This window comes from Mycobacterium sp. Panama NTM2 (assembly GCF_054355555.1).
The window spans coordinates 1,822,338-1,879,094 of the sequence record NZ_CM135953.1; the positions used below are offsets into that span (position 1 = coordinate 1,822,338).

General features: G+C 68.5%; 54 protein-coding genes and 2 tRNA genes (2 of these 56 running past the window's edge). 35 read left to right on the forward strand and 21 right to left on the reverse strand.

Translation table 11 applies throughout. The annotated features are described in order from the left end of the window. The 3 genes from ACXYX3_RS08625 to ACXYX3_RS08635 all read left to right on the forward strand — a co-directional run. Nucleotides 1-776 carry the 3' portion of a cysteine desulfurase family protein gene (locus tag ACXYX3_RS08625; RefSeq protein ID WP_458612016.1) on the forward strand. 373 nt of this gene lie to the left of the window's left edge, so only the last 776 of its 1,149 coding nucleotides appear in the window; its start codon lies beyond the left edge, outside the window; it ends in the stop codon at nt 774-776. Between the two features lie 2 nt (nt 777-778). After that, nucleotides 779-1,852, forward strand: coding sequence for a tRNA 2-thiouridine(34) synthase MnmA (gene mnmA / locus ACXYX3_RS08630; RefSeq protein WP_458611406.1), 1,074 nt, complete (start codon nt 779-781; stop codon nt 1,850-1,852). Nucleotides 1,853-1,933: 81 nt separating this feature from the next. Continuing rightward, complete coding sequence (locus tag ACXYX3_RS08635; RefSeq protein WP_458611407.1) at nt 1,934-3,514, forward strand: Na+/H+ antiporter; 1,581 nt, start codon at nt 1,934-1,936, stop codon at nt 3,512-3,514. Between the two features lie 3 nt (nt 3,515-3,517). On the opposite strand, the gene ACXYX3_RS08640 is transcribed toward ACXYX3_RS08635, so the two are convergent. After that, nucleotides 3,518-4,237 carry an SDR family NAD(P)-dependent oxidoreductase gene (locus tag ACXYX3_RS08640; protein ID WP_458612017.1) on the reverse strand — a complete coding sequence of 240 codons (720 nt, stop codon included), beginning with the start codon at nt 4,235-4,237 and terminating at the stop codon, nt 3,518-3,520. A gap of 94 nt (nt 4,238-4,331) precedes the next feature. On the opposite strand from ACXYX3_RS08640, the gene ACXYX3_RS08645 reads away from it, so the two are divergent. Next, nucleotides 4,332-4,934 (forward strand): TetR/AcrR family transcriptional regulator, encoded by a 603-nt coding sequence (locus tag ACXYX3_RS08645; RefSeq protein ID WP_458611408.1) that lies wholly within the window; start codon nt 4,332-4,334, stop codon nt 4,932-4,934. Nucleotides 4,935-4,941: 7 nt separating this feature from the next. Here ACXYX3_RS08645 and ACXYX3_RS08650 read toward each other — a convergent pair whose 3' ends face one another. Further along, entirely contained in the window at nt 4,942-5,595 is a 654-nt protein-coding gene (locus ACXYX3_RS08650) for a sensor domain-containing protein (RefSeq protein ID WP_458611409.1), read from the reverse strand. Nucleotides 5,596-5,630: 35 nt separating this feature from the next. On the opposite strand from ACXYX3_RS08650, the gene ACXYX3_RS08655 reads away from it, so the two are divergent. Then, nucleotides 5,631-6,641: a uroporphyrinogen decarboxylase/cobalamine-independent methonine synthase family protein gene (locus tag ACXYX3_RS08655; protein WP_458611410.1), complete on the forward strand. Its 1,011-nt coding sequence runs from the start codon at nt 5,631-5,633 to the stop codon at nt 6,639-6,641. An 18-nt stretch (nt 6,642-6,659) separates the two neighbouring features. Here the strand turns inward: ACXYX3_RS08655 and ACXYX3_RS08660 are convergent, their stop codons facing one another. Further along, a complete protein-coding gene (locus ACXYX3_RS08660; RefSeq protein ID WP_458611411.1) occupies nt 6,660-8,276 on the reverse strand; it encodes a 4-coumarate--CoA ligase family protein in 1,617 nt (538 codons plus the stop codon). 172 nt (nt 8,277-8,448) lie between these two features. On the opposite strand from ACXYX3_RS08660, the gene ligA reads away from it, so the two are divergent. After that, a complete protein-coding gene (ligA, locus tag ACXYX3_RS08665; RefSeq protein ID WP_458612018.1) occupies nt 8,449-10,557 on the forward strand; it encodes an NAD-dependent DNA ligase LigA in 2,109 nt (702 codons plus the stop codon). On the opposite strand, the gene ACXYX3_RS08670 is transcribed toward ligA, so the two are convergent. Continuing rightward, nucleotides 10,554-11,213 carry an ACT domain-containing protein gene (locus tag ACXYX3_RS08670; protein ID WP_458611412.1) on the reverse strand — a complete coding sequence of 220 codons (660 nt, stop codon included), beginning with the start codon at nt 11,211-11,213 and terminating at the stop codon, nt 10,554-10,556. The two genes, ligA and ACXYX3_RS08670, sit on opposite strands and share 4 nt — an antisense overlap. 82 nt (nt 11,214-11,295) lie before the next feature. On the opposite strand from ACXYX3_RS08670, the gene gatC reads away from it, so the two are divergent. The 5 genes from gatC (at nt 11,296) to ACXYX3_RS08695 (ending at nt 17,116) form a co-directional block, all read left to right on the forward strand. Continuing rightward, on the forward strand, nt 11,296-11,595 hold the full coding sequence (gatC, locus tag ACXYX3_RS08675; protein ID WP_458611413.1) for an Asp-tRNA(Asn)/Glu-tRNA(Gln) amidotransferase subunit GatC: 300 nt from the start codon (nt 11,296-11,298) through the stop codon (nt 11,593-11,595). Continuing rightward, on the forward strand, nt 11,592-13,082 hold the full coding sequence (gene gatA, locus ACXYX3_RS08680) for an Asp-tRNA(Asn)/Glu-tRNA(Gln) amidotransferase subunit GatA (protein ID WP_458611414.1): 1,491 nt from the start codon (nt 11,592-11,594) through the stop codon (nt 13,080-13,082). The genes gatC and gatA overlap by 4 nt, the downstream gene beginning before the upstream one ends. An 18-nt stretch (nt 13,083-13,100) precedes the next feature. Then, a complete protein-coding gene (locus tag ACXYX3_RS08685) occupies nt 13,101-14,132 on the forward strand; it encodes an ATP-dependent 6-phosphofructokinase (protein WP_241204041.1) in 1,032 nt (343 codons plus the stop codon). Between the two features lie 102 nt (nt 14,133-14,234). Next, nucleotides 14,235-15,737 carry an Asp-tRNA(Asn)/Glu-tRNA(Gln) amidotransferase subunit GatB gene (gatB, locus tag ACXYX3_RS08690; RefSeq protein ID WP_458611415.1) on the forward strand — a complete coding sequence of 501 codons (1,503 nt, stop codon included), beginning with the start codon at nt 14,235-14,237 and terminating at the stop codon, nt 15,735-15,737. An 8-nt stretch (nt 15,738-15,745) separates the two neighbouring features. After that, entirely contained in the window at nt 15,746-17,116 is a 1,371-nt protein-coding gene (locus tag ACXYX3_RS08695; RefSeq protein ID WP_458611416.1) for a sensor histidine kinase, read from the forward strand. A gap of 6 nt (nt 17,117-17,122) precedes the next feature. Here the strand turns inward: ACXYX3_RS08695 and ACXYX3_RS08700 are convergent, their stop codons facing one another. Then, the gene (locus ACXYX3_RS08700; RefSeq protein ID WP_458611417.1) at nt 17,123-18,244 is read right to left on the reverse strand and encodes a PQQ-dependent sugar dehydrogenase; all 1,122 of its coding nucleotides are present in this window, start codon (nt 18,242-18,244) and stop codon (nt 17,123-17,125) included. A gap of 149 nt (nt 18,245-18,393) precedes the next feature. On the opposite strand from ACXYX3_RS08700, the gene ACXYX3_RS08705 reads away from it, so the two are divergent. Beyond that, nucleotides 18,394-19,227, forward strand: coding sequence for a DoxX family protein (locus ACXYX3_RS08705; RefSeq protein ID WP_458611418.1), 834 nt, complete (start codon nt 18,394-18,396; stop codon nt 19,225-19,227). Between the two features lie 4 nt (nt 19,228-19,231). Here the strand turns inward: ACXYX3_RS08705 and ACXYX3_RS08710 are convergent, their stop codons facing one another. Further along, nucleotides 19,232-19,621, reverse strand: coding sequence for a PH domain-containing protein (locus ACXYX3_RS08710; RefSeq protein WP_458611419.1), 390 nt, complete (start codon nt 19,619-19,621; stop codon nt 19,232-19,234). Nucleotides 19,622-19,890: 269 nt separating this feature from the next. Between ACXYX3_RS08710 and ACXYX3_RS08715 the strand changes: the two genes are divergently transcribed. The 3 genes from ACXYX3_RS08715 to ilvC are packed head-to-tail and all read left to right on the forward strand — an operon-like array spanning nt 19,891 to nt 23,293. Next, on the forward strand, nt 19,891-21,741 hold the full coding sequence (locus tag ACXYX3_RS08715) for an acetolactate synthase large subunit (protein ID WP_458611420.1): 1,851 nt from the start codon (nt 19,891-19,893) through the stop codon (nt 21,739-21,741). Continuing rightward, a complete protein-coding gene (gene ilvN, locus ACXYX3_RS08720; RefSeq protein WP_241204209.1) occupies nt 21,738-22,241 on the forward strand; it encodes an acetolactate synthase small subunit in 504 nt (167 codons plus the stop codon). Before ACXYX3_RS08715 ends, ilvN begins: the two co-directional genes overlap by 4 nt. 50 nt (nt 22,242-22,291) lie before the next feature. Continuing rightward, on the forward strand, nt 22,292-23,293 hold the full coding sequence (gene ilvC / locus ACXYX3_RS08725; RefSeq protein ID WP_458612019.1) for a ketol-acid reductoisomerase: 1,002 nt from the start codon (nt 22,292-22,294) through the stop codon (nt 23,291-23,293). A gap of 55 nt (nt 23,294-23,348) precedes the next feature. Here the strand turns inward: ilvC and wrbA are convergent, their stop codons facing one another. Together wrbA and ACXYX3_RS08735 are read right to left on the reverse strand one after the other, a co-directional pair. Then, complete coding sequence (gene wrbA / locus ACXYX3_RS08730) at nt 23,349-23,945, reverse strand: NAD(P)H:quinone oxidoreductase (RefSeq protein ID WP_458611421.1); 597 nt, start codon at nt 23,943-23,945, stop codon at nt 23,349-23,351. Between the two features lie 42 nt (nt 23,946-23,987). Then, complete coding sequence (locus ACXYX3_RS08735) at nt 23,988-25,436, reverse strand: phytoene desaturase family protein (RefSeq protein WP_458612020.1); 1,449 nt, start codon at nt 25,434-25,436, stop codon at nt 23,988-23,990. A gap of 35 nt (nt 25,437-25,471) precedes the next feature. On the opposite strand from ACXYX3_RS08735, the gene serA reads away from it, so the two are divergent. From serA to ACXYX3_RS08750, 3 genes are read left to right on the forward strand one after another with little or no spacing between them, the layout of a single operon-like run. Continuing rightward, nucleotides 25,472-27,058 (forward strand): phosphoglycerate dehydrogenase, encoded by a 1,587-nt coding sequence (serA, locus tag ACXYX3_RS08740; protein ID WP_458611422.1) that lies wholly within the window; start codon nt 25,472-25,474, stop codon nt 27,056-27,058. A gap of 8 nt (nt 27,059-27,066) precedes the next feature. After that, nucleotides 27,067-28,077 carry a 3-isopropylmalate dehydrogenase gene (locus ACXYX3_RS08745; RefSeq protein ID WP_458612021.1) on the forward strand — a complete coding sequence of 337 codons (1,011 nt, stop codon included), beginning with the start codon at nt 27,067-27,069 and terminating at the stop codon, nt 28,075-28,077. Nucleotides 28,078-28,136: 59 nt separating this feature from the next. Beyond that, complete coding sequence (locus tag ACXYX3_RS08750) at nt 28,137-28,673, forward strand: hypothetical protein (RefSeq protein WP_458612022.1); 537 nt, start codon at nt 28,137-28,139, stop codon at nt 28,671-28,673. On the opposite strand, the gene ACXYX3_RS08755 is transcribed toward ACXYX3_RS08750, so the two are convergent. Further along, nucleotides 28,652-29,875, reverse strand: coding sequence for an MFS transporter (locus tag ACXYX3_RS08755; RefSeq protein WP_458611423.1), 1,224 nt, complete (start codon nt 29,873-29,875; stop codon nt 28,652-28,654). The two genes, ACXYX3_RS08750 and ACXYX3_RS08755, sit on opposite strands and share 22 nt — an antisense overlap. A 119-nt stretch (nt 29,876-29,994) precedes the next feature. On the opposite strand from ACXYX3_RS08755, the gene ACXYX3_RS08760 reads away from it, so the two are divergent. The 4 genes from ACXYX3_RS08760 (at nt 29,995) to ACXYX3_RS08775 (ending at nt 32,602) form a co-directional block, all read left to right on the forward strand. Further along, the gene (locus ACXYX3_RS08760) at nt 29,995-30,795 is read left to right on the forward strand and encodes a fumarylacetoacetate hydrolase family protein (protein WP_241204052.1); all 801 of its coding nucleotides are present in this window, start codon (nt 29,995-29,997) and stop codon (nt 30,793-30,795) included. Beyond that, entirely contained in the window at nt 30,792-32,264 is a 1,473-nt protein-coding gene (gltX, locus tag ACXYX3_RS08765) for a glutamate--tRNA ligase (RefSeq protein WP_458611424.1), read from the forward strand. Before ACXYX3_RS08760 ends, gltX begins: the two co-directional genes overlap by 4 nt. Before the next feature lie 129 nt (nt 32,265-32,393). Beyond that, nucleotides 32,394-32,468: transfer RNA gene (locus ACXYX3_RS08770), tRNA-Gln, on the forward strand. 61 nt (nt 32,469-32,529) lie between these two features. Then, nucleotides 32,530-32,602, forward strand: a tRNA-Glu gene (locus tag ACXYX3_RS08775). A gap of 58 nt (nt 32,603-32,660) precedes the next feature. Here the strand turns inward: ACXYX3_RS08775 and ACXYX3_RS08780 are convergent. Beyond that, nucleotides 32,661-33,362, reverse strand: a complete 702-nt coding sequence (locus ACXYX3_RS08780; protein WP_241204054.1) for an IclR family transcriptional regulator — start codon at nt 33,360-33,362, stop codon at nt 32,661-32,663. A gap of 36 nt (nt 33,363-33,398) precedes the next feature. Here ACXYX3_RS08780 and leuC point away from each other — a divergent pair, with 36 nt between their 5' ends. From leuC to ACXYX3_RS08795, 3 genes are all read left to right on the forward strand, one after another. Then, a complete protein-coding gene (gene leuC, locus ACXYX3_RS08785) occupies nt 33,399-34,844 on the forward strand; it encodes a 3-isopropylmalate dehydratase large subunit (protein ID WP_458611425.1) in 1,446 nt (481 codons plus the stop codon). A 17-nt stretch (nt 34,845-34,861) separates the two neighbouring features. Beyond that, nucleotides 34,862-35,455, forward strand: coding sequence for a 3-isopropylmalate dehydratase small subunit (gene leuD, locus ACXYX3_RS08790; protein WP_241204056.1), 594 nt, complete (start codon nt 34,862-34,864; stop codon nt 35,453-35,455). 201 nt (nt 35,456-35,656) lie between these two features. Continuing rightward, complete coding sequence (locus tag ACXYX3_RS08795) at nt 35,657-36,322, forward strand: HU family DNA-binding protein (RefSeq protein WP_241204057.1); 666 nt, start codon at nt 35,657-35,659, stop codon at nt 36,320-36,322. An 86-nt stretch (nt 36,323-36,408) separates the two neighbouring features. On the opposite strand, the gene mutT1 is transcribed toward ACXYX3_RS08795, so the two are convergent. From mutT1 to cofC, 3 genes are read right to left on the reverse strand one after another with little or no spacing between them, the layout of a single operon-like run. Further along, the gene (mutT1, locus tag ACXYX3_RS08800) at nt 36,409-37,305 is read right to left on the reverse strand and encodes an 8-oxo-(d)GTP phosphatase MutT1 (RefSeq protein ID WP_458611426.1); all 897 of its coding nucleotides are present in this window, start codon (nt 37,303-37,305) and stop codon (nt 36,409-36,411) included. A 30-nt stretch (nt 37,306-37,335) separates the two neighbouring features. Next, the gene (locus ACXYX3_RS08805) at nt 37,336-39,507 is read right to left on the reverse strand and encodes an RNA degradosome polyphosphate kinase (protein WP_241204059.1); all 2,172 of its coding nucleotides are present in this window, start codon (nt 39,505-39,507) and stop codon (nt 37,336-37,338) included. A gap of 53 nt (nt 39,508-39,560) precedes the next feature. After that, nucleotides 39,561-40,226, reverse strand: a complete 666-nt coding sequence (gene cofC, locus ACXYX3_RS08810; RefSeq protein WP_458611427.1) for a 2-phospho-L-lactate guanylyltransferase — start codon at nt 40,224-40,226, stop codon at nt 39,561-39,563. A gap of 71 nt (nt 40,227-40,297) precedes the next feature. Here cofC and ACXYX3_RS08815 point away from each other — a divergent pair, with 71 nt between their 5' ends. Genes ACXYX3_RS08815 through ACXYX3_RS08825 form a run of 3 tightly spaced genes read left to right on the forward strand, consistent with a single transcriptional unit; the run spans nt 40,298 to nt 43,526 of the window. Beyond that, entirely contained in the window at nt 40,298-41,275 is a 978-nt protein-coding gene (locus ACXYX3_RS08815; protein ID WP_458612023.1) for an NAD(P)H-dependent glycerol-3-phosphate dehydrogenase, read from the forward strand. 4 nt (nt 41,276-41,279) lie between these two features. Further along, nucleotides 41,280-42,410 carry a cystathionine gamma-lyase gene (locus ACXYX3_RS08820; protein ID WP_458611428.1) on the forward strand — a complete coding sequence of 377 codons (1,131 nt, stop codon included), beginning with the start codon at nt 41,280-41,282 and terminating at the stop codon, nt 42,408-42,410. A gap of 12 nt (nt 42,411-42,422) precedes the next feature. Then, nucleotides 42,423-43,526: a D-alanine--D-alanine ligase family protein gene (locus tag ACXYX3_RS08825; RefSeq protein WP_458611429.1), complete on the forward strand. Its 1,104-nt coding sequence runs from the start codon at nt 42,423-42,425 to the stop codon at nt 43,524-43,526. A 3-nt stretch (nt 43,527-43,529) separates the two neighbouring features. Here ACXYX3_RS08825 and ACXYX3_RS08830 read toward each other — a convergent pair whose 3' ends face one another. Together ACXYX3_RS08830 and ACXYX3_RS08835 are read right to left on the reverse strand one after the other, a co-directional pair. Next, entirely contained in the window at nt 43,530-44,087 is a 558-nt protein-coding gene (locus ACXYX3_RS08830; RefSeq protein ID WP_458611430.1) for a DUF3515 domain-containing protein, read from the reverse strand. Between the two features lie 9 nt (nt 44,088-44,096). Continuing rightward, nucleotides 44,097-44,351, reverse strand: coding sequence for an Lrp/AsnC ligand binding domain-containing protein (locus ACXYX3_RS08835; RefSeq protein WP_458611431.1), 255 nt, complete (start codon nt 44,349-44,351; stop codon nt 44,097-44,099). 142 nt (nt 44,352-44,493) lie between these two features. Here ACXYX3_RS08835 and ACXYX3_RS08840 point away from each other — a divergent pair, with 142 nt between their 5' ends. Both ACXYX3_RS08840 and ACXYX3_RS08845 read left to right on the forward strand, forming a co-directional pair. Beyond that, complete coding sequence (locus tag ACXYX3_RS08840) at nt 44,494-45,456, forward strand: thiamine-phosphate kinase (RefSeq protein WP_458611432.1); 963 nt, start codon at nt 44,494-44,496, stop codon at nt 45,454-45,456. A 48-nt stretch (nt 45,457-45,504) separates the two neighbouring features. After that, nucleotides 45,505-46,182: a uracil-DNA glycosylase gene (locus ACXYX3_RS08845; protein ID WP_241204067.1), complete on the forward strand. Its 678-nt coding sequence runs from the start codon at nt 45,505-45,507 to the stop codon at nt 46,180-46,182. 15 nt (nt 46,183-46,197) lie between these two features. Here the strand turns inward: ACXYX3_RS08845 and ACXYX3_RS08850 are convergent, their stop codons facing one another. Continuing rightward, nucleotides 46,198-46,443, reverse strand: a complete 246-nt coding sequence (locus ACXYX3_RS08850; protein ID WP_241204068.1) for a hypothetical protein — start codon at nt 46,441-46,443, stop codon at nt 46,198-46,200. A gap of 95 nt (nt 46,444-46,538) precedes the next feature. After that, nucleotides 46,539-46,733 (reverse strand): 50S ribosomal protein L28, encoded by a 195-nt coding sequence (gene rpmB / locus ACXYX3_RS08855; protein ID WP_014815134.1) that lies wholly within the window; start codon nt 46,731-46,733, stop codon nt 46,539-46,541. 232 nt (nt 46,734-46,965) lie between these two features. Between rpmB and ACXYX3_RS08860 the strand changes: the two genes are divergently transcribed. The 4 genes from ACXYX3_RS08860 to ACXYX3_RS08875 are packed head-to-tail and all read left to right on the forward strand — an operon-like array spanning nt 46,966 to nt 51,905. Next, on the forward strand, nt 46,966-48,618 hold the full coding sequence (locus tag ACXYX3_RS08860) for a DAK2 domain-containing protein (protein ID WP_458611433.1): 1,653 nt from the start codon (nt 46,966-46,968) through the stop codon (nt 48,616-48,618). A gap of 1 nt (nt 48,619) precedes the next feature. Beyond that, on the forward strand, nt 48,620-50,863 hold the full coding sequence (recG, locus tag ACXYX3_RS08865) for an ATP-dependent DNA helicase RecG (RefSeq protein ID WP_458611434.1): 2,244 nt from the start codon (nt 48,620-48,622) through the stop codon (nt 50,861-50,863). After that, nucleotides 50,860-51,198 carry a hypothetical protein gene (locus ACXYX3_RS08870; RefSeq protein ID WP_458611435.1) on the forward strand — a complete coding sequence of 113 codons (339 nt, stop codon included), beginning with the start codon at nt 50,860-50,862 and terminating at the stop codon, nt 51,196-51,198. Before recG ends, ACXYX3_RS08870 begins: the two co-directional genes overlap by 4 nt. After that, nucleotides 51,195-51,905, forward strand: a complete 711-nt coding sequence (locus tag ACXYX3_RS08875; protein WP_458611436.1) for an HNH endonuclease family protein — start codon at nt 51,195-51,197, stop codon at nt 51,903-51,905. The genes ACXYX3_RS08870 and ACXYX3_RS08875 overlap by 4 nt, the downstream gene beginning before the upstream one ends. A 279-nt stretch (nt 51,906-52,184) precedes the next feature. Here the strand turns inward: ACXYX3_RS08875 and frc are convergent, their stop codons facing one another. The 4 genes from frc to ACXYX3_RS08895 all read right to left on the reverse strand — a co-directional run bounded on the left by frc (nt 52,185) and on the right by ACXYX3_RS08895 (nt 56,634). Next, nucleotides 52,185-53,462 (reverse strand): formyl-CoA transferase, encoded by a 1,278-nt coding sequence (gene frc / locus ACXYX3_RS08880; protein WP_458611437.1) that lies wholly within the window; start codon nt 53,460-53,462, stop codon nt 52,185-52,187. Nucleotides 53,463-53,499: 37 nt separating this feature from the next. Beyond that, entirely contained in the window at nt 53,500-55,218 is a 1,719-nt protein-coding gene (gene oxc / locus ACXYX3_RS08885; protein ID WP_458611438.1) for an oxalyl-CoA decarboxylase, read from the reverse strand. 86 nt (nt 55,219-55,304) lie between these two features. After that, entirely contained in the window at nt 55,305-55,712 is a 408-nt protein-coding gene (locus ACXYX3_RS08890) for a tautomerase family protein (protein WP_458611439.1), read from the reverse strand. A gap of 1 nt (nt 55,713) precedes the next feature. Then, on the reverse strand, nt 55,714-56,634 hold the full coding sequence (locus ACXYX3_RS08895) for a LysR family transcriptional regulator (RefSeq protein WP_458611440.1): 921 nt from the start codon (nt 56,632-56,634) through the stop codon (nt 55,714-55,716). A 71-nt stretch (nt 56,635-56,705) separates the two neighbouring features. Here ACXYX3_RS08895 and ACXYX3_RS08900 point away from each other — a divergent pair, with 71 nt between their 5' ends. Continuing rightward, on the forward strand, nt 56,706-56,757 hold the 5' portion of the coding sequence (locus ACXYX3_RS08900; protein ID WP_458611441.1) for a DMT family transporter. It continues 941 nt past the right edge of the window; only the first 52 of its 993 coding nucleotides appear in the window; the start codon lies at nt 56,706-56,708; its stop codon lies off the right edge, out of view.

Here is a 56,757-nt window from a genome sequence, read left to right on the forward strand (position 1 = left end):
CCGCGATCGGCGATCCCGCCGACGTCGCCCTGGTGTCGGTGATGTGGGCCAACAACGAAGTCGGCACGATCATGCCGATCGCCGAACTGGCCGCCGTGTGCGCGGCCGCCGCTGTCCCGATGCACAGTGACGCGGTGCAGGCCGTCGGTCAGATCCCCGTCGACTTCGCCGCATCCGGTCTGTCGGCGATGAGCCTCACCGCCCACAAGTTCGGCGGCCCCACCGGTGTGGGTGCGCTTCTGCTGCGGCGGGACACCGCCTGCGTTTCTCAGTTGCACGGCGGTGGCCAGGAACGCGACGTGCGATCCGGCACCCAGGACGTCGCCGGGGTGGCCGGTATGGCGGCCGCTGCCCGCGACGCCGTCGAGACGATGGACGCCACGGCCGCCCGGGTGCGTGCCCTGCGGGACCGGATGATCGACCGCGTACTCGCGACCATCGACGACGTCGACCTCAACGGCCCGGCGGGTGCCGGCCGGTTGCCCGGGAACACCCACTTCACATTCCGCGGGTGTGAGGGTGACTCACTGCTGATGCTGTTGGACGCCAAGGGGATCGAGTGCTCCACCGGGTCGGCGTGCACAGCCGGGGTGGCGCAACCCTCGCATGTGCTGACCGCGATGGGGGCCGATCCCGCCAGCGCACGCGGTTCGCTGCGGTTCTCCCTGGGGCACACCAGCACCGACGACGACATCGATGCGGTGCTGGCCGTGCTCCCGGCCGCTGTGGAGCGCGCGCGCCAGGCGGCCCTGGCGAGTGCGGCGGGACGGGCGTAGCCATGCGGGTTCTGGTCGCGATGAGCGGTGGCGTCGACTCCTCGGTGGCGGCGGCGCGGATGGTCGACGCCGGACACGACGTGACGGGCGTGCACCTGGCGCTCTCGTCCGCGCCCGGCACACTGCGCACCGGCTCGCGCGGATGTTGTTCGAAGGAAGACGCCGGTGACGCCCGCCGGGTCGCCGACATGCTCGACATCCCGTTCTATGTCTGGGATTTCGCCGACCGCTTCAAAGAAGACGTCATCGACGACTTCGTCGAGTCCTATGCGCGGGGCGAGACGCCCAACCCGTGCGTACGCTGCAACGAGCGAATCAAGTTCTCCGCGTTGGCTTCTCGCGCTCTGGCATTGGGTTTCGACGCGCTGGCCACCGGCCACTATGCGCGGCTGTCCGACGGTCGGCTGCGCCGGGCGGTCGATCACGACAAGGACCAGTCCTACGTGCTGGCGGTGCTGACCGCCGAGCAGCTGCGGCACGCGGTGTTCCCGATCGGGGACACCCCCAAGGCGCAGATCCGCGAGGAGGCCGCGCGCCGGGGACTGTCGGTCGCCGACAAGGCCGACAGCCACGACATCTGCTTCATCCCGTCCGGAGACACGCGGGCATTCCTGGGCGCTCGAATCGGCGTGCGCCGGGGCGCGGTGGTCGACACCACCGGTGCTGTGCTGGCCGAACACGACGGTGTGCACGGCTTCACGATCGGTCAGCGCAAGGGCCTCGGCATCCCCGGTCCCGGTCCGGACGGCCGACCGCGTTACGTGACGGGTATCGACGCGGACACCGGCACCGTCTACGTCGGTGACGCCGCCGACCTCGAGGTGCACTCGCTGCTCGGTGAGCGGCCGGTGTTCACCTCGGGAGCCGCCCCCGACGGTCCGGTGGAGTGCACCGTGCAGGTGCGCGCCCACGGCGGCACGGCCGACGCCGTGGCTCACGTCCGTGACGGCGCCGTCGTCGTGGCGCTGCGCAGCCCGCTGCGTGGGGTGGCGCCGGGACAAACGCTGGTGCTCTATCGGCCGGACCCCGAGGGGGACGAGGTGCTGGGTAGCGCCACGATCGCCGAGGCGCGCTGACCGACCGCTGCCAGTGCATCGCGACGTGTACTGCAGCTGACACCGATTGACAGGTGTGCGCCGTGGCGTGAGGGTGTCGACGTGGACCATGCCGAGGTGCTGATCACCGCACTGTTGATGGCCGTCGCGGCCCTGGGTGCGCTCGCATGCCGGCTGTCGGTGCCCTATCCGATACCGCTGGTGCTCGGCGGCGCCCTGGCCGGGTTCATTCCCGGCCTGCCGGACATCAGCCTGGAACCGGATCTGGTGTTGGCGCTGTTTCTGCCCCCGCTGCTCTACAAGTCGGCGATCTACGCCAACTTCGGTGATTTCCGCACGGGGCTGCGCAGTCTCACCCTCAGCGCGGTGGCTCTCGTCGTCGTCACGATGGTCATCGTGGCCTGCGCGGCCCACGCCGTGATTCCCGGAATGCCGTGGGAGGCCGCGTTCGTGCTCGGTGCGATCGTGTCGCCCACCGACCCCGTCGCCGCGGCCACGATCATGCGTCGACTCGGTGCGCCCCGCCGGTTGATCAGCAGCATCGAGGGGGAGGGACTGTTCAACGACGCGACCGCACTCGTGGCGTTCCGGGTGGCGATCGCCGCGACGGTCGCGGGTGGGTTCTCGCTGGCCGACGCGGGCCTGAGCTTCGTGGCCGGTGCGCTCGGTGGCATCGCGATCGGTTTCGTGGTGGGCTGGCTGTCGGGCTGGGTCCGCGCCCGCATCTACGACGCGCAGATCAGTGTCACGATCTCACTGCTCACCGGCTACGCGGCGTTCCTGCCCGCCGAGGCGGCCGGGGCGTCGGCCGTGCTGGCGGTCGTCACCGCCGGCATCGTCATGGCGATCCGCAGCCCGGAAGTGCTCGAGGCCCGGCCCCGGTTGCAGGGCTACTTCGTCTGGGACATCGTCGATTTCCTGATCAACGCCACGTTGTTCGCGCTGATCGGTCTGCAGCTGCACGCGATCGTGTCCGGTCTGCAGGAGTATCGCTTCGCCGCGCTGGCGGGGTATGCGGCGGCCGTCATCGCCGCCGTGGTGGCCAGCCGCTTCCTGTGGTTCTTCACCGTGCCGTATCTGATCCGGGTGCTCGACCGAAGACCCCGGCAGCGTGCGCGACGCGCGCCCGCATCATGGCGAATCGTGTTGGCGTGGAGCGGGATGCGAGGTGCCGTGTCGCTGGCCGTGGCGTTGGCGGTGCCGGCGCAGACAGCCGACGGCGGCGCGTTCCCGCACCGAGAGTTGATCCTGTTCCTCACCTTCGCGGTCATCTTCTTCACCCTGGTGGTGCAGGGGCTGACGCTGCCGGCGCTGATCGACCGGCTGGATCGCACCGCCGACCCCGAGACCGCCGAGGAGGATCGCGCGCGTCTGGCGGCCGCCCGCGCGGCGATCGAGCGCATCGACGAGCTGGCCGATGAGCAGTGGACGCGTGCCGATACCGCCGAGCGCATGCGGGGCCTGTACGAATACCGGACACAGCGGTTCGAGGCGAGGTTGGCCGGCGACGAGGCCGGTGACTACGAGGAGCGGTCGCGGACGTATCAGGACATGGTGCGTTCGGTCCTGGCGGCGCAGCGCAGCGAGCTGCTGGCGATGCGGCGCCGGGGCGAGCTCTCCAACGAGGTTTTCAACCGGATCCTGCGTGACATCGATCTCGAGGAGTCGCGCCTGGAGACGTGACGGTCACACCGCGAACGGAAAGCTGGTCGGGGGCCCGGACAGGGACTCCTTGGCCTTGCGGCCGAGCGCGTCGAAGATCTCCACCTCACCCGCTTCGAGCCCGTCGAGGGCCACGCTGACGAGATCGGCCGGGTCGATGACGGCGCCCTCGCCGAACTCGATTCCCTGACGTTCGGCGAAGTCGAACAGCGTCTGCGTGCCGATCAGGCCCGGAATCAACGCTGCGACATGCGTTCCCTGCGCGGCGAGTTCCATGCGCACGTTGTTCGTCAGACCCCACTCGGCCGACTTCGAGGCAGCGTAGGCGGCGTTGCCGTCCACAGTGGTCCACGCGGCCGCGGACAGCACGTTGAGGATCGCGCCGCCTCCGTTGCGGGCCAGGACGGGGGCGAAGGCACGGATCATCGCCAGCGTGCCGTGGTAGTTGGTGTCGATCACGGATCTGATCGCGCGCAGGTCGCCGGTGATCAGATTGCCGCCGGCGGTGTCGGCGGCGTTGTTGATCAGGAGGTCGACGTCGCCGGCGAGGTCGGCTGCGGCGCTGACCTGGGTGGCGTCGGTGATGTCGAGGCGCAGGGCGCGGACGCCCGGAACGTCGACGAGCTCGGGATGTCGGGCGCCGGCGTAGACCGTCGCTCCGCGGCGGAGTAGTTCGACGGCGAAGGCGCGGCCGAGGCCGCGGTTCGCGCCGGTCACCAGGGCGGTGGCGCCGTGGATCTGCATGAGGGTCTCCTCGTCATCCGATGAACATGACCACGCGGTCATGTTGTCACCCTGGCAGAAGATGACCGAGTGGTCAACTTGGTACCCTGGGGCCATGTCGTCGCCCGCCCGTCCCCAACGCGCCGACGCGACCCGCAATCGCGCGTCGCTGTTGGCGGCAGCCGAAAAGGTGTTCGCCGACAAAGGGCACACCGCCTCTGTCGCCGACATCGCCGCGGCCGCCGGGGTGGCCAAGGGCACCGTGTTCCGGCACTTCGCCACCAAAGAGGACCTGATCGCCTCGATCGTCTGCCATCACATCAACGTGTTGTCCTGCACGGCAAGAGAACTCGCCGACGCTGCCGACCCCGGTGAGGCCCTGCTCGAATTCCTCACCGTCGCCGCGGATCAGCGACGCCGACACGACCTGACATTCCTGCAGACCGCCAGCGACAACGATCGCCGAGTGGTCCGAGCGCGCACCGAGCTGCACGAGAGCCTCGCCGTACTCGTCAGGCACGCGCACGAGGCGGGAGTCATTCGCTCCGACATCACCGAAGCCGACGTGTTCCTGCTCATGTGCGCGCCCGTCCATGCGGTCGAGAACGTCGCCGATCCGCCACCCGCCCTCTGGCGGCGCTACCTCGCGATCATCTTCGACGGGTTGCGCCCCCAGGGGGCCCACCCACTCCCGCACCCCGCCCCGGTCCTGCCCTAGCCCTGTGTCAGCCCGGCACGTTGTCGGCGATGTTCGTCATCACGAGGTCGGGCACCGAATCGGGGAACGAGCAGAACGTCACCTCGATCAGCACGACCGACTTCACCCGATAGTTGCGGCCGCAGGCGCCCGGCCGGATGCGCACCGCATCGCCGGTCGCGGCCACCTCGCCGACCAGCGCAGGGCCCTGCTCGGTGCCGCTGCAGGCGGAGATCTGCCGGGTCAGGTCGGTCAGCGCGGCCGTCGCCGTCGCAGTGTCGCGGTAGCCGGCAGCGGCCTGCGAGAGCAGGCCGCCCCGCCGGGGACTTTGATAGGTGGTCTTGTGGAACTCCTCGACGTCGGGACCGAACACCTCGGTCTCGGCGAAGAGCCAGTCACACTCCTGGGGTAGATCCCGAGTGAACACGTCGGGAAGAAAGCCTTGATCGGTCGGAATGTCCACCGGCACTTTGCTTTCCGTTCCGGGTATCTCGGTGAGGTCCGCGCCCGCGCCGCTGAGGGCCTGCATCTGCGACCGGTCGAGCAGCACGGTGTCGACATCGACCGGCGACCGGGAGTCCTCGTCGATGGCGGGTGCCGGCCGGGTGGCCAGGCCCGGGACCGTCTGTGTGCAGCCGGAAACGGCGATCGCCAGCGCGCACAGCAGCACACGGCCCGTCATGCCCCGACAGTAGTGCGTCGCCTATCGTCGGGCGAGTGACTGCTTACGCCACTGCGACGGGGATCGGATCGTGGCCGGGTACCTCGGCCCGCGAGGCAGCCGAGGTGGTGGTGGGCGAGCTTCATCGGTTGCCGCATCTGGTCGAGTTGCCGGGCCGGGGCGTGGGCGCGGACCTGATCGGTCGCGCCGGTGCGCTGCTGGTGGACATCGCGCTGGACACCGTGCCCCGCGGCTACCGCATCGCGGCGGGGCGTAGTTCAGCGACGCGCCGCGCGGTGAGCCTGCTCGACGAGGACGTCGACGCGCTCGAAGAGGCCTGGGAGAAGGCGGGTTTGCGCGGCGGCGACCGGATGGTCAAGGTGCAGGCGCCCGGGCCGGTGACACTGGCGGCGCATCTGGAACTGGGCGGCGGACACCGGGCGATCACCGACGCCGGCGCCGTGCGGGATCTCACCGCCTCGCTGGTCGAGGGCGTGGCGGTGCACCGCGCCGAGCTGGAGCGGCGACTGCAGACGACGGTCGTCGTGCAATTCGACGAGCCCACACTGCCCGCGGCGCTGGCCGGGCGGTTGAGCGGGGTGAGCAGCCTCAACCCGGTCCACCCGGTGGACGATGCGGTGGTCACCGGTCTGCTCGACGAGTGTGTCGCCGGCGTGGGCGGCGAGGTCGCGGTGCACTGCTGCGCCGCCGATGTCCCGTGGAAGGTGTTGCAGCGCAGCACGATCAACGCTGTCATGGTGGACGTCTCGACGCTGACCGCGACGGATCTCGACGGCGTGGGGGAGTTCCTGGAATCGGGTCGGACGGTGCTGCTCGGCGCCGTGTCCGCGCTCGCGCCCGCCACCCGCCCCGCGGTCGAGGAGGTGGCAGCGACGGTGGCCGCGGTGACCGATCGGCTCGGCTTCCCGCGGAGCGTGCTGCGCGACCGCGTGGGTGTCACCCCCGCGTGCGGGCTCGCCGGCGCCACGGTCGACTGGGCCCGGCGTGCGGTGGAGACGGCACAGAAGGTCGCCGACGGTCTGGCCGAGGACCCGGACTCCGCCTAGGGGTGGTGCTTGTAGCTCTCAGACCGTGCGCAGATCCTTGCGCAGGATCTTGCCCGACGCCGATTTCGGTATGGCGTCGATGAACTGGACCCGACGTACCTTCTTGTAGGGCGCGACCTGGCCGGCGACGAACTCGATGACCTCGTCCTCGGTGAGCTCCGCGTCGGGCTGCTTCACCACGTAGGCCTTGGGCACCTCTTCACCCTCGTCGTCCGGCACCCCGATCACCGCCGCGTCGGCGATGCCGGGGTGGCCGAGCAGCACGGCCTCCAACTCGGCGGGGGGCACCTGGTACCCCTTGTACTTGATGAGCTCTTTGAGCCGGTCGACGATGTAGACGCAACCGTGGGCGTCCACCTGGGCGAGGTCACCGGTGTGCAGCCAGCCGTCGTCGTCGATGGTGGTACGAGTGGCGTCGTCGTTGTTGAGGTATCCGGCCATCACGTTGGGGCCCTTGAACCACAGTTCGCCGGTCGCGCTGAGGCCTTCCTCGGGCGGGTTGATGTCGTCGCCCGTCTCGGGGTCGACGATCTTGGACACCGCGTTCGACACCGTCCAGCCCACCGAACTCAAAGGCGCATCGACGTGCATGTCGTGCTTGCCCGCGTCGAAGGGGGTGATGTGGCTGACGGGGCTGAGCTCGCTCATCCCGTAGCCCTGCACCACCCGGCAGCCCAGCCGCTCGGCGACGGCGCGACCGAGGTCGGCGTCCAAGGGAGCCGCCCCCGACATCACCACCTTCAGAGACGACAGGTCGTGTTCGTCGACCATCGGGTGCTTGGCCAGTGCGACAGCCACCGGCGGCGCGATGAACGCGATCGTGGCTCGGTGCTCGGCGATGTTGCCCAGGAACTTCGCGAGGTCGAAGCTCGACATGATGACCAGCCGGGCGCGCGCATGCAGCGCGGCGTTGAGCAGCACCGTCATCCCGTAGATGTGGAAGAACGGCAACACCGCCAGCACCACGTCATCGGGCACCATGCCGTGCAGCGGTCGGATCTGCGCCACGTTGGCCACCAGGTTGCGGTGCGTCAGCATCACGCCCTTGGGGTTGCCCGTCGTCCCGGAGCTGTAGGGCAGCGCGGCCAGATGCGACGACGGCGCGAACGTCACCTCCGGAGGTGCAGGGTTGCCGTCGAGCAGCTCGACGGCGTTCGGGTGGCCGTCGGCGGCCCGGCCCGGCCCGTCGAGCACCACCAGGTTCTCGGCGTCCAGCCCGACCATCGCGACGGCCTCGGCGGCCTGCGGAGCCAGCGCGGACACCGTGATCAGCATGGCCGCCCGGGAGTCGGTCAGCTGCTCGGCGATGTCCTTCGCGGTGAACAGCGCGTTGATGGTCGTCGCGGTGACTCCGGCGCGCAGGATGCCGTGGAACGCCACCGCGAACGCCGAGCTGTTGGGGGCCAACAGCCCGACGACGTCGCCGACGCCCAACCCCCTGGCAGCGAGAGCACCCGCGAATGAGTCGATGCGCGCGACCATTTCGCGATAGCTGGTCTGCCGGCCTGTCGTGGAGTCGATCAAGGCGACCCGATCCAGGTGCTCGGTGTCGGGGCCTGTCAGTCCCGAGAACAGGTAGTCGTAGACGCTCGCGGTGGGGATGTCGACTTCGGGGAAGGGGCTCGAGAAGCTCATGGTGTCTCCGATCGAATCATGTCCGGGTCGCGCCGGGTCGGTCTTCGTCGAGCTGCGTCATCAATTTGTAGGACGCCACCATGCAGCGTAGCCAGCGGTCCCGGACGGAGGTGTCGGTCGGTTTCGATAGCCTGCGGGGGTGAGTCCTGAGGCGTCGCCCAATCCCGAGGCAGTGCTGGCCGAGCAGGCCGACGACGCCCCGGATGCCGAAGTGCGTCGGCGCTGGCAAGACCTCGCCGACGAGGTGCGCGAGCATCAGTTCCGTTACTACGTGCGCGATGCACCGGTCATCTCCGACGCCGAGTTCGACACCATGCTGCGTCGCCTGCAGGCTCTGGAGGAGGAGCACCCCGAGCTCCGCACGCCCGACTCGCCGACCCAGCTCGTCGGTGGCGCCGGATTCGCGACCGACTTCACCCCGGCCGAGCACCTCGAGCGGATGCTCAGCCTGGACAACGTCTTCGACCCCGACGAGTTGGCCGCCTGGGCGGCGCGCATCGCGAACGAGATCGGCCCGGACGCCCAATACCTGTGTGAGCTCAAGATCGACGGTGTGGCACTCGCGCTCGTCTATCGCGACGGCAGGCTCGTCCGCGCGGCCACCCGGGGCGACGGTCGCACCGGTGAGGACGTCACGCTCAACGCGCGCACCATCGAAGACATCCCCGAAACACTTACTCCCACAGACGAATTCCCGGTCCCCCCGGTGCTCGAGGTGCGCGGTGAGGTGTTCTTCCGGGTGGCCGACTTCGAGGAGCTCAACGCAGGCCTGGTGGCCGAGGGCAAGCCGCCGTTCGCCAATCCGCGCAACAGCGCCGCGGGCTCGCTGCGCCAGAAGAATCCGGCGGTCACGGCGAAGCGCCGGCTGCGGATGATCTGCCACGGATTGGGACACATCGAGAGCCCGGGCGGTTTTCCGTTCGCCACGCTGCACGACGCCTACCGCGCCCTCGGTGCGTGGGGGCTCCCGGTGTCCGAGCACACCGCGCAGGTCAGGGGTCTGGACGCGGCCACCCAACGCATCGCCTACTGGGGTGAGCACCGCCATGACGTCGAGCACGAGATCGACGGCGTGGTGGTCAAGGTGGACGCGGTGGCGCTGCAACGCCGACTGGGGGCGACGTCGCGCGCACCCCGCTGGGCGGTGGCCTACAAGTACCCGCCGGAAGAGGCGACCACCAAACTCCTCGACATCCGCGTCAACGTGGGCCGCACCGGCCGGGTGACGCCGTTCGCCTACATGGAGCCGGTCAAGGTCGCGGGGTCGACGGTCGGGCTGGCCACACTGCACAACGGGTCGGAGGTCAAACGCAAAGGCGTGCTGATCGGCGACACGGTGGTGATCCGCAAAGCCGGCGACGTGATCCCCGAAGTGCTCGGCCCCGTGGTGGATCTGCGCGACGGCTCCGAGCGCGAGTTCACCATGCCGACGCACTGCCCCGAGTGCGCTACCGAGCTGGCGCCGGCCAAAGAAGGTGACGCCGACATCCGCTGCCCGAATTCGCGGTCCTGCCCGGCGCAACTGCGCGAGCGGGTGTTCCACGTCGCCGGCCGCGGCGCGTTCGACATCGAGGGACTGGGCTACGAAGCCGCCACCGCCCTGCTGGCGGCCGGGGTGATCACCGACGAGGGGGATCTGTTCGGGCTGACCGCGCAGGACCTGCTGCGCACGGAGTTGTTCACCACCAAGGCCGGCCAGGTGTCGGCGAACGGCAAGCGACTGTTGGCGAATCTGGACAAGGCCAAGGCGCAACCGCTGTGGCGGGTGCTGGTGGCGCTGTCCATCCGCCACGTCGGCCCGACCGCGGCGCGTGCGCTGGCCACCGAGTTCGGCAGCCTCGAGGCGATCACGTCGGCATCGGAGGAACAGCTGGCGGCCACCGAAGGCGTCGGCCCGACGATCGCCGCCGCGGTCACCGACTGGTTCACCGTCGATTGGCATCGCGCGATCGTCGACAAGTGGCGGGCCGCCGGTGTGCGGATGGAGGACGAGCGTGACGCCAGCATCGAGCGCACGCTCGAGGGTCTGTCGATCGTCGTCACCGGCTCACTGACCGGGTTCAGTCGCGACGACGCGAAGGAAGCGATCATCGCGCGTGGCGGCAAGGCCGCCAGCTCGGTGTCGAAGAAGACGGCGTACGTGGTCGCCGGCGACGCCCCGGGATCGAAATACGACAAGGCCATCGAGCTCGGGGTCCCCGTGCTGGACGAAGACGGGTTCCGGCGGCTGCTCGCCGATGGTCCCGATGCGGTGTCGGAGGCCGTGCAGCCGGAGACCTAACGCAGGATCGTCGCGATGATGCCGGCGAGGTAACCGAGCCGTGCGACCTCGCTGGGACGGAACTCGGGGCCCCCGGGGCGGCCGAGCACGATCGCGGTGTGGCTGTCGCCGAGCGGCGCCGCGGCCAGCGTCGTGTCCATGTCCCGCCACACCTGGGGCACCCAGTCCGCGTGGCCGTCCAGGGCCGTCGGAGCGGTCAGCGGCAGCCACGGCGTCTGCGCAGCCTGCGTCTCGGGTGCCCCGGAGCTACCGACCACGCGGTGCGGCCCCTGCTCGGTGAGGCGTGTCACCGTGCACCATCCGACCCGCAACACCTTGGGTGCCTCGTCCACCAACACCTGCAGACGGCAATCCTTGCCGTCCGCGGCGGCCACGTGATCGATCAGCTCGAGCTCTCGGTGCGCTTCGAGCAGCCCGGTGTGCGGCCGGATGCTGTCGACGTAGACGCCGTTGATCTTCTCCGCCGCGGTGATCAGCATGTCGGGCATGGCGCCCGGAGGAAGCTCGACCACCAGATCGTCGACGGCATAGCCGGACCCGCGCTCGACCACGTCGAGCGACAGGATGTCGGCACCGACGGACCCCAGGGCCACGGCCAACGAACCGAGGCGGCCCGGGCGGTCCTCCAGCTCGACGCGCAGCAGATACGACGGCACGCGCAACACTGTGTCACGGACTCCTGGGCGGCGGCGACTCGGACGGAAGCGCCGGTGCCACGGTGAACTAGGCTTCGTGGTCGTGTCCCAGATCTCCCGAGACGAGGTAGCGCACTTGGCGCGGCTGGCCCGTCTGGCCCTGACCGACGAGGAACTGAGTGGTTTCGCCGGTCAGCTCGACGCCATCCTCGGCCACGTCAGCCAGATCCAGGCGGTCGACGTCACCGGCGTCGCCGCCACCGACAACCCGCTCGCGAGCGTGAACGTCTTCCGAGCCGACGAACCGCAGCCGTGCCTGACGCAGGAGCAGGCGCTGGCCGCGGCGCCCAGCGCCGCAGACGGGCGCTTCGCGGTGCCGCGCATCCTCGGGGAGCCCGAATGACCTCCACCGATCTGATCCGGCTCGACGCCGCCACGCTGGCCGGCAAGATCGCCAACGGGGAGGTGTCCTCGTTCGAGGCGACGCGGGCCTGCCTGGACCAGATCGCGGCCACTGACGGTGACTACCACGCGTTCCTGCACGTCGCGGGGGAGCAGGCCCTGGCCGCCGCGGCCGAGATCGACAGAGCCGTGTCGGCCGGTGAGGAGCTCCCCTCGCCGCTGGCCGGTGTCCCGCTGGCACTCAAGGACGTGTTCACCACCGCGGACATGCCCACCACCTGCGGATCGAAGATCCTCGAAGGGTGGACGTCCCCGTACGACGCGACGGTCACCGCCCGGCTGCGTGCCGCCGGCATCCCGATCCTCGGCAAGACCAACATGGACGAGTTCGCGATGGGCAGCTCGACCGAGAACTCGGCTTATGGACCGACCCGCAATCCGTGGGACATCGAGCGGGTGCCCGGCGGTTCCGGCGGTGGCAGCGCCGCCGCCCTGGCTGCGTTCCAGGCCCCGCTGGCCATCGGCTCCGACACCGGCGGATCGATCCGTCAGCCCGCCGCGCTGACCGCCACCGTCGGGGTGAAGCCGACCTACGGCACGGTGTCGCGCTACGGACTCATCGCGTGTGCGTCGTCCCTCGACCAGGGCGGCCCGTGCGCCCGCACCGTGCTGGACACCGCGCTGCTGCACCAGGTCATCGCAGGCCACGATCCGCTCGACTCGACGTCGATCGACGCGGAGGTGCCCGACGTCGTCGCCGCGGCGCGGGCCGGAGCGGCCGGTGATCTCTCGGGCGTGCGCATCGGTGTGGTCAAGCAGCTGCGCAGCGGTGAGGGCTACCAGTCGGGCGTGCTCGCGTCGTTCACCGCGGCCGTCGACCAGCTCAGCGCTCTCGGCGCGGAGATCACCGAGGTGGACTGCCCGCACTTCGACTACTCGCTGCCGGCCTACTACCTGATCCTGCCGTCGGAGGTGTCGTCCAACCTCGCGAAATTCGACGGCATGCGCTACGGGCTGCGCGTCGGCGACGACGGAACCCACAGCGCCGAAGAGGTGATGGCGCTGACCCGAGCGGCCGGCTTCGGCCCAGAAGTCAAGCGCCGCATCATGATCGGCGCATACGCGCTCTCGGCCGGGTACTACGACGCTTACTACAACCAAGCGCAGAAGGTCCGCACGCTGATCGCGCGCGATCTCGACGAGGCGTACCAGAAGGTCGATGTCTTGGTGACGCCGACCACACCGTCCACGGCCTTCGCCCTGGGCGAGAAGGTCGACGACCCGCTGTCGATGTACCTGTTCGACCTGTGCACGCTGCCGCTGAATCTGGCCGGCCACTGCGGGATGTCGGTGCCCTCGGGGCTGTCGAGCGACGACAACCTGCCGGTGGGACTGCAAATCATGGCGCCGGCGCTGGCCGACGACCGGCTCTACCGAGTGGGTGCGGCCTATGAAGTTGCCCGGGGTGCTCTGCCGACTGCGCTGTGACAGGGGAGGATGGTGACCATGCGCATCGGAGTACTGACCGGCGGCGGTGACTGCCCAGGACTGAACGCGGTGATCAGGGCGGTCGTGCGGACCTGCGACGCGCGGTATGGGTCCTCGGTCGTCGGCTTCCTGGACGGGTGGCGCGGACTGCTCGAGGACCGGCGCATCCAGCTGGCCAACGACGACCGCAATGACCGGCTGCTCGCCAAGGGCGGCACGATGCTCGGCACGGCCAGGACCAACCCCGACAAGCTGCGCGCCGGCTTGGACCAGATCAAGCAGACGCTCGAGGACAACGGCATCGACGTGCTGATCCCCATCGGCGGGGAGGGCACGCTGACCGCCGCACACTGGCTCTCGCAGGAGGGCGTGCCGGTCGTCGGGGTTCCGAAGACCATCGACAACGACATCGACTGCACCGACGTGACATTCGGGCACGACACCGCGCTGACAATCGCCACCGAGGCCATCGACCGGCTGCACAGCACGGCCGAGTCGCATCAGCGCGTCATGCTCGTCGAGGTGATGGGCAGGCACGCGGGGTGGATAGCGTTGAACGCCGGAATGGCCTCGGGTGCGCACATGACGCTGATCCCCGAGCAGCCGTTCGACGTCGAGGAAGTGTGCCGACTGGTCAAACGTCGCTTCCAGCGCGGAGATTCGCACTTCATCTGCGTTGTCGCCGAGGGCGCGAAACCCGCGGAGGGCACCATGCAGTTGCGCAAGGGTGGCATGGACGAGTTCGGTCACGAGCGGTTCACCGGCGTCGCGCAGCAGTTGGCGCTCGAGGTCGAGCAGCGCATCAAGAAGGAGGTGCGCGTGACCGTGCTGGGCCACGTCCAACGTGGCGGCACCCCAACGCCCTACGACCGGGTGCTGGCCACCCGCTTCGGCGTCAACGCCGCCGACGCTGCCCACGCCGGTGAGTACGGCATGATGGTCTCGCTGCGTGGGCAGGACATCGGCCGCGTGCCACTCGAGGAGGCCGTGCGCCAACTCAAGCTGGTGCCGCAGAGTCGCTACGACGACGCCGCGGAGTTCTTCGGCTGAGCTCTTTCCGCCGAGAAGACATGAACTCGAGTGACTCGCCGGGGAAAATGCTCGAGTTCGCGTCTGTTCGCCGGGGAAAAGTGACCCACTAGGATCGGGGTCATGTCTGTCGACACCGCCGAGCTGCTGGATTACGACCAGGTCATCGCCTCCTACGAGCCGGTGCTGGGCCTCGAGGTGCACGTCGAGCTCTCGACGCAGACCAAGATGTTCTGCGGCTGCCCGAACCGCTTCGGGGGCGAACCCAACACCCAGGTGTGCCCGGTCTGCCTCGGGTTGCCCGGCTCGCTGCCGGTGCTCAACGAGGCCGCGGTCGAGTCCGCCATCCGCATCGGCCTCGCGCTGAACTGCCAGATCGCGCCGTGGGGCCGGTTCGCCCGCAAGAACTACTTCTATCCCGACCAGCCCAAGAACTACCAGATCAGCCAGTACGACGAGCCGATCGCCGTCGACGGTCACCTGGACGTACCGCTCGACGACGGCAGCACGTGGCGCGTGGAGATCGAGCGTGCGCACATGGAGGAGGACACCGGCAAGCTGACCCATCTGGGCAGCGACACCGGCCGCATCGCCGGCGCGACGACCTCGCTGGCCGATTACAACCGCTCCGGTGTGCCGCTGATCGAGATCGTCACCAAGCCGATCGAAGGCGCCGGTGCCCGCGCCCCCGAGATCGCCCGTGCGTACGTGACCGCATTGCGAGATCTGTTGCGCGCCTTGGACGTTTCCGATGTCCGGATGGATCAGGGCTCGATGCGCTGCGACTCCAACGTCTCGCTCAAACCCATCGGCCAAGCCGAGTTCGGTACCCGCACCGAAACCAAGAACGTCAACTCGCTCAAGAGCGTGGAAGTTGCGGTTCGCTACGAAATGCGTAGGCAGGCAGCCGTTCTGGGATCTGGCGGCACAGTCACCCAGGAGACCCGCCACTTCCACGAAGACGGCTACACCTCGCCGGGCCGCAGCAAGGAGACCGCGCAGGACTACCGCTATTTCCCCGAACCCGATCTCGAACCCGTCGCCCCCAGTGACGAACTCGTCGAGCGGTTGCGCGCCACCATCCCAGAGTTTCCCTGGTTGGCGCGCAAGCGCATTCAGCAGGACTGGGGTGTTTCCGACGAGGTGATGCGCGATCTCGTCAACATCGGAGCGCTCGATCTGATCACGGCCACCGTCGAGCACGGTGCGTCCAGCGAAGCCGCCCGCGCGTGGTGGGGCAACTTCCTGGTGCAAAAGGCCAACGAGCGCGGCGCCGAACTCGACGAGCTACCCATCACGCCCGCCCAGGTGGCCGCAGTGGTCAAGCTCGTCGATGACGGCACACTGACCACGAAGCTGGCCCGCCAGGTCGTCGAGGGTGTGCTCGCCGGGGAGGGAGAACCCGAGCAGGTCATGAACGACCGTGGACTGGCCGTGGTCCGCGACGACTCGCTGATCCAATCCGCGGTCGACGAGGCGCTGGCCGCCAATCCCGACATCGCCGAGAAGATCCGCGGCGGCAAGGTGGCTGCCGCGGGGGCCATCGTCGGCGCCGTCATGAAGGCGACCAAGGGCCAGGCCGACGCCGCGCGCGTGCGTGAACTGGTCATGGCCGCCTGCAGTTGACGCTGCAGATGAGGCGCGCCCAGGACCTCGTACTGCGGCTGCTCTCGCATCCGCTGCGGCTGCTGTCGCTGCGCTCAATCGTCATCCTGGCCCAGGTCGGCGTGATCATCCTGGTGCTGACCCTCGGCGTCTGGGTGTGGGTGGGGGTCACCAACGACCAGTACGACCAGCTCGACCGCCGGTTGGACTCGCTGTCCAGCCTGGGTGATGTGAACACCCTGCTTCGCAGCGCGCAGGACGGCGTGGGCCCCGAACCGGCCGAGGGCGGGCTGGTACGCACGGCGCGGATCGGCTCGGTCGTGGTGTCGATTCCTGCCGACATCGTGCTGCCCGAGCTGTCCAATGGGTACTCCGACGCGACGATCGACGGTGTCCCGTACCGCATCCGGACGATCACCACCGGCACCGCGTCCATCGCGCTGGGTGCGCCGCTGGCCGAGACCAAGGCGCGGATCGACTCGTTGCACTGGCGAGTGTTCTGGATCTGCACCGGCGTCATCCTGGCCACGCTGCTCGTGGGGTGGGTGATCGCGCTGATCATGGTGAACCCGTTCCGGCTGCTGGCCCAGCAGGCCCGCGCGATCAACGCCCAGTCCAACCCCGACGAGGTGCAGGTACGTGGGGTGTGGGAGGCCGTCGAGATCTCCGAGGCGGTGGAGGGCATGCTCGCCCGCATCGGCGACGAACAGCAGCGGACCCGAGCGGCGCTGGAATCGGCGCGCGACTTCGCGGCGGTCGCCTCCCATGAGTTGCGCACCCCGTTGACGGCCATGCGCACCAACCTCGAGGTGTTGATGACGCTCGACCTCGGCCCCGAGCAGCGCCGCGAGGTCATCGGTGACGTCATGCGCACGCAGTCGCGGATCGAGGCGACACTGTCCGCGCTCGAGCGGCTGGCCCAGGGCGAGCTGACCACCGTGGCCGACTTCGTTCCCCTCGATGTTGCCGAGCTGCTCGACCGGGCCGCTCACGACGCCATGCACAATTATCCGGGGCTGGAGGTCACCCTGGCCTCGTCGACGACGGTGCTGATGTTGGGGATGCCCGCCGGCCTGCGATTGGTGATCGACAACGCGATCGCCAACGCCGTCAAGCACGGGGGTGCGACGCGCGTCCAGCTCAGCGTGATCAGCTCGGCCGACGGCGTGGAGATCGCGGTGGACGACAACGGATCCGGGGTCCCCGACGAGGAACGCCAGGACGTGTTCCAGCGCTTCCACCGCGGGTCGACCGCGTCGCGTTCCGGTTCCGGCCTGGGGCTCGCCTTGGTCGCGCAGCAGGCCGAGATTCACGGTGGCACAGCGGCTTTGGAGCACAGCCCCCTCGGCGGCACCCGCCTGATCCTGCGTCTACCGGGGTCGGGGCCCAGCCAGGCCTGAGCCGGCCTAGGTCTTCTCGTCGTTGGCCCGGGGGAAGCCGCCGCCCTGCGGGAACAACGGGAACACCACGTCGTCGAGCTTCTGCGCGTCGCCGGAGGTCTTGTTGACGGTGGCGCCCCAGATGTTGCCGTCGGGAGCGACCTCCAGTGCCCAGGCGTGGCCGTGTTGATCCTGGCGCACCACCTCGGGGTCGCCCGTGACCGCGCCGGTGTCCGGCGCCATGCGCACCGCGACGGTCTGCTTGGTGTTGACGAGATTCACCAGAACGGTGCCGTCGAGCGCGGCGCACCCGGCCACTCCCGGCCGGTCCGGCCAGGTCCACACCGTGGACACCTTCGAGTCCTTGGTGATGCGCTGCAGCCGGTCGGCGGTCGGGGTGCGGTCGGTGACATACAGCGATTCGTCGGACGGATCGATGCACATGCCGCCCCCGGGCCCGAGGCCGGACAGCGCGGTGGTGATGGGCGCCTGGTTGACCGTGGTGGGTTGCTCGATGCGCAGCAGCTTGCCCGCCAGCGACGTGGGGTCGGCGGCCAGCGCGGGATCGCCCGCGTCGCCGGTCTGCACCATCAGCGTGGTGGGGCTGGTGAAGATCAGGGACCCGGTGTTGCCCGTGGCGCCCTTGGGGATGCCGGTCAGGATCGGCTTGGGCACGTCGCCGTCGGCGATGCGAACCACGCGGTTGTCGGTCGGGGTGCTGATGTAGGCGTAGGTCAACCGGTCCTGCTGGTAGGTCGGGGACTGCACGATGTCCATCAGCCCGCCGTCACCGCTGGCGTCGACCGGAATCGTCATCTTGACGAACGGCTCGGCCCTCGTCGCGACCTGTTTGACCTCCCCGGTCACCCGCTCGGCGACCAGTGCCGACTGACTGTCCGGCAGCATGATCAGTCCGCTGGTGCTGTCGAGGCAGCCCTGCATCACCCCGGGTGCCGGGCACTGCTTGGGAAACGGCTGGGCGGGCAGCGGTGGCGGTGGAGGCGGCGTCGACTCGGAGCCGGGCGCCATCCGAGGTTCCGTGGTGAAGGGCTGCGACTGGGCCGAATCGAAGCGCGCACAGCCGGTGATGCCGATCAGCGCAGCACTGGCCACCACCGTGGCTGCCCGCAATGCGCGGCGTCGACTCATGCGAGCCAGATTACGGATCGTTGCGCAGTGCTCGCCACGGCGCCTGGACGCCGACCGGGTCGAGCAGCCGCAACCAGGAAGAAAACACGTGGTCGGGCGCGCCGAGCGAATTCCCGGCCACGACTTGAGCAGCACCTACCCTGGCAGGTGTGACCAGCCCGCATGACTCACAACCCTGGCAGCGGCCCGCCGACTCGGCCGGCCGGCCCGCCTCGGCACGTCTGGTGGACCCCGAGGACGATCTGCCCTCGGCGCACTACGGCGGCGACTTCGAGACCACGGCGATCCCGCGCTACGACACCGCCAAACCGGCTGATCAGCAACCGTTCGGACTGCTGGGAGATGCCGAACCCCTCCCGTACGTCCAGCCGGGAGGGGGCTTGGCCGCCGGCTCCTACGGCTCGCCGGCGGCCGCCCCGACCGAGGTCGGCAGTCTCGATGAGCGCCGCGAGCGGGACCGCCGCGGCACCCAGGACCTCGGCCTGTTGGTGCTGCGCGTCTCCGTCGGCGTCCTGCTGGTCGCGCACGGGCTGCAGAACATGTTCGGGCTGTGGGGCGGCCCCGGGCTGGGCGGGTTCCGCGACTACATCGCCGACGCGGGCTTCCGGTACGCGGAGATCCTCGGCTACGTCGCCGCCGGCGGGGAAATCGCCGCCGGCATCCTGCTGGTGCTGGGCCTGTTCACTCCGCTGGCGGCCGCGGGTGCGCTGGCCTACCTGATCAACGCGGTACTCGCCGAGGCGATCGAGGCCCACAACGACGCGCGGCTGTCGGCCTTCCTCACCGACGGTCACGAGTACCAGATCGTGCTCGTGGCGGCTGTGGCAGCGATCATCCTCGCCGGTCCCGGCCGCTACGGTCTGGACGCTGGGCGCGGGTGGGCCCGCCGCCCGTTCCTCGGCTCCTTCGCCGCGCTCGTTCTCGGCATCGGCGCAGGCGTCGCGATCTGGGTGCTGCTCAACGGCGCGAACCCGCTGTCCTGAGGGGCTAGTCGTACGGGTTCGGCACTCGCCCGCCGCTGGCGGCCGTCAGCACCGGCAGGCTGGCGAACGTGACGGCGGGCAGCGAGACCTCGGTCCCGTCGGAACGCCGGGCCAGGGCCCAGGCTTTCTTGCCGAATCGCAGTCCGTCGATGTCCTCCCACCGCATCGTCTGCGTGCCGAACAGTGTGCGCGCGGTGACGGTGTCCCGGTCGGCGACCGTGCGGTAGCGCGCGATCACGACCGACAGGGCGACCGGGATCAACAGCAACAGGACGAACCAGCCGGGCCCGGCGAACACGATCGACAGCAGAGCCAGCGCGAAGAGCACGACCGCGAGGTGCGCCATGGGGGAGATGCGGATCACGACCGGGGCGGGCGACGACGTGGAGGCCATGCGTCCATCATCCCATCCCCACCCACGCCGCAATTTGACCGAAGTCCGGTTCGCGGGCTACCGTCGGGAGCTATGCAGATCCCGGGCTCGCTCGTAGTAATTGGGTTGCGCGTTGATGCCGCGCTAGCCCTGGTCCGGGCATAGCACCACCGCATCGACGCGCAACCCTCGCTCAGCCTCCCGGCTGACGGGGGTTTTTTGTTGCCCCAGCACCGATTTGAGAAGATCTACCCAAGCCAGACCAGGCCGGACAGGACACAGAGGACACCGTGAGCGCACCCACCACGCGAGCACCTGAGCAGCCGGCGACCCCGGCCAACGGGACCCGCACCGCCGCCCCCACTCCGTCGCAGCCCAAAAAGGTTGCGCCCGTTGCGCTCACCGGCGCACAAGCCGTCATCCGCGCACTCGAGGAACTCGATGTCGACGTCATCTTCGGCATCCCCGGCGGTGCGGTGCTGCCCGTCTACGACCCGCTCTACGACTCGGTGAAGCTGCGCCACGTGTTGGTCCGGCACGAGCAGGGCGGCGGCCACGCCGCCAGCGGCTACGCCCATGCGACCGGGCGGGTGGGGGTGTGCATGGCCACCTCTGGCCCCGGCGCCACCAACCTGGTGACACCGCTGGCCGACGCCTACATGGATTCGATTCCGGTGGTGGCCATCACCGGTCAGGTCGGCCGCGGGCTCATCGGCACCGACGCTTTCCAGGAAGCCGACATCTCCGGCATCACCATGCCCGTGACCAAGCACAACTTCCTGGTCCGCAACGGCGACGACATCGCCCGCGTCATCGCCGAGGCGTTCCACATCGCTGCCAGCGGTCGGCCGGGGCCCGTGCTGGTCGACATCCCCAAGGACGTGCTGCAGGGTCAGTGCACCTTCAGCTGGCCGCCGAAGTTCGAGCTGCCCGGCTACAAGCCGAACACCAAGCCGCACAACCGGCAGATCCGGGAGGCCGCCAAGCTGATCGCGGCAGCACGCAAGCCGGTCCTCTACGTCGGCGGCGGCATCATCCGCGGCGAAGCCTCCGAGGAGCTGCTGGCGCTGGCCGAGCTCACCGGTATCCCGGTGGTGACCACGTTGATGGCGCGGGGCGCGTTCCCCGACAGCCACTCGCAGAACCTCGGCATGCCCGGCATGCACGGCACCGTGGCCGCGGTGGCGGCGCTGCAGCGCAGCGATCTGCTGATCGCCCTCGGCACCCGCTTCGACGACCGCGTGACGGGCAAGCTGGATTCGTTCGCGCCCGAAGCCAAGGTGATCCACGCCGACATCGATCCCGCCGAGATCGGCAAGAACCGGCACGCCGACGTGCCGATCGTGGGCGACGTGAAGGCCGTCATCGCCGACCTGATCGACGCCCTGCGCCGGGACGGTGGCCTCGGCTCCACACCGCTGGACAACTGGCGGGAGTACCTCAGCGGAATCCAGTCGACGTACCCGCTGAGCTACGGACCGCAGAGCGACGGCAGCCTCTCACCGGAGTACGTGATCGAGACGCTGGGCAAGATCGCCGGCCCGGAAGCGATCTACGTGGCCGGCGTGGGCCAGCACCAGATGTGGGCGGCGCAGTTCATCAAGTACGAGAAGCCCAAGACCTGGCTGAATTCCGGTGGGCTGGGCACGATGGGCTACGCGGTGCCCGCCGCGATGGGCGCGAAGATGGGCTGCCCCGACACCGAGGTGTGGGCCATCGACGGCGACGGCTGCTTCCAGATGACGAATCAGGAGCTCGCCACCTGTGCCATCGAAGGTGTGCCGATCAAGGTCGCGCTGATCAACAACGGCAACCTCGGCATGGTGCGGCAGTGGCAGACCCTGTTCTACGAGGAGCGCTACAGCCAAACCGATTTGGCCACACACACCCGTCGCATCCCGGATTTCGTCAAGCTGTCCGAGGCGCTGGGCTGTGTCGCGCTGCGCTGTGAACGCGAAGAGGACGTCGAAGACGTGATCAACCAGGCGCGCGAGATCAACGACCGCCCGGTGGTCATCGAGTTCGTCGTGGGCGCCGACGCGCAGGTGTGGCCGATGGTCGCCGCAGGCACCAGCAACGACGAGATCCAGGCAGCGCGCGGGATTCGGCCGCTGTTCGACAACGAAGAGGGACACGCCTGATGACCACCACGCACACCCTGTCGGTGCTCGTCGAGGACAAACCGGGCGTCCTGGCCCGGGTGGCATCGCTGTTCTCGCGGCGCGGGTACAACATCCAGTCCCTGGCCGTCGGCGCCACCGAACACAAGGACCTCTCGCGGATGACCATCGTGGTCGACGTCGAGGAGTCGCCGTTGGAGCAGATCACCAAACAGCTCAACAAGCTGATCAACGTGATCAAGATCGTCGAGCAGGACGAGGAGGCCTCCGTCTCCCGCGAGCTCGCCCTCATCAAGGTCCGCACCGACGCCGCCACCCGCGGTCAGGTCATCGAGGCGGTCAACCTGTTCCGCGCGAAGGTCGTCGACGTCTCCAACGAGTCACTGACGGTCGAGGCCACCGGGACACCTGAGAAGATCGAGGCGCTGTTACGGGTGCTCGAGCCCTATGGGGTCCGGGAGATCGTCCAATCCGGTGTGGTGTCGCTGTCCCGCGGTCCTCGCGGTATCAGCACCAAGTAGTCAACGACAAGCGAAGAGCAGAAAGAAGATTCACGACAATGGCAGTTGAGATGTTCTATGACGACGACGCGGACCTGTCGATCATCCAGGGCCGCAAGGTCGGCGTCATCGGCTACGGCAGCCAGGGGCACGCGCACTCGCTGAGCCTGCGTGACTCCGGTGTGCAGGTGAAGGTCGGCCTCAAGGAGGGGTCGAAGTCCCGCGAGAAGGTCACCGAGCAGGGCCTCGACGTCGACACGCCGGCCGAGGTGGCCAAGTGGGCCGACGTGATCATGCTGCTCGCCCCCGACACCGCGCAGGCCGAGATCTTCACGAACGACATCGAGCCGAACCTCGAAGACGGCAATGCGCTGTTCTTCGGCCACGGCCTGAACATCCACTTCGGGCTGATCAAGCCTCCCGCCAACGTCACGATCGGCATGGTCGCTCCCAAGGGGCCGGGCCACCTGGTGCGTCGTCAGTTCGTCGACGGCAAGGGCGTGCCCTGCCTGATCGCGGTGGATCAGGATCCCAAGGGTGAGGGTGAGGCGCTCGCGCTGTCCTACGCCAAGGCCATCGGCGGTGCCCGTGCCGGCGTCATCAAGACCACCTTCAAAGAGGAGACCGAGACCGACCTCTTCGGTGAGCAGGCCGTGCTGTGCGGCGGCACCGAAGAACTGGTCAAGACCGGCTTCGAGGTCATGGTCGAGGCCGGCTACGCCCCCGAGATGGCCTACTTCGAGGTGCTGCACGAGCTCAAGCTGATCGTCGACCTCATGTACGAGGGCGGCATCGCGCGGATGAACTACTCGGTGTCCGACACCGCGGAGTTCGGCGGCTACCTGTCGGGTCCGCGCGTCATCGACGCCGACACCAAGAAGCGGATGCAGGACATCCTCAAGGACATCCAGGACGGCACGTTCGTCAAGCGGCTGGTCGCCAACGTCGAGGGTGGCAACAAGGAACTCGAGCAGCTCCGCAAGGAGAACGCCGAGCACCCGATCGAGGTCACCGGCAAGAAGCTGCGTGACCTGATGAGCTGGGTCGACCGCCCGATCACCGAAACCGCTTAGGTTCGCCCCCGAAAGTCGGTGCCGTTCTGTGTGAACGGCACCGACTTTCGTATCTCTAGGAGAGGCGCTCGGCGGTGCTGACCACCCGACGCGCCAAATGGTCCAGTGCGGCCAGTGTGGCCTCGTCCAACTCGTTGCGGTTCTCGGGACCTGTCACATGCCCCACGCCATAGGGATTTCCGTCGGCGAACTTCACCCCGTCGGTGTAGCCGGGCGCGACGATGATCCCGCCGAAGTGCATCAGCGTGATGTAGAGGGTCAACAGCGTGGTCTCCTGGCCGCCGTGCGCGGTCTGTGACGAGGTGAAGCCGGCGTAGACCTTGTCGGCGAGCTTGCCCTGGGCCCACAGGCCGCCGAGAGAATCGATGAAGGACCGAAACTGCGAGGCGGTGTTGCCGAAGCGGGTGGGGGAGCCGAAGATCACCGCGTCGGCCCAGACGATGTCGTCGCCGGTCGCGGCCGGAAGGTCTTTCGTCGCTTCGTAATTGGCGGTCCATGCGGGGTTCTCGGCGAAGGATTCCGGGTCGCGGGTTTCGGCGATGTGGCGTAGGCGCACCTCGGTACCGGCCGATTCCGCCGTGGCGGCCACGCGATTGGCCATCGTGGTGCCGTGTCCGGTGGCCGAGTAGTAGATCACTGCAAGCTTGGTCATGACGCGAGACTACGCGCGGGCCTGGGGGACTGGGGGCGACGATCAGGGCGACAGCTGCGGCAGGGTCGTGATGCCGAATTCGCGCCGCAGCACCGTGCGTGCCGCGTAGTAGCCGGCCATGCCGTGCACACCCGTCCCCGGCGGCGTGGCCGACGAGCACAGGTAGGCCTTGGGAATCGCCGTGGTCCATGGGTTCGCCCGCAGTGTGGGTCCCACCATCGCCGCGAACAACGTTGCGCCGCCGACGACGATGTCGCCACCGACGTAGTTCGCGTTGTGGGCGGCCATCCGGGCGGCGGGCACGCACCGCGCGGCGAGCACCAGATCGCGGAAACCGGGCGCGGCGCGCTCGAACTGGCCGGTGATCGTCTCGGTCAGGTCTGCGCTGGAGTTCGCGGGAACATGAGCGTAGGTCCACAGCGGCCGACGGCCCTGGTCGTCGACGCGGGACGGATCGGCCACGTGCGGCAGCGCCGCCAGGGTCATGGGCCACTCGGCGTGGCGGCCCGCGGCGATCTCCCGTTCGGCCAACGCCATCTGCGCCCGGGTGCCGCCCATGTGCAGGGTGCCCGCCTGCGCCAGGCGCGGATCCCGCCACGGGATCTCGCCGGACAGCACGAAGTCGACCTTGCACACCCCCGGGCCGAATGTGTAGCGCCGCAACGCCTTTGCGTATCGCGCGGGCACGGCGTCACCGTAGATGTCGAGCAGTGCGGTCGGGGCGGTATCCCAGATGACGACCCCGCGGGGCGGTGCGGTGACGGGTTCACCGAGCACCACGTCGCCTCCGTGGGCCTGCAGGTCGGCGATCAGGGCATCGGCGATCGCCTGCGTGCCGCCGACGGGCACCGGCCAGCCGGCGGTGTGCGCCACCGTCCCGAGCATCAAGCCCGCGCCGCTGTTGACAGGTGAGGGCATCCGTGAGATCGCATGCACGCCAACCCCGGTGAACAGAGCGCGGGCGTCCTCGCCCCGCAGCAGATTCCATGCGGGGCTGCCCATCGCCAGAACGCGTAATCCGGTGCGCACCGTGGTGACGAGGTCAGGTGGCAGCGAGCGCTTGTCGCCGAGGAAGAAACCCAGCACGCCGTCGACGTGCTCGGTCAGCGGGCCGAACAGCCGCCGCCAGGACGCGCCGTCGTCCAGTTCTGCGCAGGTGCGCTCCAGCGAGCGGTAGGCGACGGCAGCGGGCCGGTCCGGCAACGGGTTCGCGTACGAGATCTCCGGCGTGCGCAGCTGCACGCCACGTGCGGCGAGGTCGAACTCGGCGAAGAACGGAGAGGCCACCCCGAGCGGGTGCACGGCCGAGCAGATGTCGTGGACGACGCCGGGATACTCGGGGTCAGGCGCCGAGCGGGCGCCACCACCGGCGGTGGGTTGGGCCTCGATCACTCGGACCGACAGGCCCGCGCGCGCACAGATCACGGCGGCCGCCAGCCCGTTCGGACCGCTTCCGACGACGGTGACGTCGACATCGCTTTGCCCGCTCACCACCTGCCCATTACAGCCCATTAGGCTGAGGCCTCGTGAGTCTGCCCGTGGTATTGATCGCCGACAAGCTGGCCCCCTCGACCGTCGAAGCGTTGGGCGACCAGGTAGAGGTCCGTTGGGTCGACGGCCCGGACCGGGAGAAGCTGCTGGCCGCCGTCGCCGACGCGGACGCGCTGCTGGTGCGCTCCGCCACCACCGTCGACGCCGAGGTGATGGCCGCGGCACCCAAGCTGAAGATCGTCGCCCGCGCCGGCGTCGGACTGGACAACGTCGATGTCGACGCCGCCACCGCCCGCGGTGTGCTGGTGGTGAACGCCCCCACCTCGAACATCCACAGCGCCGCCGAGCACGCGCTGGCGCTGCTCCTGTCGGCCGCCCGTCAGATCCCGGCCGCCGACGCCACGCTGCGCGCGCACACCTGGAAGCGGTCGTCGTTCTCCGGCACCGAGATCTTCGGCAAGACGGTCGGTGTCGTCGGCCTGGGGCGGATCGGCCAGCTGGTAGCCCAGCGCCTGGCCGCGTTCGGCGCGCACATCACCGCCTACGACCCCTACGTCTCGCACGCCCGCGCGGCGCAGCTCGGCATCGAACTGCTCACCCTCGACGAGCTCCTCGGCCGCGCCGACTTCATCTCGGTGCACCTGCCCAAGACCAAGGAGACGGCCGGGCTGATCGGCAAGGACGCGCTGGCCAAGACGAAGCCGGGCGTGATCATCGTCAACGCCGCGCGCGGCGGGTTGATCGACGAGCAGGCCCTCGCCGACGCGATCACCAGCGGCCACGTGCGTGGTGCAGGCCTCGACGTGTTCGCCACCGAGCCGTGCACCGACAGCCCGCTGTTCGAACTGCCCCAGGTCGTGGTGACGCCGCACCTCGGTGCGTCGACGGCCGAGGCCCAGGACCGTGCCGGCACCGATGTGGCGGCCAGCGTCAAGCTCGCGCTGGCCGGTGAGTTCGTGCCCGACGCCGTCAACGTCGGCGGCGGCGCGGTCGGTGAAGAGGTCGCGCCGTGGCTGGATCTGGTCCGCAAGCTCGGCCTGCTCGTCGGAGCGCTGTCGGCGGAGCTGCCCACGAACCTGTGCGTGCAGGTGCGCGGCGAGCTGGCCAGTGAGGAGGTCGAGGTACTGCGCCTCTCGGCGCTGCGCGGTCTGTTCTCGGCGGTCATCGAAGATCCGGTCACCTTCGTCAATGCCCCGGCGCTGGCTGCCGAGCGAGGCGTCGAGGCGTCCATCGACACCGAATCCGAGAGCCCGAACCACCGCAGCGTCGTCGACGTCCGCGCGGTGGCCGCCGACGGCAGCACGGTGAACGTGGCCGGTGCACTGTCCGGCCCGCAGCAGGTGGAGAAGATCGTCCAGATCAACGGCCGCAACCTGGATCTGCGCGCCGAAGGCGTGAACCTGATCATCAACTACGACGATCAGCCCGGCGCGCTCGGCAAGATCGGCACGCTGCTCGGCGGCGCCGAGGTGAACATCCTGGCCGCCCAGCTCAGCCAGGACGCCGACGGACAGGGCGCGACGATCATGCTGCGCCTGGACCGGAACGTGCCCGACGACGTCCTGGCCACCATCGGTCGGGACGTCCACGCTGCGACATTGGAAGTGGTCGACCTGACATGAGTGCTCCGGTGAAACTCGCGGTGATCGGCGGCGACGGGATCGGCCCGGAGGTGATCGGCCAGGCGCTCACGGTGCTCGACGCCGTCCTGCCCGGGGTGGAGAAGACCGAATACGAGCTCGGCGCCCGGCAGTACCACAAGACCGGCGAGGTGTTGCCCGAGTCGGTGATCGATGAACTCAAGGCGCACAACGCGATCCTGCTCGGGGCGATCGGCGATCCGTCGGTGCCCAGCGGGGTGCTCGAGCGTGGCCTGCTGCTGCGCATCCGCTTCGAGCTCGACCACCACGTCAACCTGCGCCCGGGTCGGCTGTATCCCGGGGTGCGCAGTCCGCTGGCCGGCGATCCGGACATCGACTTCGTCGTCGTGCGCGAGGGCACCGAGGGGCCTTACACCGGCAACGGCGGTGCGATCCGCGTGGACACCCCGCACGAGATCGCGACCGAGGTCAGCGTCAACACCGCCTACGGGGTGCGCCGCGTCGTCCTCGACGCGTTCCATCGCGCCCAGGGCCGCCGCAAACATCTGACACTGGTGCACAAGAACAATGTGCTCACCTACGCCGGTTCGCTGTGGTGGCGCACCGTGCAGAGCGTCGCGGCCGAATACCCCGACGTCGAGGTGGCCTATCAGCACGTCGACGCAGCGACGATCCACATGGTCACCGACCCCGGTCGGTTCGACGTGATCGTCACCGACAACCTGTTCGGCGACATCATCACCGACCTCGCCGCGGCGGTGTGCGGCGGCATCGGGCTGGCCGCCAGCGGCAACATCGATGCGACGCTGACCAATCCGTCGATGTTCGAGCCGGTGCACGGGAGCGCCCCTGACATCGCGGGGCAGGGCATCGCGGACCCGACGGCGGCCATCATGAGCGTTTCGCTGCTGCTGGCCCACCTCGGTGAGCTCGATGCGGCGGCCCGGGTGGACGCGGCGGTGGCCGAACATCTGGCGACCCGCGGTGACGCTGCGCTCTCCACCGCGCAGGTCGGCGAGCGCATCCTCGGAAAGCTGTAGCCATCCGGCGGCTGGCCACGCTGTCTGCGCAGTGCTGGCTCTTCGTCGTCGGCTCCTCGCTGTTCGCTGTTGCCACCGCGCCCGGCGTCGCGGCGTGGTGGGGCGCAAGTGGGGCGAACCTGCTGTGCTTCTGCGGATCCTGGTTCTTCACCACCGCCGCCTGGATTCAACTGCTCCGCAGTGACCGCGCCGGTCGCGCGGAATGGTCAAGTGCAGCGGTGCAATTGGCGGGGACGGTGCTGTTCAACGTCAGCACCGGAGCCTCGGTGTGGGCGCACGCCGTCGCCAGTGAGCGGCGTTACGTATGGGTGCCCGACGTTTTCGGGTCCACGGCGTTTCTGGTCAGTGGGATCCTGGGCATGGTGGCTGTCGGCGCGCTGATCGAGCTGCGATCCCGCGACTGGTCGGCCGCAGCGGTCAATCTCATCGGCTGCGTCGCGTTCGCGGTGTCTGCAGGGGCCGCGTTCGTGCGCAAGACCGGTGTCACCGAAGACGAATGGCTGGCCAACCTCGGCACGTTCGTCGGTGCGCTGTGTTTCCTGGCCGCTGCCCTGATGCTGCTGCCACGGTCGAGTCAGGCCACGTCTTCTGCGTGACCCGGTGCGGTCGCGGGTACCGACGGGATCGCCAGCAGCGGGATCAGTGCGCAAACGGCGAATGCGGCGGGGTAGCCGGCGGCGCCGATCAGGGCACCGAACAGCGGCGGGGTGACGCCGGCGGTGAGCAGCTGGGTGGTGTTCTGCGTGCCGAGGGCCCGGCCGCTCCAGAACGGTCCCGCGACCTCGGCGATCGCGGTGAAGGCCAACCCGTTGTCGGACACCGTGACCACCGACGCGACGATCATCAGCGCGATGCTGACGGGGGAGTCCAGCCAGTCGGTCAGCGCCAGCAACCCCATGGACACCGCGGCGGCCGCGGCGATCGTCCGGATGGGCCTCATCCGTGAGCTCAAGACGTCACCGGAACGGCGCAGGACGAAGTCCGACCAGCGGCCGGCCGCGATCCGCCCGCCGGCGCCGAGCAGTTGAGCGAGCGTGACCATCGCGCCGGCCGAGCCCGCCGACCACCCCCGGTCGGTGATCAACCACGCCAGCGTGAACGTCCACACCATCGCCTGTGGTGCCACCAGCAGCAGTGAGGTGAGGTGGATGCGCACGAGCAGCGTGGAACCCCGATAGGGGTTGGCGAGGTCGCTCTGGCTGGCTTCCGCCCGCGCCGGCCTCGGCGGATCCAGCACCGCGACGGCACACACGGCGGCCGCGACGGCGCAGACGCCGGCCGGGAACAGCAGCGCTCCCGACACCCCGCCGGATTCGGCCAGCCGGGGGATCACCAGGGCGCCCACGCCCACACCCAGCGGTTGTGCGGTCTGGCGGATGCCCATCACCAATCCGCGTCTGTCGGCGTCGAACCAACCGACCACGAGACGGCCGCTGGCAGTGTTGCTGCTCGCGGCCGCCATTCCACCCAGGAAGAGGAAGGCCCCGACCGCCGGCAGCGAGTCCACCGACGCGGCACCGAAGCCGGCGGCCGCGGTCAACGTCGAGCCCAACGTCAACACCGTGCGCTCGCCGAACCGGTCGACCACATAACCCCAGGCGATCAGTGTGACCACCATCCCGAGGCTGGGCAGCGCGGACATCAGTCCGGCCTGCGCGAGATCGAGGCCGCGCTCTCGATGCAGGGTCGGTATGAGGAAGGCCACACCGTTGATGAACACGTTGGCGCACAACGTGGCGGCCAGAGCGACGATCAGCATCGACCAGCGCCGCGCGGAGCTGATCGCGGAGGTGTCCATGGGAGCCATGGTGACACGGGCATCTCAAAATGTTGAACTGCCTTCTCACATGATGAGAAATACTGAGGGTCGCCTGTGCACGCGCAGATGCGCAGGACGCTGCGGCTAGGCTGACTGACATGCGTCTCGGTCGAATCGCCAGCCCAGATGGTGTGGCCTTCGTCTCCATCGAAGGACCCATCGACAATCCCCTCGACGATCCGGGCGAGGCGATCGCCCGGGAGATCGCCGAGCATCCGTTCGGCACACCGACATTCACCGGCCGTCAGTGGCCCCTGGCCGATGTGCGCCTGCTCGCACCGATCCTCGCGAGCAAGGTCGTGTGCATGGGCAAGAACTACGCCGCGCACATCGAGGAGATGGGCGGTGGCACGTTCGAGGATCCGATCATCTTCCTCAAGCCCAACACCGCGATCATCGGCCCCAACACCGCGATCCAGCTCCCCGCCGACGCGCACCCGGTGCACTTCGAGGGCGAACTGGCCGCCGTCATCGGTCGCCCGTGCAAGGACGTCCCCGCCTCGCGCGCCGCGGAGAACATCCTCGGGTACACGATCGCCAACGACGTGTCGGCGCGCGATCAGCAGAAGAAGGACGGCCAGTGGATGCGGGCCAAAGGCCACGACACGTTCTGTCCCGTCGGTCCCTGGATCGTCACCGATGTGGACGCCTCGGACCTCGAGATCCGTACCGAGGTCAACGGTGAGGTGAAGCAGCGCAGCCGAACGTCGTTGATGATCCACGACATCGGCGCGATCATCGAGTGGATCTCGGCGGTGATGACGTTGCTTCCCGGGGATCTCATCTTGACCGGAACGCCTGAAGGCGTCGGCCCGCTCGAGCACGGGGACAGCGTCAGCGTCAGCATCGAAGGCATCGGAACCCTCACCAATCCCGTTGTGCGCAAAGGAAAATCGTGACCCCGTCGAATGTCAGAGTCAGGTTCTGTCCGTCCCCGACGGGCACACCCCATGTCGGGTTGATCCGTACCGCGTTGTTCAACTGGGCTTACGCCCGTCACACGGGCGGCACATTCGTGTTCCGCATCGAGGACACCGACTCGGCGCGCGACAGCGAGGAGAGCTACCAGGCTCTGCTGGACGCGCTGCGCTGGCTCGGACTCGACTGGGACGAAGGCCCGGAAGTCGGCGGACCGTACGAGCCCTACCGCCAGTCCGGCCGCCGGGAGCTCTATGCCGATGTGCTGGCGCGGCTGCTCGCTGCCGGGGAGGCCTACGAGGCGTTCTCCACCGCCGAGGAGGTCGAGGCCCGCCATCTCGCGGCGGGGCGCAATCCCAAGCTCGGGTACGACAACTTCGATCGCGACCTGACCGACGAGCAGCGCGCGGCGCTGCGCGCCGAGGGGCGTTCCCCCGTCATCCGGCTGCGGATGCCCGACGAGGACATGACCTGGAACGACCTGGTACGCGGCGAGACGACCTTCCCCGCCGGCTCGATTCCGGACTTCGCGCTGACCAGAGGCAACGGAGAACCGTTGTACACGTTGGTCAATCCGGTCGACGACGCGCTGATGAAGATCACCCATGTGCTGCGTGGCGAGGATCTGCTGCCGTCGACGCCACGGCAACTGGCGCTCTACGCCGCGCTCGTGCGGCTGGGTATCGCCGACGACACGCCTCGCTTCGCCCACCTGCCGCCGGTCCTGGGTGAGGGCAACAAGAAGCTGTCCAAACGGGACCCGCAGTCGAATCTGTTCCTGCATCGGGACCGTGGCTTCCTGCCCGAGGGCCTGCTCAACTACCTTGCGCTGCTGGGGTGGTCGATTGCCGACGATCGCGACGTGTTCGACATCGACGAGATGGTGGCCGCGTTCGACGTCGTCGACGTGAACTCCAACCCCGCTCGATTCGACCAGAAGAAGGCCGATGCGCTCAACGCCGAGCACATCCGGATGCTCGAGCCGCACGACTTCACCCGCCGTCTCGGCGAGTTCTTCCGCACCCACGGCCATGACACGGGGCTCGACGACGACGCGTTCGCCGAAGCGGCCGCGCTGGTGCAGACCCGCATCGTGGTTCTCAGCGATGCCTGGGGGCTGCTGAAATTCCTCGACGACGGCTCGTTCGCGCTCGACGAGAAGTCGGCAGGCAAGGAACTGCGGCCCGAGGCGGTGCCCGTCCTCGACGCCGCGCTGCGCGCCCTCGAGCCGCTCGAGGACTGGAACAGCCCGCAGATCGAGGAGGCTCTCAAGGCCGCCCTGATCGACGGGCTCGACCTCAAGCCGCGGAAGGCCTTCGGGCCGGTTCGCGTCGCGGTGACGGGCTCGTCGGTGAGCCCGCCGCTGTACGAATCGCTGGAACTGCTGGGGCGAGACCGGGCGCTGGCCCGGCTACGAGCCGGCCGGGACCACGCCGCGGCGGCCGGGTGACGGGGGTGGAAAAACCACCCGAAAATCTTTGGTAGTGTGCTCGTCGGCCTGCAAGACGGCATCACGCGGCACCACCGCGCGGCGCCAGGGCCACAAAATAGCCCGTGACCTGCGGTGATGGGCTGCCAATGGGGTATGGTGTAATTGGCAACACAGCTGATTCTGGTTCAGCCATTCTAGGTTCGAGTCCTGGTACCCCAGCCAACGAGCGGATTAGGTCAGCACTGTGTCCCTCAGCTATGCTGACCGTCCGTAACGAGTTCTAGCCCCCGTCGTCTAGCGGCCTAGGACGCCGCCCTCTCACGGCGGTAGCGTGGGTTCGAATCCCATCGGGGGTACATCTGCTCGCAGGTCTTCGACAGACCTGCGAGTTTTTTCATGTGGCCAGCCTCGGGTCTACAGCCGCCGGGTCAGAGCGTCGGCGGCGGCCACCAGATCGGCTGCCCAGCGCGCGCCCGGACGCTTTCCCATCCGGTCGATCGGTCCGGACACCGATACCGCGGCGATCACCGCGCCGCGGCCGTCGCGTACCGGAGCTGACACGCTTGCCACGCCGGGCTCCCGTTCTGCCGCGCTCTGCGCCCACCCGCGCCTGCGCACATCGGCCAGCGCGCGGTCGGTGAACGCCGCGTCGGCCAGCACGCTGCGCTGGGTGGCAGGGTCGGCGTAGGCGAGCAGCACCTTGGCCCCTGAGCCGGCCGTCATCGGCAGGCGCGCGCCGACAGGCACCGTATCCCGAAGACCTGCAGGCGGTTCCAGCGCCGCGACACAGATGCGTGCGGTGCCGTCCCGGCGATAGAGCTGCACGCTCTCACCGGTGAGCTCCCGCAGGCGCGGGAGCACCACGGCGCCCGCCGACACCAGTGGATCTCGGACGTGGCTGCCCAGCTCGGCCAGCGCGGGGCCCAGACGCCACTGCCCGTCGGCATCGCGCGCGAGCAGCCGGTGCGTCTCCAGGCCGACGGCCAGCCGGTGTGCGGTCGCGCGAGGCATCGCGGTGCGGTCGCACAGATCGGCCAGGCCGCAGGGAGACTCGGCGACGGCGTGGAGGACGGCCACCGCTTTGTCGAGTACGCCGATACCGCTATCCTGTCTCACAAGGAGATACTAGCTTCCCAGATTGTGAGATAGTCAATGGACATGGCGAACAAGCCGCGGACTCTCGCCGAGAAGGTGTGGAGCGATCACGTCGTCGTCGCGGGCGGTGGCGAGGGTGACGCCAGGGAGCCGGACCTCATCTACATCGATCTGCATCTCGTGCACGAGGTCACCAGTCCCCAGGCGTTCGACGGGTTGCGGATGGCCGGCCGGCCGGTGCGGCGGCCCGACCTGACGATCGCCACCGAAGACCACAACGTGCCCACCGTCGACATCGACAAGCCGATCGCCGACCCGGTGTCTCGGACCCAAGTGGTGACGTTGCGCCGCAACTGCGCCGAATTCGGGGTGCGCCTGTATCCGATGGGCGATGCCGAACAGGGCATCGTCCACATCATCGGGCCGCAGTTGGGTCTCACGCAGCCCGGCATGACGGTCGTGTGCGGCGACAGCCACACCTCCACCCACGGGGCCTTCGGCGCGTTGGCCATGGGCATCGGCACCTCCGAGGTCGAACACGTGCTGGCCACCCAGACACTTCCGTTGCGGCCGTTCAAGACCATGGCCGTCACCGTCGACGGTGAGCTGCCGCCCGGCGTCAGCGCCAAGGACATCATCCTCGCGGTGATCGCCGAGATCGGAACCGGCGGCGGGCAGGGACATGTGATCGAATACCGGGGCAGCGCCATCACCTCGCTGTCCATGGAGGGCCGGATGACGATCTGCAACATGAGTATCGAAGCGGGCGCCCGCGCCGGCATGGTGGCCCCCGACGACACCACTTTCGCGTTCCTCCAGGGTCGGCCGCACGCACCGACAGGCGCCGCGTGGGACGAGGCGGTCGCGGCGTGGAGGCAGCTACGAACCGACGACGGTGCGGAATTCGACACCGAGGTCCACATCGACGCGTCGACGCTGAGCCCGTTCGTCACCTGGGGCACCAACCCCGGCCAGGGTGTGCCGCTGTCCGCCGCCGTGCCCGATCCCGAATCGATGTTCGACGACGCCCAGCGCGAGACCGCCGAAAAAGCGTTGGCTTACATGGGTCTGGAGGCGGGTACCCCGATGCGCGACATCGCCGTCGACGCCGTGTTCGTCGGCTCGTGCACCAACGGCCGGATCGAGGATCTGCGCGTGGTGGCCGATGTGCTGCGCGGCCGCACCGTCGCCGACGGGGTGCGGATGCTGATCGTGCCCGGCTCCATGCGGGTTCGCGCACAGGCCGAATCCGAAGGACTGGGCGAGATCTTCACCGCGGCCGGAGCGGACTGGCGTCAGGCGGGCTGCTCGATGTGCCTGGGAATGAACCCCGATCAGCTGGCTCCCGGTGAGCGGTGCGCCTCGACGTCGAACCGGAACTTCGAGGGCCGGCAGGGCAAAGGTGGTCGCACACATCTGGTGTCGCCGGCCGTCGCCGCCGCGACCGCTGTTCGGGGGACCCTGTCGTCCCCGGCCGATCTGATCCCCGCGACCACTCACTGAGAATCGGAGACGCTGTCATGGACGCTTTCACCACCCACACCGGGATCGGCGTGCCCCTGCGCCGCACCAATGTCGACACCGACCAGATCATCCCGGCGGTCTATCTGAAACGCGTGACCCGAACGGGATTCGAAGACGGGCTGTTCGCCGCCTGGCGCAACGATCCGTCGTTCGTGCTCAATCAGCAGCCGTTCGACCGGGGTTCGGTTCTGGTGGCGGGGCCGGACTTCGGCACCGGCTCCTCGCGCGAACACGCGGTCTGGGCACTGATGGACTTCGGCTTCCGGGTGGTCATCTCGTCACGATTCGCCGATATTTTCCGGGGCAACGCGGGTAAGGCCGGACTCCTGGCGGCCGAAGTCGCACAAGACGATGTGGAATTGTTGTGGAAGATCATCGAGCAGCGCCCGGGTACGGAAATCACTGTCAATCTTCAAGATCGAACCGTCGCCGCCGAAACGATGGTGGTGCCGTTCAAGATTGATGATTACACCGCATGGCGACTGCTCGAGGGTCTCGACGATATAGGCCTTACGCTGCGAAAACTCGATCAGATCGAAGATTACGAGGCGCACCGGCCCGACTGGAAACCTCGCACTCTGGCGACCTGAGTGGCGGTCTGCGGGCGTGAAATATCCGCTCTGCAATCCTCTTTTACGGGGGCTCGGTAGGACACAAAGGGGGCCAAGCGGATTGAAAAAAGTTCGCTGACTCGGCCTGAAATTGCGCGTGGCTCTTGGAAATCAACAGCCATTGGGTTTACCGTGTCCTCTAGTCGGTCCAAAGAGGACCACAGTTCCCGGAGGTTTTGCATGAACAAGGCAGAGCTCATCGACGTACTCACGGAGAAATTGGGCTCGGATCGTCGGCAAGCGACCGCAGCGGTGGAGAACGTCGTCGACACCATCGTGCGCGCCGTGCACAAGGGTGACAGCGTGACCATCACCGGCTTCGGTGTCTTCGAGCAGCGTCGTCGCGCGGCCCGTGTCGCCCGCAACCCGCGCACGGGTGAGACGGTGAAGGTCAAGCCCACGTCCGTTCCCGCGTTCCGCCCCGGCGCTCAGTTCAAAGCGGTTGTCTCCGGCGCGCAGAAGCTTCCGGCCGAAGGCCCCGCCGTCAAGCGCGGTGTGACCGCTTCCGGCACTGCCCGCAAGGCGGCGAAGAAGGCTCCGGCCAAGAAGGCCGCGACCAAGGCTCCGGCCAAGAAGGCCGCGACGAAGGCTCCCGCCAAGAAAGCCGCGACCAAGGCTCCCGCCAAGAAGGCCGCGACCAAGGCTCCGGCCAAGAAGGCCGCACCCGCGAAGAAGGCAGCGCCTGCCAAGAAGGCTCCGGCCAAGAAGGCCACTGCCGCCAAGAAGGCAGCGCCTGCGAAGAAGGCTCCGGCCAAGAAGGCCGCGACCAAGGCTCCGGCCAAGAAGGCCGCACCCGCGAAGAAGGCTCCGGCCAAGAAGGCTCCGGCCAAGCGCGGTCGCAAGTAACCGGTTTCGCCGACACCGTAGTCAGAGCAACGCAGCTTCACCGATGACGCCGTGGGCCGATGCCCACGGCGTTGTCGTGTGTCGGGCTAGTGCGATGCCAGCGGTGAACTGATGTGGTCGGCGCTGACCAACCGTCCGCCGGCCAGGGTCAGCACCCAGGTGCTGCCCTTGCGGTTGCGTGACTTGTCGGGACGCACACCGTCGCGTTCGCACCACCACGCGATCAGATCGGGGATGACCTCACCTTGCGTGCAGATCACGGGGTGAGACGCCGTCTCGGCGATCTCCAGCACGCGCTGGCGGCCCCTCTTCGGTTTGTCCGCGTATGCCTCTGCGGTCAAGGCGGTTTCGCTGATCACCGGAACGCCCAGTTCCTCGGCGAGAGGGCCGAGGGTCTGTTGGCAGCGGACGCGGTCGGCGGCGAACAGCTCGCGGGCGCCGAAGGCCAGCAGTAGATCCACCAGCGACTCCGCCTGGGCACGGCCGTGTTTGTCCAGTGGGCGCATGCGATCGTCACCGGAGTACCGCTTCTTGCTTCCCGCGGTGGCGTGCCGCACGATGAGCATCGTCCTGGTGTCGACGGGCAGCTTGGCGAACCGCCGCAGCACTTTGCGATCCAGCGCGTAATCCACCTGGCTCATCGCTTGGTCGAGGGGCAGCCATTTCAGTTCGTCGACTTCGTCGTTGGCCGCGAATTCACCTCTGACGCTGCGGGCGGCCCAGTACCGGACTTTCTTCGTCGTGTCTTTGACGGGGTAGCTGACCGTCGTCAGCCTGCGGCCGAGATGTGCGCGGAAGCCCGTCTCTTCCTCTATCTCTCGCACCGCGGCGACCGGTTCGGTCTCCCCGCGCTCGAGTTTTCCCTTGGGCAGGGACCAATCGTCATACCGCGGCCGGTGGATGACCGCGATCTCCGGAGCACCCGTGGACTCGTGCGGGCGCCACAGCACCGCGCCGGCGGCGAGGATGGGGTCGGCCTTCACGCGCCGAACCTGCTCGGGTGGATCGGCCGGTTATTGATGGCGGTGGCTTTCCATCATCGACACCTGGTGATCCCGCACCGTCTGTCCCTCCTGAGGCAATGCCGTCCACTTCCCGTCGACGCCGAGTTCCCAGCAGCGCGTCCGCGGATCCAGGGCGGATTCGAAGATGTCGTTCAGCGACGAGGTCAGTCGCGGATCCTTGACCTGCGCCATGACCTCCACGCGGCGATCGAGATTACGATGCATCATGTCGGCGCTGCCGATCCAGTATTCGTCGATGGCGCGGAAGTGAATGATCCGTGAATGCTCGAGGAACCGACCGAGGATCGAGCGCACCACGATGTTCTCCGAGAACCCCTCTCCGCCCGGTTTCAGCGCACAGATGCCACGCACCACCACCTCGACCCGGACCCCCGCCTGGGAGGCCCGATAGAGCGCGTCGATGACCTGCTCGTCGACCAATGCGTTGGCCTTCAGGCGGATCCGGCCCTCCGCGCCGTCACGGGTGGCCGCGATCTCGCGATCGATGCGTTCGATGATGCCGCGCCGCACCCCGTAGGGGGCGACGAGCAGATTGCGGTATGACTCCTTACGGGAGTAACCGGTCAGGGAATTGAACAGGTCGGTGAGGTCGGCACCGATGTCCGGGGCCGCCGTCAGCAGACCCACGTCCTCGTACAGCCGAGCGGTCTTCGGGTTGTAGTTGCCCGTGCCGATGTGGCAGTACCGGCGGATCATCGATCCCTCGCGCCGCACCACCAGGCATGTCTTGCAATGGGTCTTCAGCCCGATGAGCCCGTAGACCACATGCACGCCGGCCTGTTCGAGTGCACGGGCCCACTTGATGTTGGCCTGTTCGTCGAACCGGGCCTTGATCTCGACCAACGCCACGACCTGCTTGCCCGCCTCGGCGGCGTCGATCAACGCGTTGACGATCGGGGAGTCACCGGAGGTGCGGTAGAGCGTCTGCTTGATCGCGAGCACATTGGGATCGGCAGCCGCCTGCTCGATGAAGCGCTGCACGGTGGTCGAGAACGAGTCATAGGGATGGTGGACGAGCACGTCGCCGTCGCGCAGCGTCGCGAAAATGCTCTTGGGAGTCTCACGTTCGCCGAACGCGGGCGGTGTGGCGGGCACGAACGGGCGGTCCTTGAGTGCCGGCCGGTCGACACCGTAGACCTGCCACAGCGACGAGAGGTCCAGCAGTCCGGGCACTTCCACAACGTCCCCGGGTGCGACGTCGAGTTCGCGGAGCAGCAGTTCGAGCATGCCTTCGGTCATGTCGTCGGAGACTTCGAGGCGCACGGGTGAGCCGAACCTGCGGCGGGCGAGCTCCCGCTCGAGGGCTTTGAGCAGATCCTCGTCGCGGTCCTCCTCCACCTCGAAGTCGGCATTGCGGGTGATCCGGAAGGCGTGGTGCTCCACGATTTCCAGGCCGGGGAACAGCACCGGCAGGAACGCGGCGATCAGTTCTTCCATCGGCAGGAACCGGGCGACATCGGACGTGCCCTCCCGCGCGGCCAGCTCGACGAACCGATCCACGTTGTCGGGCACTTTGATTCGTGCGAAATGCTGTCCGCCGTCGGGATGCTTGACGGTGATGGCGAGGTTCAGGCTCAGACCGCTGACGAACGGGAACGGGTGGGCGGGATCGACTGCCAACGGCGTCAGGACCGGGAACACCTGCTCGTGGAAGTACGTCGAGAGCCGGCCGCGTTCGTCGTCGTCGAGTTCGGCCCACGTCACGATCACGATGCCTTCATCGGCCAGCGCCGGGCGCACCGCGTCGAGGAAGACATGCGCGTGGCGGCTCGCCAGCTGCTGGGTGCGCTCGCTGATCCGGCGCAGTTGTTCGCGCGGTGACAGGCCGTCGGCCGAGCGGACCGACAACCCCATCTCGTCGCGGCGCTTGAGACCGGCGACGCGCACCATGTAGAACTCGTCGAGGTTGGACGCGAAGATCGCCAGGAACTTGGCGCGTTCCAACAAGGGCAGTGAGGGATCGGCCGCCAACGCCAGCACGCGGGCATTGAAGTCGAGCCAACTCAACTCACGGTTGAGGTAACGGTCTTCGGGAAGCGGATTGTCGACCGTCGGTGACGTCGCGGCCGGTGGCGCCTCGGGTGCAGTGTCGGGCACCGCGGGGTCCGTGGAGTCCGCCGGGGTGTCGGCGGTGTCAGGCCGGGTCTGCGCTTCGGTCATGCCCCGATGATTCCCTATGCACCGGCGCGGCGGCTAGCAGAAGGGGCACCCGTTCACCGCAGCGCGCCGATCACCTGCGACGTCGCCGACCCGACACCCAGGTGACGGGCGTCGAGCAGATCCTGCGCGGTGTCGATGTCACATCGCAGCCCGGGCCAGCCGCCGGTCAATTCGACCGCGCCCGAACGGCGGTGCCGGGCGGCCGATCCGGCCCCGAACAGAGGGCGAAGTGGCACGCCGAACGCGAACAGTGCTGCGGTACCCGTGCCGTGGCGATCGGCCACGTAGCTGCGCCGGTGCTCGCGTGCCGCGCTGATCGCCTCGGCCAGCTCCGCATCCCGCAGCGCCGGCAGATCTCCTTGCAAGGCAACCACATTCGCAGTACTCCTGCGCGCGAGCGTCTCACCGGCGGCCAACGCGTTGTTGAGCGGATCCCGATGTCCGGCCGGTGTCGGATCCTCGAGGGCCAGCGCACCCAGGCGGCCGGCAGCGGCAGCGGCATCGGCATCGGGAGTCACCACGATGACCGACCGGACCGCCGGCACCGCCGTCGCAGCGGTGATCGTGTCCTCGAGCATCGCGAGCACCATGCCGCCGCGCGTGGCCGGCGGGAACGCCGGGGCAAGGCGCGTCTTGGCCGCGGTCAGCCGCTTGACCGCGATCACCACACTGATGCCCGCGTCCGGGGTTCGGGCGCCGGCGGCCGGAGAGGTGTTCATGCCGGGCACGAGCGCCATCCTGCCAGCAGTTATTCCCGGCTAGTGTTGCAGGCGTGGTCGAGGCTGCGGTGATGGGTGCGGGAGCGTGGGGTACGGCCCTGGCGAAGGTGCTGGCCGATGCCGGCAACGGGGTCAGGTTGTGGGCGCGCGATCCGCAGCGGGCCGCCGAGATCAATCGGACCCATCGCAATCCCGGATACGTCGACGTCGATCTCCCGGCTTCGATCCGGGCCACCGGCGACTGTGCGGAGGCGCTCGACGGCGCGTGCACCGTGCTGCTCGCCGTGCCGTCACAGACGCTGCGCGCCAACCTGACCCAGTGGTGCCCGCACCTCGGCGCGGACACCACTCTGGTGAGCCTCGCCAAGGGCATCGAGCTGGACACGCTGATGCGTATGAGCCAGGTCGTGGTGCAGGTGACCGGTGCCGACCCCGCCCGCGTCGCCGTGGTGACCGGACCCAATCTGGCCAGTGAGGTCGCCGCGGAGCAGCCCGCCGCCACCGTCATCGCGTGCAGCGACTCCGGTCGCGCGGTGGCGTTGCAGCGAGCGCTGGCGACCGGATACTTCCGGCCGTACACCAATGCCGATGTGATCGGTGCCGAGATCGGCGGAGCGTGCAAGAACGTGATCGCCCTCGCGTCCGGGATGGCGGCGGGCGCCGGGCTGGGGGAGAACACCGCGGCGGCGATCATCACCCGCGGGCTGGCCGAGATCATGCGGCTGGGAATCGCATTGGGCGCCAAGCCGGCAACGCTGGCCGGGCTGGCCGGCATCGGAGATCTCGTCGCCACCTGCATGTCCCCGCGGTCGCGCAATCGGTCTTTCGGGGAGCGGCTGGGCCAGGGCGACTCGATGGAGGCCGCGATGGCCGCGACCGGCGGACACGTCGCCGAAGGAGTGACCTCGTGCCGGTCGGTGTTGGCGCTGTCGGCGAGTTACGACGTCGAGATGCCGCTGACCGAAGCCGTCCACGGCGTGTGCCACAAGGGGCTGTCGGTCGAGGACGCGGTGTCGCTGCTCCTCGGGCGCTCCACGAAACCGGAGTGATCCCATGACCTATGGACATCCCGGCAAGGCGTACGGGGACTCCACACGCAGCCTCGCAGCGATCGCCGGCGAACACGTGCCGGGTGAACCGGTCGGTCCGGTGCCCGTGCCGGCAGCGGCATATCACCTCGGCGCCGACGAGGACGATGCGCTGGACAGCTACGGCCGGCGACACAACCCCACGTGGCGGCAGCTGGAATCGGCGCTGGCTCAGCTCGAAGGCGCCACCGCGGCGCTGACTTTCGGCTCCGGAATGGCGGCGATCACGTCGGTACTGCGCGTGGTGGCCGAGCCGGGCAGCACGCTCGTCGTGCCGGCCGACGGCTACTACCAGGTGCGCGCCTATGCCACCGAGTACCTCGCTCCTCGCGGCGTCACCGTCGTGCAGGCGTCGTGCGCGCAGATGTGCGACGCCGCCCGCGACGCTGACGTGGTCCTGGCCGAGACACCGTCGAACCCCGGGCTGGACGTCGTGGACCTGCACCGCCTGGCGATGCAGTGCCGACCGCGCGGCGCTCTGCTCCTCGTCGACAACACGACGGCGACCCCGTTGGGACAGCAACCGCTGGCCCTGGGCGCCGACCTGGTGGTGGCCAGCGCCACCAAAGCGCTTTCCGGACATCATGATCTGCTCGCCGGTTACGTCGCCGGCAACCGGGCCGACGTGATCGACCGGCTGCAGCGCGAGCGACTGCTGGCCGGGCCCATCCTGGGTGCCTTCGAGGCGTGGCTGGTGCTGCGGGGCCTGAGCACGTTGGGCCTGCGCTACGAACGGCAATGCCAGAACGCCGCCGCTCTCGCCATGATGCTGCGCTCACACCCCGCCGTGGCTTCCGTGCGGTACCCGGGTCTGCACGACGATCCGTCACACGCCATCGCGACCCGCCAGATGCGTCGCTTCGGCGGCATCGTCTCCGTCGAACTGGCCGACGCCGAGGCGGTCCACGACCTCGTCCGCCGCAGCGCGCTGCTCGTCGGCGCCACCAGCTTCGGCGGCGTGCACACCTCGGTCGACCGCAGGGCGCGGTGGGGCGACCCGGTACCCGAGGGGTTCGCCCGTATCTCCTGTGGAATCGAGGACACCGACGACCTGCTGGCCGATATCGAGTCGGCTCTCGGGGGAGGCGGGCGGTAGCCTCTCCAGACTGTGACTGCCCGCACCCGCGTTGCCGTCGTCTATGGCGGACGGAGTTCCGAGCACGCGATCTCGTGTGTCTCCGCAGGCAGCATCCTGCGCAACCTCGATCCGGCGCGGTTCGAGGTGATCGCCGTCGGCATCACCCCGCACGGGTCGTGGGTGCTCGGCGATGGTCGCCCCGAGGGGTTGGCCATCACCGACGGCACCCTGCCCGGCGTCAGCGAGACGTCCGGAACCGCGCTCGCGCTCTCGCCCGATCCGGCCCGGCGCGGACAGCTGCTGTCGATGGGGGAGGCCGCCGGCGAGGTGCTGGCCTCGGTCGACGTGGTGTTCCCGGTCCTGCACGGGCCGTACGGCGAGGACGGCACCATCCAGGGTCTGCTGGAGCTGGCCGGTGTGCCCTACGTCGGTGCCGGCGTGCTGGCCAGCGCGGTCGGCATGGACAAGGAGTTCACCAAGAAGCTGCTGGCCGCCGCCGATCTGCCGATCGGCGACCAGATCGTGCTGCGGCCCCAGGACGGCACGGTGTCGCTGACCGACCGCGAGCGGCTCGGGCTGCCGGTCTTCGTCAAGCCGGCCCGGGGCGGCTCGTCGATCGGGGTCAGCCGCGTGACGTCCTGGGACCGACTTCCCGCCGCCATCGAGCTGGCACGGCGTCACGATCCGAAGGTGATCGTCGAGGCCGCGGTCGTCGGCCGTGAACTGGAGTGCGGCGTCCTCGAGTTCCCCGACGGTCGGCTCGACGCCAGCACCGTCGGGGAGATCCGGGTCGCCGGAGTGCGCGGCCGTGACGACGGTTTCTACGACTTCGAGACCAAGTACCTCGACGATGCGGCCGAGCTCGACGTCCCGGCCAAGGTGGACGACGACGTCGCCGACGAGATCCGGGCCCTGTCGATCCGCGCCTTCGAGGCCATCGACTGCCAGGGCCTGGCCCGGGTCGACTTCTTCCTGACCGACGACGGCCCGGTCATCAACGAGATCAACACGATGCCGGGCTTCACCACGATCTCCATGTATCCGCGCATGTGGGCGGCCAGCGGCGTCGACTATCCAACGCTGCTCGCCACGATGGTGGACACCGCGGTCGCCCGCGGCACGGGCCTGCGCTGAGCGCTACGCTGCCGGACCGGGATCCACGGGTCGCGCCGGCAACGTCTCGGCCAGGGCCGTCGACACCGTCTGGATGGCGTCGGGCCCGGAACCCGTCGGCAGCGTGAGCGCCACGTAGACGGGGCGGTCCACCGCGAACCAGGTCGCGCGATCGGTGTCTGACGGCTGGCCGGAGTCCTGCACCCGGAACCACGACACCGCGTCGACCACCGTCAGCGGGGCACCCACCACGAAATCGGCCGGACGTTGCACGCCGCACCGCAACACCAGCGGCTCGCCACCGTCGTCGCGTTGCCATGCCGCCGCCCCCGCCGGCGCGGGATCGACCAGCGGTGCGCGGCGGTAGTCGCCCAGCTGATCGGGCAGCTTCTCGATCAGGCCGGCACATTCGGGGCCGTCCGCGCGCGGGGCCGGCACCGCCGACAGCGCGACAGGCGTGGGTGCCCGCCGGTGTTGTGTGACCGCGGCGAACGCCAGGAAGCCGACCGCGGCACCGACAGCCAGCACGATCGCTGCGATGAGCGCAGCGCGGGGTGGTCCGTCGCCGGCGGTGCTGGCCATGGCGACACTCTACGGGCGGCCCACCTCGGTGATCGGACCGGCGATCGGGCACGTCAACGTCCGGGTGATGCCTGCCACCTGCTGTACGGCCGGAACGACGGAGGACGTCAGCTCGGCCGGCGTCGGGGCCCCTGCCCGCACGATCACGTCGTAGGGTCCGGTCACCGACTCCGAGGAGAGCACACCGGGCAGACCGGCGAGCTGTTTGGCGACGATCTCGGCGCGGCCGACCTCGGTCTGGATGAGCACGAAAGCCTCGACCACGCCTCGATCCCTCCGTTCGATCTGCGCATACACCGGCGGCATCGACGGCAGTGCTCAGATGCATAAACTCTGTAGCGACCTCAAGGTACCGCAGGTGAGCCCAGCGTTCAGGCCACGATCCAACAGCTCGAGGAGTGCAGACATGGGCGACGGCACGCTGGCAGGAGACGGGGAGTTCGCGGTGATCGAGCGGCTGGTCGCCGGCCGCCGACAACCGCCGTTCGTTCTCACCGGCCCCGGGGACGACGCCGCAGTGCTGGCCTGCGGGGGTGCGGCCGCGGTGAGCACCGACATGCTGATCGAGGACAGGCACTTCCGGCTGGACTGGTCGACTCCTCACGACATCGGGCGAAAAGCCATCGCGCAGAACGCTTCCGACATCGAGGCCATGGGCGGCCGGGCCACCGCGTTCGTCGTCGGTTTCGGCGCACCCGGGGACACCGCAACCGATCATGCCGTGGCGTTGGCCGACGGCCTGTGGGACGAGGCCGCGCGACTGGGCGCCGGCATCGTCGGCGGAGACATGGTCGCCGCCCCGCAGTGGGTGGTCTCGGTGACGGTGCTCGGCGACCTCGAGGGTCGCCCGCCCGTGCTGCGCAGTGGCGCCGATCCCGGCGACGTGGTCGCGGTGACGGGCGAACTCGGGTGGTCTGCCGCAGGATATGTGTTGTGGCACAACGGCATCGACGCTTTCGAAGACTTGAGGCGCCGCCACCTGGTGCCGGCTCCGCCCTACGGGCAGGGGGCCGTCGCCGCCCGGGCGGGTGCCACGGCGATGACCGATGTCTCCGACGGGCTGCTCGCCGATCTGGGGCACCTCGCGGCGGCATCGGAGGTGCACATCGACCTCTCCATCGCGCTGCTGCGCGACGATCTCGACGCACTTCTTCCGGCCGCGCAGGCCACGGGCATCGACGCTCGGCAGTGGGTGCTCGGTGGTGGTGAAGATCACGCGCTGGTGGCCACGTTCCCGGCCGAGCCTCCGCCGGGCTGGCGGATCATCGGGCGGGTGCAGGCTCCCGCAGCGCAATTCGGCCCGGGCACGGTCACGGTCGACGGCGCCGCGTGGGCCGGCAGCGCGGGCTGGCAGTCCTATCGGACCTAGCGAACCCGTTGGCACGCGTGAATCACCCGGGCACTAAGTTGGCCTGTCGTGACAGCACGCCCACTGCAGGAGTTGGTCGACGAATCGTGGGCGAGCGCCCTGGCGCCGGTGCACGCCCGCGTCACCGAGATGGGGGAGTTCCTGCGCGCCGAACTGGCTGCCGGGCACAGCTATCTGCCCTCGGGGAAGCAGGTGTTGCGGGCCTTCACCTACCCCTTCGAGGACGTCCGCGTGCTCATCGTCGGACAGGACCCCTATCCGACGCCCGGGCACGCTGTCGGACTGAGCTTCTCCGTCGCCCCTGACGTGCGCCCCCTGCCGCGCAGCCTGGCCAACATCTACACCGAGTACCAGCAGGACCTCGGCCACCCGGCGCCCGGCACCGGTGATCTGACGCCGTGGTCCGAGCAGGGCGTGATGTTGTTGAATAGGGTGCTGACCGTACGACCCGGCACGCCGGCCTCCCACCGGGGTAAAGGCTGGGAGGCCGTCACCGAGTGCGCCATCCGGGCGCTGGTCGCCCGGCGACGCCCGCTGGTGGCGGTGCTGTGGGGACGTGACGCCGCGACGCTGAAGCCGATGCTCGGCGACACCGCCGTCATCGAATCGGCCCACCCCTCGCCGCTGTCGGCGGCACGGGGTTTCTTCGGGTCGCGCCCCTTCAGCCGCGCCAACGAATTGCTGGCGCAGATGGGCGGCGAGCCGGTGGATTGGCGCCTGCCCTGACCGCGGGGAGCCGCGTCAGGGTGCCGGGCTGAGAGTCACGTCCGGCAGGCTGGGCGAGGGGATGCTGATGCTCGGCGACGGAATCTCGATGGTGTTGTCGCCGTCCGTGGTGTCCGTCGTCTCGGTGGTTTCCGTCGACGACTCGACCGAACTGTCGGTATCGGTGCTGCTGTCGTCACCGCATGCGGTGAGCATCCATCCGGCGGTGAGAGCCGCGGCCACCGCGACCAGAGCGGGTCGAACAGCTCGAGCGTTCGTCATCTGCGATCGTCACCTTCCTGGCCGGGCTCCCTGCTCGGCCGTCACCGGCGAGCTACCCGTGCCGGGCGCAGTGAAACGTCGACGACCGCGATCGATCAGCCGCGGGTGACCTTGCCGGCCTTCAGGCACGACGTGCACACGTTGACACGCTGCTTGTTCCCGCCCGGACGGGCCACCGCGCGCACCGACTGGATGTTCGGATTCCACCGGCGGCTCGTCCGGCGATGGGAGTGCGACACCGACTTACCGAAGCCGGGGCCCTTCCCGCAGATATCGCACACGGCAGCCATAGTGAGAACTCCTCGTAAGTCAGCGCTTGGGGGTCAACGACCTGACGGGTGACCCGACAACCCGATCAGACTACCGGGCCGCCCCGAGGTTCGCCAAAACGGCGTCCACCGGTCCCGATGGTTGTCAACAGGCGTGAGCTCGCCCTCTCTTGCCTGTCCGACGCAGTGGCTAGGCTGACGCGGGCGGCCACATGCATCGGCGTAGCGGCGTACAGGCAGTGCGGAGGTGAGGATGTCGGCTCGGCGGCTCGATGCGTCGACGCTGCGGCGCTGGGCCCACACCGCGGTCTCGGACCTGATCAGCCACACCGACGAGATCAACGCGCTGAACGTCTTCCCGGTCGCCGACGCCGACACCGGCACCAACATGCTGTTCACGATGCGCGCCGCCTGGGCGCAGGCCGACTCGCGCGCCGCAGGCGACGACGTCACCGCCGTGGCCGCCGCGCTGGCCGACGGGGCGCTGCGCGGCGCTCGCGGCAACTCCGGGGTGATCCTGTCGCAGATCCTGCGTGCGATCGCCGATGTCACCGCTGCCGCCACCGAGGACCGCGTCATCGCCGACATCGACGGCCCGCTCCTGGCCGCCGCGCTGCGTCACGCCGTCACCCTGGTCGTCACGTCGATGGGGGAAGCCGTTCCCGGCACCATCACCTCGGTGTTGCAGGACGCCGCCGATGCGGCCGCCCGCGAAGCCGATGACCGGGGTCACGGCGAGAAAGCCGACGTGTCGGAGGTGGTGGCCGCCGCCGCGCAGGCCGCCGTCGCCGCACTGGACCGCACCCCCACCCAACTCGACGTGCTCGCCGACGCCGGTGTGGTGGATGCCGGGGGCCGTGGCCTCCTGGTGCTCTTCGACGCGCTGACCACCACCCTCACCGGTCAGGCGCAGCCGCGGCCGCGTTACCGCCCCCAACCCGTCGGTGCAGGCGCGGTCGAGCCGGCCCGCCCGCGCAGCGCTGCGACTCCCCAGTTCGAGGTCATGTACTTGCTCAGCGGCGCCGAGCGTGCGGCAGTGGAGGTGCTTCGTGCCCGTCTGGACGAGCTCGGCGAATCCGTCGCCATCGCGGCCGCCGCAGAGGCGGGTCGGTACTCCGTCCACGTCCACGTCGACGATGCGGGTGCCGCCGTCGAGGCCGGGCTGGCCGTCGGTGTCCCGAGTCGCATCCGGATCACCTCGCTGACCGGCGGCGCCGACCGTCATCCGGCGGGCGGGTGGGCGCGGGAACGCGCGGTGCTGGCCGTCGTCGACGGCGACGGCGCCGAGGAGTTGTTCACCAGCGAGGGAGCGCAGATCCTGCGCCCGGAACCCGGATCACCGGTCAGCGCCCACCAGCTGCTGCATGCGCTCGTCAACACCGGCGCCGAGCAGGTCATGGTGTTGCCCAATGGATACGTCGCCGCCGAGGAGCTGCTCGCCGGATGGGCCGTCGCGTCGGACTGGGGCATCACGATGGTTCCGGTGTACTCCGGATCGATGGTGCAGGGTCTGGCGGCGCTGGCCGTCCATGACCCGGGCCACCGACTCGTCGACGACGGTTACACGATGACCAGGGCCGCGGCCGGCGCACGCCACGGTTCGGTGCGCGTCGCCACCGAGGAGGCCCTGACCTGGGCCGGGGCGTGCCGGCCCGGCGACGGACTCGGCATCGCCGGCGACGAGGTCGTCCTCGTGGGCCGCAGCGTGATCGACGTCGGCTCGGGGTTGATCGACCTGCTGCTGGCCGCGGGCGGCGAACTGGTGACGGTGCTCACCGGCGCCGGCGTGGATCCCGGTGCCGCCGAGGTTCTTCGCGATCACGTCCACCGCGAACACCCGGGAACCGACATGGTCAGTTTCCACACCGGCCACGGCGGCGACGTGCTGCTGATCGGAGTCGAATGACGTGGCGACACTGAGTGATCGGCTCGACTTCGTGCTGGGCCGCAAGGCCGCCGAGCCGCTCGAGGAACATCTGGGCCTGCGCACCTGTGGCGACCTGGTGCGGTACTTCCCCCGCAAGTACAGCGACGCGATGAGTGTGCGCGACGAGGGGGAGGAGCTCGACCTCGAAGAAGGTGAGCACGTCACGTTCGTCGACGTCATCACCGAGGCCACCGTGCGGTGGACCAACCGGCAACCCAAGCGCGAATTCCTGGTCGTGACGCTGGGGCAGCGCCGACCCAAGGTCACCGCCACCTTCTTCAACGCCAAGTACCTGAAGCATTCTCTGGTGGAGGGCACCAAGGTGATGTTGTCCGGGGAGGTCGGATACTTCCGCGGCGTCATGCAGCTGACCCACCCGGCGTTTCTGATCCTTCGCGACGACGGCACCGCCAGGGGCACCAAATCCCTGTCGGCGATCGCCGATGCCGCAGGCGGCACCGACGTCCTCGCCGCTTTCGAGAAGGAGTACTTCCCGATCTACCCGGCGACCGCCAAGGTGCAGACGTGGGACATCTACGCATGTGTGCGCCAAATGCTCGCCGTGCTGGACCCCGTGCCCGATCCGCTGCCGGAATGGGTTGTCCGAGAACACGATCTGATGTCCGAGGACGCTGCGCTGCGCGCGGTGCACATCTCGGAGGACACCCGTGAGCGCGAACGGGCGATCGAACGCCTGACCTACGACGAAGCGATCGGCCTGCAGTGGGGTCTGGTGGTGCGCCGGCACAGCGAGCTCAGCGGAACCGGACCTGTGGCCGCACCCCGCGGCGACGGGTTGGCGGCCGCGATGACCGCGCAGCTGCCGTTCGAGCTCACCGCCGGCCAGCGCGACGTCCTCGACGTGATCTCCGCCGAGCTCGCCGGGTCGCATCCGATGAACCGGATGTTGCAGGGTGAAGTCGGTTCCGGCAAAACGGTTGTCGCGCTGCTGGCGATGCTGCAGATGATCGACGCCGGCTATCAGTGCGCGCTGTTGGCGCCGACGGAGGTGCTCGCCGCCCAGCATGCCCAATCGATGCGCGCCATGCTGGGGCCGCTGGCGATGGCCGGCCAACTCGGCGCCGGCGATCAGGCCACCGGGGTGACCCTGCTGACCGGCTCGATGTCGGCGCAGCAGAAGCGCGATGCACGCCGGGAGGTATCCGCCGGCACCGCGGGCATCGTGATCGGGACGCACGCGCTGCTGCAGGATGCGGTGGACTTCGAACGGCTCGGCATGGTCGTCGTCGACGAGCAACACCGCTTCGGCGTCGAGCAGCGAGATCGCCTGCGCGCCAAAGCGCCTGACGGGATCACGCCGCATCTGCTGGTGATGACGGCGACGCCCATCCCGCGGACAGTGGCGCTCACGGTCTACGGAGATCTCGAGACATCGACGTTGCGGGAGCTGCCGCGCGGGCGGCAGCCGATCACGACGACCGCGGTCTTCGTCGGTCAGAAGCCGACGTGGCTGGACCGTGCGTGGCAGCGGATCGTCGAAGAGGTCGCCGCCGGTAGACAGGCCTACGTCGTGGCCTCTCGCATCGACGAGAACGACAAGCCGGCCACCGGAGGCAAGGGCGCCACGTCCGGCGGAAAGGACGCAGGGCGGGGTGGTCCGCCGCCGGTCACGGTGACCCAGATGTTCGAACGCCTGTCGCGCGGACCCCTGGCCGGCTTGCGGCTCGGCCTCATGCACGGCCGGCTCGCCGCCGACGACAAGGACGCGGTGATGTCGGCGTTCCGCGCCGGCGACATCGATGTGCTGGTCTGTACGACGGTGATCGAGGTGGGCGTCGACGTGCCCAACGCCACCGTGATGGTGGTGATGGACGCCGACCGCTTCGGCATCAGCCAGCTGCACCAGCTGCGCGGCCGGATCGGCCGCGGCCAGCACCCCAGCCTGTGCCTGTTGGCCACCAATCTGCCGGACACCTCCAAAGCGGGTCAGCGCCTCAACGCCGTGGCCGGCACGCTGGACGGCTTCGCCCTCGCCGACCTCGATCTGCTCGAGCGCAGTGAAGGCGACGTGCTGGGCCTGCATCAGTCCGGTCGAGCAATCACCCTGCGTTTCCTGTCGCTGGCCCTGCACCGCGAGATCATCGAGACGGCAAAAGAACTGTGCGAGAGAGTGTTCGACATCGATCCCCAGGACCCGGGGATGGCGACACTGTCGGCGCCGTTCGTCGATGCCGACCGCGTGCAGTACCTGGACATGTCGTGAACCGCAGGCAGATGCTGTGGCTCGCCGTCGCCGCCGTACTGGCGGTCGTCGTCGCCGTCCAGGTCGGCACGTCGACGCGCGGGCCCGCACGGTTCATCGCCCAGGCTGACATCCCCACCGTCGCGCCCGGTGTCGACGTACTCGCCGGCGTCGCCGAGATCCCGGCACGCATCCGCAGCCACGACTACCGGCGCGACGCGTTCGGCGAATCGTGGACCGACGACACGACGGCCCCCGGCGGGCACAACGGCTGCGACACCCGCTTCCTTGGGGGGTTTGACGTGTTGGACAAGACACGACACGAAGCTCAGTTCACGTCAGGAACACTCCGATGACCCGGTCGAGGATGGCTTGGTTGGGTGCAGCTGCCGTACTGGCGATTGTGGTGGCCGTGCATACGGTGCTGTCGACGACCGGACCGTCGATGTTGGTGGCCGGGGTGGATCTGCCGACGGTAACTCCGGGCGTTGATGTTCTCGCTGGAGTACTGGTGGTGCCGGTCCGTGTCCGTCATGGGGATTATCTCCGCGCTGCGTTTGGGGAGGCGTGGACTGATGACACCGATGCGCCTGGCGGACATAACCTGTGCGATACGAGGAACGACATCCTCGATCGCGATTTGATCGACAAGACTTATGTGGCGATCAGTCGTTGCCCTCGTGCGGTGGCCACCGGTGTTCTGCATGATCCGTACACGAGTACGACGATAAACTTCCAGCGCGGCAACAAGACTGGTGCGGCCATACAGATCGAGCACATCGTGCCGCTGGCCTATTCGTGGGATCAGGGTGCGTGGGCGTGGCCGGAATCGTTGCGCGTCCGGTTCGCCAATGATCCCGCCAATCTCCTTGCGGTGCAGGGGCAGGCGAACCAAGACAAGGGCGATAAAGAGCCGGCCTTCTGGATGCCGCCGAATGCCGCGTTTCATTGCCAATACGCGATGCAGTTCATTGCGGTGATGCGGGGCTATGGGTTGGCGATAGATGAGCCGTCGGTGCCGGTGTTGCGTGATGCGGCAGCAACATGTCCCAGGGAACGGTGAGGAGGGGCCATTGGAGCGTGGCGGTTGCGTCGCAGCGCGGATGGCCGGAATTGCGAATATCCATCTCGTCGCAGGCGAGATCAGGGAATCCAAGACCAAGCCGCAATCGGCATAGGAAACCCTCCACGGTCTCGGGGAACCGCAATCGCCGGTCGACTTGCCTTCGGCGGTTACATCTTTAGAACCAGCGTGCCGCCTCGTGCAGGTTGACTCAGACCCACGATCAGACCTGGTACTGCAGTCGTGACGGGCGTTGGTGCAACGAGATGTCGAGGCCGATTACATGGGCTCGGCGATGATGTTCGCGGCCCGGAACCGGCCGATCTGGTCGGCGGTGTAGCCCAACTCTTGCAGGACGGTCGTGCTGTGTTCGCCGAGCAGCGGGGCTCCGGTGATCTCAGGCGTGTAGTCAGAGAATTTGACCGGGCTGCCCACGGTGAGGAACTTCCCTCGACCTGCCTGCTCGACTTCGACGATGGTGCCGCTTGCTCGAAGTGCGGGGTCTTCGGCGATCTCCCTCATGGACAGGACGGGGGCGCAGGGCACGTCGTAGGTGCGCAGGATGTCGACGGCTTCGTATTTGGTCTTGTCGGCCAGCCACTTCTCGATGTCGGCGAAGATGTCGAAGATGTGCGGTTGACGGGCGGTGGCGGTGGCGTAGGCGGGGTCGTCGACCCAATCGGGTTTGTCGATGGCCTGGCAGGTCTTCTCCCAGTTCTGTTCCTGGATCGTGAAGTAGATGTAGGCGTTCGGATCATCTTGCCAGCCTTTGCATTTGAGCAACCAGCCAGGTTGGCCGCCGCCGCCGGCGTTGCCGCCCCGGGGCACGGTGTCGGTGAAGGTTCCGTTGGGGTATTGGGGATATTCCTCCAGGTATCCGACGGCTTGCAGGCGTTCCTGGTCGCGCAGTTTGACCCGGCACAGATTGAGTACGGCGTCTTGCATGGACACCGACACCTTCTGTCCAACACCGGTTTTTTCGCGAGCCACCAGCGCGGTCAGTAGCCCGATCAGCAGGTGCATTCCGGTGTTCGAATCTCCCAGTGCTGCACCGCTGACGGTCGGGGGGCCATCCCAGAATCCGGTGGTCGAGGCGGCGCCACCGGCACACTGGGCGACGTTCTCGTAGACCTTGAGGTCTTTCCACGGGGATTCGTCGTTGAAGCCCTTGACCGAACCGAAGATCAGCCGGGGGTTCAGTTCATGGATGTGCTCCCAGGACAGGCCCATCCGATCCATCGCGCCGGGGGCGAAGTTCTCCACCAGGACATCGGCCTCGCGGATCAGCCTCTCCATCACCTCCAGACCCTCCGGCGTTTTGGTGTTGATGGCCAGTGAGCGCTTGTTGCTGTTGAGCATGGTGAAGTAGAGGGCGTCGGCGTCGGGGATGTCGCGCAGCTGATGGCGGGTGACGTCGCCGCCGGTGACGCGTTCGACCTTGAGCACGTCGGCGCCGAACCAGCCCATCATCTGTGTGCAGGCCGGGCCGGCTTGCACGCCGGTGAAGTCGATGACTTTGATACCGGCCAGTGGTGCTGAAGTTGCCGTCGTGGTCATATCGGATCCTTTCAATTCGGTTGATCTATAGCGGGATTCAGGAGATCGGACTGAGCGGGACGGCGCTGCGGGGGTTGAGGTTGGTGAGGTGGCCGGATTCGGTGCCCGCGGCCACGTCCAGTGCGCAGTCGATGAGCGCGGGCCGGCCCGCATCCAGGGCCTGCCCCAGGGCGGTGCGCAACTCGGCGGGTGTCGTGACGTGGTAGCCGGTGCCGCCGAAGGCGGTCATCACCTGTTCATGGTGGGCGCCCTCAGACAGGACGGTCGGCGCCGGGTCTGTGCCGGTGGGGTCGGTGTCGTCGCCGCGGTAGACCCCTCCGTTGTTGAGGACCACAACCACGATGGGCAGTTGGTAGCGGCAGATGGTTTCGACTTCCATCCCGCTGAACCCGAATGCGCTGTCGCCTTCGATCGCGACGACCGGCTTTCCTGATTCGACGGCGGCAGCGATCGCGTAGCCCAGCCCGATGCCCATCACTCCCCAAGTGCCGCAATCCAGCCGGTGCCGCGGCACGGACATGTCGAGCACGTTGCGGCCGATGTCGAGGGTGTTGGCGCCCTCGTTGACGACGTACACCTCCAGACGGTCAGCGAGCACGTCACGGACCGAACGCAGCGCGTTGTAGAAGCCCATCGGGTGCGGATCCTCGGCGAGCCGAGCGGCCATCGTGGCGTCGTTGCCGCGGCGCTTCTCGCCGAGTTCGATCTGCCACAGCTGCGGGCAGGACACCGGGTGCTGGTCGAGGGCGGCCACCAGGTCGTCCATGACCGACCCGATGTCGCCGGCCAATGGCACGGCGATCGGCTGGTTGCTGTCGAACTCGCTCGGGTCGATGTCGACCTGGATGAACTGCGCTGACGGTGACCAGTGCGGTGCTTCACCCTGGGCCAGCAGCCAATTCAGTCGCGCACCGACCAGCAGCACGACATCGGCCTTGCGCAGGGCGAGCGATCGCGCCGCTGCGACGGAACTGGGGTGGCCGTCGGGCAGCAAGCCTTTGGCCATCGACATCGGCAGGAACGGGATTCCGGTCCGTTCGATGAAAGCCCGGATGGTGTCGTCGGCCTGGGCGTAGGCCGCGCCTTTGCCCAGCACGATGAGCGGCTGCCGTGCATCGGCCAGCAAGGTCAGCGCATCGGTGATCCGGTCGGCGGCGGGATGCAGCGCGGGGGCGGGATCGGCGACACGCCACAGGGTGTCGCCGGCGGCCACAGCGTTCATCGTCTCGGTGAGCACCGAGGCGGGGACGTCGAGGTAGACCCCACCGGGGCGCCCCGAGGCCGCCGTGCGGATGGCGCGCGCGACACCGCGTCCGATGTCCTGGACCCGGTTGATGCGGAAGCTGGCCTTGACGAACGGTTTCGCCGCCGCCATCTGGTCGAGTTCCTCGTAGTCACCGCGGTGCATGTCGACGGTGGAGCGGTCGCTGGACCCGGCGATGTGCACGAGCGGAAAGCAGTTCACCGTGGCGTTGGCAGCGGCGACCATACCGTTGAGGAATCCCGGGCCGGACACGGTGAGCAGGACACCGGGCTTCTTGGTGAGGAACCCGGCGGCCGCGGCGGCGTGCCCGGCGGCTGATTCGTGCCGGAATCCGATGTAGCGGATTCCGGAGGCCTGCGCCAGGCGGGCGAGGTCGGTGATCGGGATACCGACCACGCCGTAGATGGTGTCGACATCGTTGAGTCGCAGTGCGTCGATCAGCATGTGCATGCCGTCGGTGAGCGAATCACTGCGCGGGGCAAGTGTGTTCATTCTTCAACAGTGCGCCGCAGCAGGGCTGCCGGCGAGGCGGGCAGCGCTACTTTGGAGGTGAGGCCAGGACTACTGCGACGGTAGGGTTAGCCTCCATCGGCGGCCAGCCATTGGGCTTCCTGGCCGGGCGCGGGTAGTGCCCTGCCGAATTCAACCATGTCGTTGTGGTCGAGTTCGGTGAGGTAGATCCACACCGCGGTGGCAGGGAGTTCCAGGATGTCAGTGGTGGCTTCCAGGATCTCGGCGAGTAGTCGGTCACGCACGGCGCGGTCACGTCCGTTGCGGATGTGACCGAGGACCCACACATTCTCGCCCGGCGCCTCCACACCGCCAATGAAATGGGTCTGCGGATCCAGTTCTTGAAAGATGCATTGAGCGAAAGCGATCGGCGCACCAGTACACCGGCTGTGCACCTGCGCGATCTGTGTGGCCAGCAGCTGCCGTTGCTCACGACTGAGTCGTCCGGTTGCGCTGTAGCAGACGTAGGTCGGCATGTCAGCGACCAGCGACTCGGCGCGGTGGCCGTCGGGTGGCAGCGCTGGTGATCGCGGTGACGAGGGTGTCTAGACCGGCGTCGTGAACCATGGCGGTGCGGCGGGCGGCGAAGACGAACCGGGACAACTCGGGGCGGGTGGCCAGCAGGGCGACTCCGGCGGGCGCCTCGCCGATTCCCAATGACGGCACGAGTGCGACACCGATGCCCGCGTTCGCTAGCGCCATGAGCACCGCGAAATCCGGACTCTGCGCAGCAACGTTGGGCCGGAATCCGGCCAGCCCGCAGGCGCGTTCGACCATGTCGTAACACGTCGTGCCGCGCGGCGGGGTAACCCAGTGTCGATCGGACAGATCGGCGAGGTCGACAGTCTGGGTTGCCAGCGCGTCGTCGACGTGCATCGCTGCCCACACCGGCTCGACGGTCACCCTCTCGGCGGTGATCGAGTCCGGCAGTTCCCGGGGAACGTTCGAATAGCTGTGGATCAGTGCCAGATCCAGCACGCCCGAGGTCAGATCGGCCAGCGCGGCTTCGGGTTCGGGCGTCGTGACTTCGGCAGTCAGGCCGGGGTGCTCGACGGTCAACGCAGCCCACGCGTCGGCCACGATGGTGCGGGCCGCTGACGGGAAAGCCCCGACTCGGTAGTGGCCGGCGACGCCGGATTTCAGGGCCTCGACGTCCATCTGGGCCAGCGACAGTCTGTCCACGATGTCGCGACCGTGTGCCGCGAGGACCCGGCCCGCAGGGGTCAACACCACACGTCGGCCCTGGCGTTCGGTCACCGGAACACCGAGCTCCCGCTCGAAGGCGTTGATCTGCATAGACACCCCGGGAGCGGTGAGGTGGAGTTCGTCGGCCACCGCGGCGATGGTGCCCAGCCGGTCCAGGGCGGAGAGCATCCGCAACTTCCGCACATCAAGCATAAGGAAAATTTACTTCAAGACGAAGAAATAGTCACTTGTTTTTAGTAATTGTTGGGGCGAGGCTGGTGTCTATGATCCGCCGCGCCAGCGCCATCCCCACCGCCATCCCCGCCGGTATCGCTG

Coding starts and splice junctions, on each gene's coding strand:
- ACXYX3_RS08850 (WP_241204068.1), bottom strand. CDS start 46,443: ATGACGAACGCTCGAGCTGTTCGACCCGCTCTGGTCGCGGTGGCCGCG.
- ACXYX3_RS08660 (WP_458611411.1), bottom strand. CDS start 8,276: ATGAGCTTCTCGAGCCCCTTCCCCGAAGTCGACATCCCCACCGCGAGC.
- mnmA (WP_458611406.1), top strand. CDS start 779: ATGCGGGTTCTGGTCGCGATGAGCGGTGGCGTCGACTCCTCGGTGGCG.
- leuD (WP_241204056.1), top strand. CDS start 34,862: ATGGACGCTTTCACCACCCACACCGGGATCGGCGTGCCCCTGCGCCGC.
- ACXYX3_RS08795 (WP_241204057.1), top strand. CDS start 35,657: ATGAACAAGGCAGAGCTCATCGACGTACTCACGGAGAAATTGGGCTCG.
- ACXYX3_RS08840 (WP_458611432.1), top strand. CDS start 44,494: ATGGGCGACGGCACGCTGGCAGGAGACGGGGAGTTCGCGGTGATCGAG.
- ACXYX3_RS08890 (WP_458611439.1), bottom strand. CDS start 55,712: ATGCCGACCTACGTCTGCTACAGCGCAACCGGACGACTCAGTCGTGAG.
- gatB (WP_458611415.1), top strand. CDS start 14,235: ATGTCTGTCGACACCGCCGAGCTGCTGGATTACGACCAGGTCATCGCC.
- ACXYX3_RS08650 (WP_458611409.1), bottom strand. CDS start 5,595: ATGACGGGCCGTGTGCTGCTGTGCGCGCTGGCGATCGCCGTTTCCGGC.
- ACXYX3_RS08860 (WP_458611433.1), top strand. CDS start 46,966: ATGTCGGCTCGGCGGCTCGATGCGTCGACGCTGCGGCGCTGGGCCCAC.
- rpmB (WP_014815134.1), bottom strand. CDS start 46,733: ATGGCTGCCGTGTGCGATATCTGCGGGAAGGGCCCCGGCTTCGGTAAG.
- ACXYX3_RS08685 (WP_241204041.1), top strand. CDS start 13,101: ATGCGCATCGGAGTACTGACCGGCGGCGGTGACTGCCCAGGACTGAAC.
- gatA (WP_458611414.1), top strand. CDS start 11,592: ATGACCTCCACCGATCTGATCCGGCTCGACGCCGCCACGCTGGCCGGC.
- ACXYX3_RS08710 (WP_458611419.1), bottom strand. CDS start 19,621: ATGGCCTCCACGTCGTCGCCCGCCCCGGTCGTGATCCGCATCTCCCCC.
- ACXYX3_RS08645 (WP_458611408.1), top strand. CDS start 4,332: ATGTCGTCGCCCGCCCGTCCCCAACGCGCCGACGCGACCCGCAATCGC.
- leuC (WP_458611425.1), top strand. CDS start 33,399: ATGGACATGGCGAACAAGCCGCGGACTCTCGCCGAGAAGGTGTGGAGC.
- ACXYX3_RS08640 (WP_458612017.1), bottom strand. CDS start 4,237: ATGCAGATCCACGGCGCCACCGCCCTGGTGACCGGCGCGAACCGCGGC.
- ACXYX3_RS08895 (WP_458611440.1), bottom strand. CDS start 56,634: ATGCTTGATGTGCGGAAGTTGCGGATGCTCTCCGCCCTGGACCGGCTG.
- ACXYX3_RS08875 (WP_458611436.1), top strand. CDS start 51,195: ATGACCCGGTCGAGGATGGCTTGGTTGGGTGCAGCTGCCGTACTGGCG.
- oxc (WP_458611438.1), bottom strand. CDS start 55,218: ATGAACACACTTGCCCCGCGCAGTGATTCGCTCACCGACGGCATGCAC.
- ACXYX3_RS08695 (WP_458611416.1), top strand. CDS start 15,746: ATGAGGCGCGCCCAGGACCTCGTACTGCGGCTGCTCTCGCATCCGCTG.
- ilvC (WP_458612019.1), top strand. CDS start 22,292: ATGTTCTATGACGACGACGCGGACCTGTCGATCATCCAGGGCCGCAAG.
- frc (WP_458611437.1), bottom strand. CDS start 53,462: ATGACCACGACGGCAACTTCAGCACCACTGGCCGGTATCAAAGTCATC.
- wrbA (WP_458611421.1), bottom strand. CDS start 23,945: ATGACCAAGCTTGCAGTGATCTACTACTCGGCCACCGGACACGGCACC.
- ACXYX3_RS08815 (WP_458612023.1), top strand. CDS start 40,298: ATGGGTGCGGGAGCGTGGGGTACGGCCCTGGCGAAGGTGCTGGCCGAT.
- cofC (WP_458611427.1), bottom strand. CDS start 40,226: ATGAACACCTCTCCGGCCGCCGGCGCCCGAACCCCGGACGCGGGCATC.
- ACXYX3_RS08830 (WP_458611430.1), bottom strand. CDS start 44,087: ATGGCCAGCACCGCCGGCGACGGACCACCCCGCGCTGCGCTCATCGCA.
- ACXYX3_RS08755 (WP_458611423.1), bottom strand. CDS start 29,875: ATGGACACCTCCGCGATCAGCTCCGCGCGGCGCTGGTCGATGCTGATC.
- ACXYX3_RS08760 (WP_241204052.1), top strand. CDS start 29,995: ATGCGTCTCGGTCGAATCGCCAGCCCAGATGGTGTGGCCTTCGTCTCC.
- ACXYX3_RS08700 (WP_458611417.1), bottom strand. CDS start 18,244: ATGAGTCGACGCCGCGCATTGCGGGCAGCCACGGTGGTGGCCAGTGCT.
- ACXYX3_RS08820 (WP_458611428.1), top strand. CDS start 41,280: ATGACCTATGGACATCCCGGCAAGGCGTACGGGGACTCCACACGCAGC.
- ACXYX3_RS08805 (WP_241204059.1), bottom strand. CDS start 39,507: ATGACCGAAGCGCAGACCCGGCCTGACACCGCCGACACCCCGGCGGAC.